Below are 40,940 nucleotides of genomic sequence, written 5' to 3'. Positions count from 1 at the left end.
ATGCCTCAAGACCCGCACCCCCTACGACGAAGCGACCGCCTGGTCACACCACGCACACCCCCATGCCACTTGACGTCAAACGGCATGGGATGTCTAATCCGGCAGGCATGGACGACCCACCGCTAGGACAACCGTCCGAACCGCCGCCCATGAGCGAGTGCCGATCTACGCAGCGTCTACTGATGATCTTTGCGTGATGTCGCGTCGCGGTTGCCCTTCGCTGCAGTTCAGGGCACGCGCTCCAGCGACATCACGTGGCGAAACTCAGTAAGTACAGCAGTTTGGGCATCTTGATGCCGACATGATCGGTACGTATGCCTGCCGACGTATAGGTACGGCCGCCACCGCCCTGGTAGACGTGTGCAGCACGTCGTCACGGCAATAGAGCATATTTCCCCTATATAGGCGACGATCGGTGTATGGGTGACGATCGGTGTGGCTGGTGCGGAGCTCCACTGCCGGAGTCGGCAGGCCCGGGTCGGCGGTATTGCCGTCAGGCGCATCGGCAGGCGGCCTGGCGAGCCAGGCGTCGCTGGCAGGCGGCGGCGGGGGCGCGGCAGATGCTGGTGTTCGCGGAAGCGGATCTCCTGACGCAGGTGCAGGCCGCAACCCAGCAGGTGAGCGACTCGCGCCCGGGGCGAGGAGCGGAGGGCTGCCATGTTGCCGCGGTGGCGGAGGTGCCCGGGTTGGCCGGGCAGCTGGTGCGCTGTGCGGTGTTGGCGGACCGACGAACCGGGGCGAGCTGGGCGCAGATCGGTGCTGGCCTGGGCATCAGCGCGGAGGCGGCCAGATGCCGCTTCAGGCGCCTGGAGGGATCCCTGCCTGGTGCCGCTCGGGAGGGTGAGAGCATGAGGGACCTTGCCGGCTTCGGCACCGGCCGAGGCTCGGACATGCATCTACTCTGCGCCGCTTTGGACCAGTTCATGCGGGAGACAGACGCTTCCGGGGGGCTGGTGTACCTGCTGCCGCCGGGCGAGCGGGTGCTGCGGCTGGCGGTGCTGCGGGGGGTTCCCCGGCAGATCGCCGCGCACTGGACGCAGGTGCCGCTGGCGGCCCGCACCCCGGCGACCGACGCCGTGCGCGAGCGGCGTCTGGTGTGGATAGGCGGCCAGGAAGAGATGGCGCGGTACTACCCGCAGATGGCGCTCGCGCTGCCCTACCCCTTCTCGGCGGCCGCTGCCCCGATCACCACCGGCACCACCGTCTGGGGTGCCCTGGTGGTGCGGTGGCCCAGCTCGCATCCATCGCCGCTGACCCGACACGAACGCAACGCGGTCCGTACCTCCTGCCGCCGCCTGGGCCTTCTCCTGCAGCAGGCCGCCGACAGCGGCCACCCGCTGCTGCCCGGGTCCGAGCCGCAGGTCCTGGCCCCCCTGCGTGCCCGCGCTCGCGGGCCGACCCAGGAGGCGGCAGCGGCGGACTTCGCCGAGCGCCTGCCCGGAGGATGCTGCACCTTGGACCTTGACGGCCGGATCACCTTCATCACAACCACCGCCGCCGACCTCCTCGGTGCCAGCGCCGTCGACCTGCTGGGCGTCCTGCCCCGGCAGGTCCTGCCGTGGCTGGACGACCCAGTCGTCGAAGACCGCTACCGGGCCGCGGTGCTCAGCCAGGAGGCCACCTCCTTCACCGTCCTGCGCCCACCGGACCGGTGGCTGGCCTTCCACCTGTACCCGGACGTCTGCGGCATCAGCGTCCGCATCACCCCGGCCTCCCCGTCCCCTGCCTCGGAGACGTCAGAGGTTCTGCACCCGGCACCGCCGGCCGCACCGGGTCGGTCGACCGCCCACCACCTCCTGATGCACCTTGCCGCCACGCTGACCGAGGCCGTCGGGGTCATGGACGTGATCGCCCGGATCGATGACCTGGTCCCGACCGCCTTCGAGGCCCAAGCCCTCGCCCTGATGATTGCCGAGGAGGGCCGGCTGCGGATCATCGGATACCGCGGCTACACCGCCGAACTCATGGGCCGCTTCGACGGCGCCCCCCTGGCCTCGGACACTCCTGCCGTGCGTGTCCTGACCAGCGGTGTCCCCAGCTTCTACGCCACCTTTGCGGACCTCAAGCGCGCATATCCCCCCGCCGTCCTGCAGGACGGCAAGGCCGCCTGGGCCTTCCTGCCCCTGATCACCTCCGGCCGCCCCGTCGGCTCGCTGGTCCTCGCGTACGACCGGCCGCATCCCTTCACGCCCGAGGAACGAGCTGTCCTCACCTCGACCGCCGGGCTGATCGCCCAGGCCCTGGACCGCGCCCGCCTCTACGACGCCAATCAAGCTCTCGCCCACAGCTTGCAAGCCAGCCTGCTGCCCCAGGCACTGCCCCGCGTCCCCGGCCTGGACGTGGCCACCCGCTACCTCCCCACCGCTCACGGCATCGACGTCGGCGGCGACTTCTACGACCTCATTCATCTCGACACCGGCCTTGCCGCCGCAGCAATCGGCGACGTCCAAGGCCACAACGTGAACGCCGCCGCCCTCATGGGGCAGGTCCGCACCGCAGTCCACGCCACCGCCGGCGCATCGCCCGGCCAAGTCCTCGCCCGCACCAACCGCCTGCTCACCGACCTCGACCCCGGCCTGTTCACCAGCTGCCTCTACGTCCAGCTCGACCTGGCACGCCACCGTGCCTGCCTGGCCACCGCCGGCCACCCGCCCCCACTCCTGCGCCACCCTGACCTACACACTGAGATCCTTCCGCTGACGCCCGGGCTCCTGCTCGGCATTGACCCCGCGGCCGACTACCCGGAGACCGACGTCCCCCTACCGCCCGGGGCCGTGCTTGCCCTGTACACCGATGGACTCGTCGAAACCCCCGGCATCGACATCGAGGACGCCACCGCCGACCTCGCCGCCCAGCTCGCACAGGCCCAGGGCCAGACCCTGGACGCCCTCGCCGACACCCTCATCCACCACGCTCAACGGTCCGCCCCCCGGAACGACGACATCGCCCTGCTCCTCATCCGGCCTCAACAACACGGCCGCTGACACCAGACCCGCCCGGCTCGGCGGGGCTCCAGTCTCCGCCCCGCCGAAGCCGCCGGGCTCGGTGAAGCATGCCTCACCGCCGATCGGAGCCGGTGGAAGGCGATCTGCCAGACGTGCGTGATCTGTTTGAGTCGGGCGAAGATATCGTCGGCACGGTGTTCCGTGTTCCGCCCCGGCCGTAGGCCGGCGCGGTGGGTACTGCGGCCGTGGTAGCCGTAAATCGCTGCGCGGGGACGACGCGCGGGGGGCCGTTCCTGGGAGATGGTGAGACCATGAACGGAGGTTTCGCCATGATCGGAGCCCACTGCCTGACCACGGAGTACGGCGACGAGGCAGCCGTCGAGGAATGCCGCAGGTTCTGTGAACTGCTGGCCGGATACGCGCTCAAGACTCTCGCACCCGATGAGGCGAGCGCGGTGGGGTCTCACCTGGCAACCTGCGACACATGCCGGGACGAGCATGACTGCCTCGCAGCCGTCGCGGCACATCTGTCCCTTCTCCGCGACGCCCTGGCCTGCGGCAGAGGCCAAAATCGGCGGAGGTGCGCGGTCACCCGGGCCGAATGCAGCCACGCCTCGCCCCGTCGCCGCAGCCCGGACCGGGCGGCCCTGCCCATGCAGATCACACTGTCCCAATGGGTCAGCAAGACCACGACGTACTTCGAGTGAGCGGATCTCGTGGAAGCGACGACGTGCCCAGGCCGGATGCAAACCGGCCCTCAGGCCGACGGCAACCCATGAAGATCGCGATGACTCGGTCACCGTCGAAGCTGCGGATCTCGTCGGCCATAATCCCGGATGGGTGCAGATCCAATGAGGGTGCAGTCGATCAGGTGGCACCCGAGAGGCCCCAGCGGGCGCCGGTGATGTCCAGGCGGTCTTTGACCAGGTGCCGGCATGCTCCCTCGATGATCCCGGTGGCGATCGGCCAGCCACGTTCAAGGGCGGTGTCGTAGCGCAGGTGCTCGGCCTTGCCGGACAAGTAGTTCATTCACGGCCTCGTCGATGCCCTTGCGCTGGGCGCCATGCATTCCGGCGGCGAGGGCGGCTTCCTCGAGTGCGGCGGCGGTCTGCTGCACGCCGCCGCCCAGCAGGACGCGGGCGTGACGGGCGACCCAGCTCTCGGCGGAGGCATCGCCGCTGTCGTGCAGGCACCACGTGCTCGCCACAGATATTCGAGCACGTGGATGAGGTCGACGATGATGTGGACGTCCACGCCGCGCTGCCGTGCTTCGGCCTTGATGAGGTCGATTTGATGGCGGGCACCGTCGACCAAGACGACCCAGGGACGGCGGTGTCCGGGGTCGCGGTGCTCTGCCTGGTCGAACACGGCGCACACCACCTGCGCGGCGGTGTCGGTCACCGAGCCGCACAACCACTTCGACCGGGCCTTCGGCCCCTGGCGGCGCTCGGGCACCGCGCCGTGGTCGGCGTCTTGCCGGTCGGGGTCGGCGATGATGTCGTCGACTGTGCGAGGCGCGGGTTCGGCATCGTAGACGGCTCCCAGGGTGGCCATCCGTTTGGGAGGCGTCCTGGACGCCGGGGATGGTTGGATGCCGATGTCCGGTGGGGCTACGGCTCGTTGGACTGTCGACGTCCCGTGTTCGTGTGGTTGTGGCGGGGCTGGGTTGAGGGGACGGAGGGTCCGCCAGTGGGTGAGCGCAGCGCGATCGAGTGGACTGAAGCAACATGGAACCCGACGACAGGATGTGACCGCGTCTCCAGTGGGTGTGACAACTGCTATGCGCTGACTCTGGCGAAGCGTCTGAAGGCGATGGGCTCGCCCAAGTACCAGGCGGACGGCGACCCGCGGACGTCCGGGCCGGGCTTCGGGCTCAGCGTGCATCCCGACGCGCTCGCGGTGCCGTACGCGTGGAAGAGCCCACGCACCGTGTTCGTGAACTCGATGAGCGACCTGTTCCATGCCCGGGTGCCGCTCGACTACGTGCGCCGCGTCTTCGACGTGATCGCCGATACGCCGCAGCACACCTATCAGGTGCTGACCAAGCGGGCCCGGCGGCTGCGGCAGGTCGCCGACCGGCTGGACTGGCCGGCGAACCTGTGGATGGGCGTCTCGGTGGAGAGTGCGAAGGAACTGCCGCGCGTCGACGATCTGCGGCAGGTGCCGGCAGCGGTGAAGTTCTTGTCCTGCGAGCCGCTGCTCGGGCCTCTGACCGGCCTGGACCTCAAGAACATCGACTGGGTGATCGTCGGGGGCGAGTCGGGAGCCGGCGCGCGTCCCATGAACATGGCCTGGGCCGAGGCCATCGTCGAGGAGGCACGGCTCGCAGGCACGGCGGCCTTCGTCAAGCAGCTCGGCTCGCGCTGGAGCAAGTCCCACAAGGACATCGGACAGTTCCCCCTCGAGCTGCAGGTGCGCGACTACCCGGGAGTCGTGAGCGGGGTCTGAGCCCGTCCGGACTTCCTGCGGAAGATCAGGCTGCGGCGGGGCTGACCGTGATCTCGCGTACCCGACGGCTGCCGACGCCATTGGGCCCGGTCTTTCCCCGCTCGTGAAGGAACTGGACCGCGGTGCGAGCCGCTGCTTCAGGGACCTGGCCGTAGTAGTTGCCGAAGACTTCCAGGGTGTGATCGACCAGCCGGACAGGCCGGCGCGTGCGTGCGAGCAGCTTCTCGAGGTTGGCAGCGATCTCAGGTACGGCCCGGGCCGTGACCTCGGCAGGGTCGGGCCGGTGGGGGACGAGGGACATCTGCCCGGTGCTCTCCTCCTCCTGCGCGTCCAGGGTTGTCCACCACGCGTCCCGGGCCCGGGCGACATTGTCGCCGAAGACCCACAGCCCGTACTGGCTGTGCGTTGCGAACACGAGCCGGTAGACCGCGCGTTTGCGCGGCGAGTGAGCGACTGGCACGGACTGCACCAGCATGCCGGTGCGCCCCTCCAGGCGGCGCGCGTACTCGGCAGCCACGGCATCGATGGCGTCCTGCGCGACAGCTTCCTTGTGCGGGGTGGCAGCGGCATCGGCGAAATACGTGCGCCACCAGGAGCCGCCGCACACGTCGTCGAAACGCTGCAGAGACTTCGAGTTGCCCTTCGCGGAGCGGACATGTCCGCCAAGGCGCCAGACCGCCATCATGCTGAAGTTCATCAGGAGCTCGGTCGGCGGCCACTTCTGATGGCGAGGGCGCTGCCGGGCGAGGACGTCGACCAGACGCTCCAGCGGCAGGGTGAGACCGCACGGGTCGAGGAAGAGGAAGAGCGGTGCGCGCTCGGCCCGGCGCACGAGACTGTCGAGGGCATCGTCTATCTCCCCCTGGTAGTGGCGAGCGAGGACCCCACGGGCGCTGTACTGCTGCACGACATCGAGCAGCCGGGCATACGACTTGACGTCCGACTCGGCGAAGAAGCACTCCATCGTCAGCCCGTGGGCGCGATGATGCGCTGCGATCTGCAGAGCTATCTCGGCCGAGGCCGGCTCACCGTTCTCGTAGCGGCCCTCGCCCGCGTAACCGTCGAGATAGACCACCCGCTTGTCGCGTGCGCGCGAGCCGGTCATCCCTCCGAACTGTGCGAGATAGCCCTTGAGGAGCTCGTGCTTGAACACGCTGGGCAACGCTTTGTCGGCCCAGTAACTACCGCTCGTCCCCGAGGACATTGCCCACCCCCGTGTTCAACGTTCCCTTCTGAATACAGATGGCGAAACACTCTGGAGAGATCCGGCAAGACCACCAATTCCGGCCACAGGGTGGTCCCTTGACGGTGGTACGACCGCGGCCACCAGTCTGGACGAGTCATTCCGAATGCTGACGGTGTGTCCGGGAACGCAGGCAGGGCGTCCAAGATCGTTGTGTGACGAACAACCTGGACGCCCTGCTGACCGCACTGTACGTGAAGATCGACGACGAGATCGGAGGTACCCGATGGCTTGGCCGACCGCCGCAGCTGACGGATTCCGAGCTGGTCACCCTTGCCGTGGCTCAGGCTCTGCTGGGCTTCACCAGCAGAAGTATCTGTGGCGGGCTGTTGACCAGGACGGCAATGTCCTGGACATCCTCGTGCAGGACCGGCGGACACGGCTGCGGCCAGGCGCTTCTTCCGCAGGCTGATGACGACGACGGGCGGGGTGCCGCGAGTGGTCGTCACCGACAAGCTGCGTTCCTGCGACGCCGCTCACCGCGAGGTCATGCCCTCGGTGGAGCACCGCTCCCACAAGGGATTGAACAACCGGGTCGAGAACAGCCACCAGCCGACGAGGCAACGCGAACGGGCCATGAAGGGCTTCCGCAGCGTGGGCGGGGCCCAGCGGTTCCTGTCCGCGTTCAGCGGCATCTCACTCCACTTCCGGCCCCCGACGCTACCTGATGACCGCATCCGAACACCGAGCCGAAATGACCATCCGCTTACGTAACCCGGTCGAGGGCCTATGGGGCACATCAAACGGAGCCTGGCCAACCTGGCCGCCCGCACCCTCAGCGAGTTGGAGACTCTGCTTCGCAGGCGGCTCAAGGCGCTGCAGTACCGGCACGGCATCCTCGGCGGATTCCTCGCCGGGACGGGCCTCGCTCTCGACAGACCGGACGGACCCTAATACGCCGAAGTCAGTGACGTTTTCTCAACGGTGGTCATTTCCAAATTCCGTTGAGGACGAGGGCGGCGCGGGCGATGTCGCCGATCCTGCTTGGGCTGATAGTGATGTACTGCAGGGTGCGCCAGCGCTGCTTGAGCTCGGCGGCGGCGCGTTCTCCGAGTGCACGGATGCCTCTGATCAGGCTGTTCGTGGTTTGCGTGTCGGCGTGCAAGGCCCGCTCGGACCGGCCCTTCGGCCGTCGGATGGGGACGAGGACGCCGATTCCGGCGCCGATGTAGCCCTTGTCGGCCTGGGTGGGCAGGCCGTCGGCTGCGGCTTTGTACAGGGCGGGTAGGGCATGGATGCGGGCGGCGGTGATGTCGGGGGTGGAGCCGGGTTCGGCGTCGGAGACCCACAGCGGGGTGCCGTCCGGGGCTGACAGGAACTGGACGTTGCCGCCGAATGTCTTGTGTCTCTGGCTGAACCACAGGTCGTTGCCGTTGTCGCGGACGCCGGCGAGTCGGTCGGATTCGATCAGGGTGCCGTCGAGGATCATGTGGGTCATGCCGTCGCGTCGGCAGCGGTCCAGGACCTCGTGCAGGTCGGGGGCCTGGTCGGCGAGGACGTCGATGCCTTCGTGGCGGCAGCGGTAGCAGGTGGCCTGGGAGACGCCGGCATCGCGGGCCAGGCAGTGCACGCAGCCGCGCTCGCGGAACCAGCGCAGGACCAGCACGGCCTGGCGGAACGGGCCGAGCACCCGGCTGCCGCGCGGAGTGCCGATGCGCCGTCGGTGCGCGGCCAGCAGGTGGGACAGGTGATCCACGACGTGGCGCGGGACGTCGAGCGTGGCAGCATAGGTGACCAACGTGAAGCCTCTGGTGGTTACGGACATGATCTTGTGGTGAGACCTGTCCTACCAGGGGCTTTACGTCTGCCAACCGCCGCGGCCGCGTGGCTCGATCCGCCGGGGCCCTGCCGGTTCGCCCAGCATGGCCATGACGTCAGTTATTCACCAAGTTCTGCGCGATGGCGCTGGAAGAGGGCCAGGGCGGCGATGGAGGACGCGTCCTTGAACCGGCCCTGGGCGATGAGCTGCCATACCTCCGCTTCGGAGAACCAGCGGCTGATCAGGCCCGCCTCTGTCTCGTCGAGGTTGGTTTCGCCGGCGGTGAGGTCCGTTGCGAGAAGAACGTGGAAGCCCTGGTTGCAGTAGCCGTATGCCCCGAACAGGTGGCCCAGTGGCGTCATGGCGCCAGCGGTCATCCCGGTCTCCTCGGCAAGTTCACCGCGTGCGAGGGCGAGTGGGTCTGCGTCCGGCTTGTCCTCCCAGGAGCCTTGCGGGAACTCCCAGTAGCGACCCTTGACCGTATACCGGTACTGCTCGACAAGATGGAAACCGCCGTCGGCGTACGGGATGACAAGAGCGAAGTCGGGCTTCTCCACCAGACCGTAGATGCCCTCGGCACCGTCATGCCGCAGGGTCTTGTCCTCGCGGACGCTCATCCAGCGGTTCGTGTAGACAACGGTGGTGCTGGTAGCAACCAGCTCATGTTCGGGCAGCGACGGTTGAGATGTCTCCGTATGCATGCGCCAACGCTAGCCGATCGCGTCGCGTTGGCCCTGAGCTCCCGTCCTCGCAGGTTGTTCGGTCCCCGCTCCCTGCGGTCACGTGGCTTCACAAAGATCATTTCGTCGAGAAAACCTCAGTAACCACCTGGGAGCAGATCACCGGCGTCACCGGCCGACTTACTGCGGCCTGAGCCCAGGTCGGCACCCGGCCCCACCACACTTCGACGCACAGTCAGACACCCACACACCCAACAACGTGACAACGCCCGGGAGAGAGCATGGACCAGTTCCAGCCGCGCTGCTCACGGGGCTAAACCGTCGCGCCCGCTCCTGGCTCGCCGATCGCCGTGCCTCTCCATCACCCGCCCATGCTCCATGCGGGTGATGTGCGCCTCTGGGGCGCCACCGTCGAAAAGGATGGCACGAGGGCGGACATCACAAGATCGGGCCTGGTCGTCGGCCGCTGATCTGCGGTTTTGCGGGACTCAGTAGATTTCTGTTCAAGATGCTGACGGGGTCATGTGCTACTAGCGTGATGGCTGTGAGAGTCGCAACCGGGCACGCCCCGGGCGGCAAGTCTCCCGAAGGGTGGGAACCGATCTGCCGCGAGACGTGCTCCCGCTTCACGTGGTGACCTCTGCGAACCGCACCGCATGGTTCTCATGCGCTGTGGCCATCCACCTTCGATCTTCGGTGGTGGAAGGAAAGGTAAAGACTCATGCGAGCACCTCAGATCAAGCGATCCCTCGCTGTAGCAGCCGCCGGTGTGATGCTGGCTGGTGGCGCCGCTGTCGGTGCGGCCGGTACGGCCACGGCCGCTCCTGCCCGAGCGACCTCCGTGACCAGCAACTCCTACGACCGCTGCGGCTGGTGGGATGACTGCTGCGGCTGGTGGGATGGCTGCTACGGCTACGGCTACGGCTACTACAACCCCGGCTACGGCTTCTACAACCCCGGGTACGGCTTCGGCCAGTTCCAGCAGCAGCAGCAGTAGAGGCGATGCCCTTGCTCAACCGCCCGGCTCGCCGAGTCGACTGCCTGTGTGAGGAAGCCGGCGAGGCCGTCCGGGTCCGGAGGCGTGGAGAAGACACCCGATGCCGTCCAGTCGCGGGCGATACCGTGCAGCGAAGCCCGATCGGCGTCGGCGAGCGCATCACGCAGGGAATCTGTCAGCGACAGACACAGGGCCTCTCCCTCGTCGATCAGCGCGACCAGAGGTGAAGGGCCCCGCCTCCAACGAGAGGGGCCCACCGGCGAGCAGTGGTCAGCTTTGCTTTTCGCCGAGCGCGATGCGCAGCCAGTCCAACGATTCGGTCTCCAGGACTGCGTCGGCAAGCTCGTTCGCGGTCTTCGTGGTGAGGCGCCCGCGGCTGTTGTCGATCCACCGCTGGGCGTTCTCGTAGCCCTGCGCCTTGTACTCGATCCCTTGGATCATGCATTCCAGTTTGTCGGCGTCTCGGGCGCACACCGCCTCGGGGGATTCCTTCGCCTCGTACTCGGCGACGACATCCCGGACGGCGGACGCCAGTACCTCGGGCATGCCGGCGACCTGGTCGGCCGTGACCGCTTCAGGGTCGGCGGTCGGGGCGTACTTCTTGCCCAGGTAGTTCACGTCACCGGTGCGTGTCTCCTGCGAGTCGTGCCACACCGCGAGAAAAGCAGCCTTTGCCGGGTCGGCCCCTTCAAGCTTCGCGATGACCGACGCGATGAGGGCGGTGCGCCAGGAGTGCTCTGCGACCGACTCGGGATCGCGCACGCCGGCCATCCACCACCCGGTGCGCTTGGTCTGCTTCAGCGTTCCGGCCTCGTACAGGAACCTCGCCACCGCGGATAGGTCGTCTGCCACCTCGGACTCCTCTCACGCCTCGGCGAGGCGGATCGCGTACTGGATGCTCTCAAGCTCCCGGCGAGCACGCGCCGAAAGCTCGTGACTATCCAACATCACGGCGAGGCGGTCGCGTAAGGCGCGGGCTGCCGCACCGGACCGCAGCAGGTTGGGACGGATCTGGAGGAGCGACCACACCGTGTGGATGTTCAAGTCGACGTAGCCGTGATGATGCGCGAGCCCAAGGGACAGATGTGTGAGGAGCTTTTCGCCGGACCATGGTCCGGGCGTGCGGACCGCAATGAAGTCGTCGGACAGCTCAAGGTGCGGTGTCTCACCGAGCCAGTAGGCCCAGTAGTTGAGGTTCGCGGCCTCGCCCGCGTTATCACCTGTGAGGTCCTTGTCGATGAAGTAGCTCATGCGGTCGCGGTCGCCCTGCCGGGCGGCAACGGTCGCTACTGATCGGCCGTTGAGCCAGCGAGTGAGCCAGTCCTGGGGCCTCTCGGTGCGTTGCTGGTAGGCGAGCCACTCCGACGTGTCGGCCTGGTCGTCGTATCCGGAGAGGTAGAGGGCCTGGCGGCGAAGGAGGAACTGCCCGTCGCTACGAGCGTGCTCAGCCGTGCGTCGCATCTGTTGGAAGAACCGTGTCCGGTCGGTTGACGGGAGCTCCGGCCCGGGGGGTGCAGGGCCGCGACGGGGTCGGGGAGGCTGGGGGAGCTCGCGCACGGGCTGGGGCGCTACGCCGTTGAGGGGCCAGGCCAGCACCTCGACCAGGTCGCGTTGCATCACCCAGGCGCCGAGTGGGCTCTCCTGGACGGGGATCTCCTCGTCTAAGGCGCTTGCGAGGAGGACGTCAGCCTCAAGCGCGCGTTCGAGGGCCTGCAGGAGAGTGGGGGCGGTCCCCATCTGCATCAGCCGGTGCCGGTGCATGAGCATCTGCCCGGTCGGCACGGCGGTGAGAGGGCGACGCCCGGTCTCCCATCCGGCGATCGTGTCTGAGGACACCTTGAGGAGCTCGGCCGCTTCCTCCTGGGTGCGCCCCTGCTGCTCTCGTATTACGCGGAAGACGTAACCCGAGATGACCCCCATACGTGGGCGTCCGGATGAACCCTGACCACCGGTCAGGGATTGTGGCGGGCTCGACTGCATGGCTTGCCCCATTCCCCATCGCTGACGGCAACCCACCTGTACTCGCGGTCACTTCATGCGCTGAGCACGGCTTTCTACCGTCGTAGTCATCACCAGACGAGCCTAGAGGGAGGCTCTCATTAATGGGCACCGTTGCAGATTCCGAGGGTGCTGCGCCGGTTGACTCTGCGTCAACCACGTGCGCTGCACCGCTCAGCGCATCAGGGGAGTTGCGGCTCCATCAGGGCCCGGAGGCCCTGGTGCATTCGCGCTGTGAGCGGGAGCTGGCGGTCACTCACTGGCTCCTCGCGGCCGCCGAGGACATGAAGGCGGCCCGCAGGGAGTGGGAGGAGACCGGAATCGCGCTCCTGCGGTGCGGCGGACTGTTCGCCGCGATCCGCATCCCGGCCGGCATCGTGCAGGCTGCCGCTGGCACTGAGGATCCCAAGCGCATCGGTGTCTATCTGGACGAAGTGGTTCATGGCCCCGTTTTCATCGACACGACCTCCCAGCGGTACTACGCGCTCGTACCGGCGAGCACGTCACGGCTACCGCAATGGGCCGACCGTCAGGTGCCGGAAGCCGAGTGTCTCGGGTCCGGTTGCTTCCTCGGTGTCCCGCGCCCGCAGCGGACCGAGCCGGAGCAGTTCCGGTTCTACTGGTGCGTGCCGATGGAAGGCCCCGGCGCCCTGTGCAGCCCGGATGCGGTCTCGCAGCTCGTCGCCTACGGCCGCTATCAGCGAGCCCTCGGGGAGCGCCGGGCGGCGGAGGCGGACGAGGACGGTCATGGATAACACGGCAGCCAGTGCTGAGCAGGCGTACCGCACCCTTGTGGGCCACACCACGGCGTGCGCTGTCTGCCGTGCTGGTGCGCCGTGCAAGACCGCTGTTCGGCTCAACCGCGCCTGGCGGGAAATCCGCCGGTGACCCGGGCCCCCAGTCGCATCACGTGTGGCACCGCGCGGGGGCTTCAGCCTGTCGGTGGGACGTATGCCTGTCCGGCACATATCCGTGGGCTGCAAGGCAGGGGCGATGGCGTCCTCGCCGACCTGCTTTGGCTGCAAGAGACCCGCGCCGAGCGGTTGCGTGCGCGCCGCCTATGAACCCCTGCCCGTGGCTGCGCCGATCGACCACGGGCAGATCTCCGTCATCGCGACGAGAAAGGAACAGACATGCCCCAAGACCCCACCCCCACCGCCGATCCCACCAGCCAAGCCGAGCGGCCTCCTGTGAGCCGAGGCGAGGGCGAGCCCGATCCGGCCCGTACGAGACTGCCCATCACCGCGGCTGTCGTGTTCCCGCTTGTCCACGCGGTGATCATGTTCGCTGCCATGCACCGCCCGATCTGACGGGACAGAGATATGAGACCCCCGACCGCACTGAGGCTGGGAGACACCCGGTGAGTGAGCGCACCCGGCAGGTCCTCTACATGGTGACCCTCGCCGCACTACTCGGCGCCTTGCTCCTCGGCATCAAAGACGGATAGCCGCCCCATGGAAAGGACGTGGATCACCGGCCAGTGCTGGCGCTGCGAGGCGCCCGACGTTCCCGTGCTGTGGCTCGGGCCCGCCCAGAGCCTGGAGTACGGGGAGGCCCCCTTCTACTGCTGTCCGCCGTGCATCCGCCGAATCGAAGCCCTGATCGTTGCCCACAACCGGGCCTGACCGCTCCAGTCGCACGCACCTACCCGTGGAGGTCCCATGACCGCACCGATGAGCACCAGCAGAGACCAGGAAGCGCGGAACGGCACGACACCGCGGCTCGTCGCCAGCCCGTTCCTCGGCCAGTACCTCCTCGTCCAGCCCGGCCAGTCGGCCGGCGTGCGCATCCCGGAAGTCCGCTACGAGGAACTGGCGGCGGCCAGCGCGGAGGGCCGGCCGATTCCGGCCTGGCTGACCGACGCGGCGGCGAAGGCGTGGGGCACAGAGCTGCCCACGTCGCCGGTCGGCGACGTCGTCCTCGTCCGCGAGCGGGCCCGGTACGGATACGGCAAGGCGTCGTGGGAGATCAACCTCGGCTGTGACTACGACTGCGAGTTCTGCTACCTCGGCGAGAAGCGGTTCGAGGGCCTGGACTGGGATGGCAAGCAGCGGCTCCTCCAGACGCTGAGGGACGCGGGGGTCTTCTGGTTGCAGATCACCGGTGGCGAGGCGCTGATCGACCGCGAGTTCGGCGCGGCGTACGAGTACGCCCACCAACTCGGCATGATGGTCCAGGTCTCGTCGAACGGCTCATCGCTGCGGAAGCGGCCGATCCGGGAGCTGTTTTCCCAGCACCGCCCGTACCGGTACGATTCGGTCGCTCGACAGACGGCCGGAGTGCCGTGCGGGCCCGTCGTATCCCTGCTCCAGAAAAGAACACCGCCATGCCCCGCCCACCGGCCCTCGGCACACGATGGTGGCTCACCACCCCGGGCCGCCTCGGCTTCGTGCTCGCCGTGCCCCTGCTCGGCCTGGTCAACCAGTACTTGGGCTTCCTGGTCCTGATCGCCGCGATCGTCCTGATCTGGAAGGGCTGCCCTTGGCAGAAGGGCGTGAAGGTGGCCGCCACCATCGGTGCCATGGCGCTGCTCGGCGCGGTCATCCCGGACCCGCCCGAGGGCGGGGCGTCGAACACCGTGGCGCAGGCGGACGCGAAGGGCGCGGAGAAGGAACGTACGGCCGCCACCTCGCCCTCTCCCTCGGCGGCCGGGGAGCAGGAGCGGCTCTCGGAGCCGCCGCCCCAGGCTCCGGACTACCGAGGATTGCGGCTGGACAAGGCGCGGGACAAGGCCGAGGCCGCCGGGTTCGGTGTCGGTGAGCATGACGCGTCCGACCAGGACAAGAGCATCTTTATTCGACTCAACTGGACCGTCTGCTTCCAGAATACCGGCAGGACGTACGGCGGTACGAAGACGATCGACTTTGGCGCGGTGCAGACGGGTGCACCGTGTCCCGAGGCGGACGGCGGAGCCATCCGATGGCCCAAGATGCCGGACCTGGTCTGGAAGACGTGGAGGACGGCGCAGAAGGAGGTCCTGGACCTCGGTGTCGTCCCAGACCACCATCTGCGAGCGGACACGGCGTACGGCAACGACCTGCTTCCCGACGAGGGCGAGTACGACGACTGGCGCGTGTGCGTGACTGACCCCGCCGAGGGCGCGGACGTAACCCTCGACACGTGGGTGACCCTCGAACTGACCGACCCGGACAACGGCTGCCCCCAGCCGGACCGGGGGCACGACGGCAGGGTGGACCTGCCGGACCGGGACGACGACGGCGACCCCGACTACCGCGACCCGTTCCCCGGCGACCGGAACCGCGATAGCACCTTCCCGAACGGCCTGCCGGACAGCTCGGGCAGTTCTGGGGGCGGCTCGTCCGGCGGGGGCCACTGGAACTGCCCCCGCACCCGTTGGTGCTGACGAAGCGCCCTGGCCGGCGCAGGACACAGGGGCCGGTCTCTTCTACGGGCAGGGCCGCGCGTTGCTGGACCAGCACACCGCTCTGCGCGGACCGGGCACGGGCTGGGACCTGCACTCGCCGCCGACAAGCTCCGTGCGAGACCCCGCAGAACGCTCCGATCCGCCGCAGCCCTACTCGACCCCCTGAATGAGCGGACGTAGTGCCCGATGACGACCGCGGCGCGGCGGATTTCGCACCTCTCGAACATGTGCGAGCCGACCGGAGGGCCCCGAGGCGCGAGCCGTAGGCCAGTTTTGACCGTACGTTACGAGGCGCACAGACCCAATGCCCCCGCCGCCCACGAGTAAAGCGGCGGGGCTTGGAAGACCCGATCACGCCAGCCGGTAAACGGCCTGGTTCGGATCCAGCCTCACGATCACTCCGTCATCGGCGAGGTCGCGCAGGCGGCGGCGGGCCTCCTTGCCCGCAGCCTCATCACTTGTCGGCTCGTACCCGGCGACGCGCAGGGCCAGTACGGCACGCTGCGTGTCCCAGATGCCGCCCAGCGCCTGGATCACTGCGGCGAGCGCCTGCTTGTTCGTCAGCAGCTTCTCAGTCATCTCATCCTCCCCTTTGATAACCGCCACAGCGTGGCACACAACGGGAGCGCCACGAGTCCCGCGAGCTGAAGCGCCGTGCTGGAGGAGGACGCCGGTGTTCCACGTCCGCGCCTTGCTTGACCAGGGAGTATGGCTCGTTGACGGAGCACATGGGGAAGTTGGTCCGGGAATGGCCCGGATCTTGGTAGCCCATGGCGAAAGCCGTCGCCGACTGGGCCCCCAATCTGGTTCGTGGCGAGCACCTTGATGAGCAGCCCGGTCCCGTACGTCTTCCGTGGGTGAGACCGAACTGCGGTGTCAGGACTTGGTGTAGGTAGTCAACGATCCTGAAAATCCTGGACATTGGGGCAGTCAACGGGTTAGAAGGAAGGCTGCCTGCTGGCGTACACGGAGTAGCGTGGCGTAGCGGCGAGAGACCCCGGACAGCCCTGGAGAGGAACGCCTCATGTCCTTCGAGCCCGTGTACATATCCCGGCGCAATGCCCTGCGGGCTGGCGCCGGCGCAGCCGCCGTCGCCGGTCTCGGGGCCGGCCAGTTGGCCGGTGCGAGCGGTGCCTCGGCCGCCGCTCCGGCCGACCTGTCCGACACCGCGTACATCATGAGCTGCGACGAGTGGGGTGCCCGGCCGCCCGCCGGGGAGCTGACGACGCGTACGGGCTCCACCCGGCGGATCGTGGTGCACCACATGGCGTTCCCGAACACCATGGACTTCTCCATGGAGGCGGCCATCGCCTGCGCCGAGCGGGTCCAGTACATCCACATGGACAAGAACGGCTGGTCGGACACCGGAAATCACTTCAGCATCAGCCGCGGCGGCTATGTGCTGGAAGGGCGGCATGGCAGCCTGGACGCGCTCGAGGACGGCGGATACCAGATCGTCAGCGCGCACGCCGTCGGCCAGAACACCCAGTCGATCGGTATCGAGAACGAAGGCACCTACATCGACGAGCTGCCCACCGGCAAGCTGTGGTGGTCGCTGGTTCAGCTCTCCACCACCATCTGCACCCAGTACGGCTTCGGCGCCCAGAACATCACCGGCCACTGGGACTGGAACAACACCCAGTGTCCCGGTGCGAAGTTCTACTCCACCTTCCCGCTGCTGCGCCTGCACGTCGCCAAGCGCCTCGGCCAGGACCCGAGCACCATCCCGGCCCGCACCTGGCCCGACACGTTCACCTCCTGCGCGGGCGCCACGGTCCGTACGCTGCAGCACCTGCTGAACACCCAGGGCTTCAACCTCGTTGCGGACGGGGCCTTCGGCCCGGCCACGCTGGCAGCGGTGCGCGCCTTCCAGACGGCGCACGGCTTCCCCACCGCCTCGGACGGCACGATGACCGGGCCGACCTGGGAGGCGCTGGCCCCGGAGATCGGCATGGGTGCCACCGGGTCTGCGGTACTCGGCGTCCAGTCGATCCTGGCGACCAAGCTGTATGCCGTGAAGGCGACCGGCACCTTTGACCGGGCGACGTGGGTCGCGGTCGCCAAGCTGCAGGCCCTGCACGGGCTCCGGGTCACCGGGCGGGTGGACCTGAGCACCTGGTGTGCCGCGCTCGGCGGTGTGGTGGAGGAGAACTTCCGCGGGCTGAAGGGCCAGGCGGGGCTGGAAAGCGAGCCTGTCGTGCCGGAGGCCGAGACCCTGCCCCCCGTGACCCTCGCGGCGGACGGGGTCGTGGCGAGCGACGCACCCGCCACGCAGTTCGAGGAGTTCCCGGTCGACCAGGACGTCCAGGAAGGGTTGTAGGCCCTGCGCCGGCGGCGCCCGACCTCAGGGCGCCGTCGGGCCAGTACGGTGTCGATGGTCCCGAAGAACGCCGCGATCCCGGGCAGGTTCAGGCCCTTGGCCCGGGACGCGGCGAGGTCCTCGCCGCTCGCCCGCTTCGATGTCCAGCCACTCGCCGTCCGTGAGCCCGTCCAGGCGGCGCCGAGGAAGCCCGCCCGGCACGGAAGGGACGAACGAACAATGAATCTCAGATCAGCGGCGCGAACTCGTCCACCACCCGCCCGCGATACTGTCCATTTGATGTCCGCCGCGGCGGGGCCGCCGGCCCCTCACCGGAGAGGTACTTACGGACCGTTTTCCGGTCCAGTCCCGTCTCCCTGGCAATCTCCGACAGGCTCATCGCCGCGGACTCCAGCAGGCCACGGAAGCGCCGCAGTTCCAACCAGCGATGCGGATCCAAGACCATCTTCAGCCGCCCTCTGCCGCCACATATCGATCAACAGCAGAGTGCCGAGCACCTGCCCTCAGCGTGCCAGGAACTGGCCGCGTTCGCTCGTACGTTGTGGGGACGTTCATGCGTACGCCGACAAGGGGATCCTCGCTGTCGATGCCTTCCAAGTGGACACCGTTTTCGTGCGGCGCTTGTTCGTCCTGTTCTTCATCGAGCACGGCACCCGGCGGGTGCACGTCGCCGGCGTCACCCGCAACGTCACCGTCGAATGGGCCACCCAGTGCGCCCGCAGCCTCCCATGAGCTGGGACGACACACGCACCGCCGGCATCCGGTACCTGATCCGGGAAAACGCCAGGTACTTCGCCGAGGGCTTCGACGCGGTCTTCACCGCCGTCGGTGCACTGGATGGTGCCCATCCTGCCGGGCGTGCCCCGGATGAACGCGATCGCCGAGCGCTGGGTCGGATCATGCCGCTGCGAGGCCACCGACCGGATCTTGATCACCGGAGAGCGGCACTTGCGCCTCGTCGTCGACGAGTACGCCCAGCATGACAACGCCCATCAGAGCGGTGTGATCACGTACTTCCCGCCTGCCTCGGTTTCGAACACGGCGACGGCCTCCTCGGGGCGCGTCACGTCGGGCGGAGCGCTGCTGGTGGAGTGCACGGCGACCGGTGCGGCGGTGCGCAGGTGCACGGTGCCGCCCTGGAGTGCTGCCAGGCGGGCATGGTTCAGTGCGCCGCCGCTCCAGGCGAGGTCGACGGTGAGGCCGCCGCGGGCGAGGAGGCCGGTGACACGGCCGTCGGGGAGCTGCGGGGGAAGCGCGGGCAGCAGGTGGACCTCGCCGGTGTGGGACTGAAGCAGCCATTCGGTCACGCCCGCCGTGGCGCCGAAGTTGCCGTCGATCTGGAAGGGCGGGTGCAGGTCGAAGAGGTTCGGGGCGGTGCGCTCGGGGGTGAGAAGGTCGGTGAGGAGCTTGTAGGAGCGTGCGCCGGCCTCGGCCCGCGCCCAGAAATTGATCTTCCAGGCGAGGGACCAGCCGGTGCCCGCGTCCCCACGCATCTCCAGCGTCTTCAGAGCGGCCTGGAAGAGGTCCGGCGTGCCGCGCTTGGTGATCTGATTGCTGGGGTGCAGCCCGTACAGATGGGAGATGTGGCGGTGGTGCTGCTCGGGCGCGCCCGCGTCCCAGTCGTGCTGCCACTCCTGCAACTGCCCCCGCGCGCCGATCTTCATGGGCGGCAGTCCGGCGCGGACCTTGCGCACCTGGTCGGCATACGGACTGGTGGTGCCGAGCGCGTCGCAGGCGGCGAGGTAGCCGTCGAAGAGGTCGCGCAGGATCTGGTTGTCCATGGTCGGCCCGGCGCACGCCGAGACGCCGGGATGGTGGGCGTTCTCGGGGGAAACGGACGGGCAGGTGACCAGGTGCCCGGTGGCGGGGTCGGGGACGAGAGCGTCGAGGAAGAAGCGAACGGCTCCTTCGACGACGGGCAGGCGGCGGCGCAGGGCGTCACGGTCGCCGGTGAATCGGTAGTGCTCCCATATGGAGGTGGCGAGCCAGGCGCCGCCGGTGGGCCACATGCCCCAGAACGCGCCGTCGACGGGCGCGGTGCCGCGCCAGGCATCCGTGTTGTGGTGGGTCACCCAGCCGTCTGCGCCGTACTGTACTCGCGCGGTCTTCTGTCCGGCCTGCGCGAGGTCGTCGAGGAGGGCGAAGACGGGTTCCCAGCACTCCAGGAGGTTGGTGGTGGGGGCGGGCCAGTAGTTCATCTCCGTGTTGATGTTGATCGTGTACTTGGAGTCCCAGGGCGGGGAGAGTTGCTCGTTCCAGATGCCCTGCAGGGTGGCGGGCTGGGTGCCGGGGCGGGAGGAGGCGATGAGGAGGTAGCGGCCGAACTGGTAGTGCAGCGCCACCAGGTGCGGGTCGTCGCCCCCGGCGAAGGCGGCCACCCGTTGATCGGTCGGGTTGAGGGCCGCATCCGTGGTGCCGAGATCCAGCGAGACCCGGCGGAAGAGCGCACGGTGGTCGCGCACGTGCCCGGAGAGCAACTGCCCGTAGGGAGTGTCGGCGGCGGTGTTCAGTGGGCCCTCGGCGCGGGCGCGGTGGTCGCCCGAGGCGTCCCGGTAGTCGTTGTAGCTGGTGCCGATGGACACCAGCAAGGTCACCGCGTCGGCTCCGTCCACGGCCAGCGTGCCGTTCTCGCTGCGCACGGTGCCGCCTTCGGTGCGGGCGCGGACCAGGGCGCGGAAGCGGACCCGGCCGGTGATCCCCTCACGGGTCTGGCCAGTCCCCTCCAAGGCGGCGGTGATCCTGTCAGGGGAGGACGTCTGGGCCTGCTGCGGGCTGTCGAAGGCGGTGGTGAACGACAGGGTGCCGGGGGTGTCGGAGGTCAGCCTGACCACGATCAGCTGGTCCGGGTGGCTGGCGAACGTCTCACGCCGGTACCCGACCGAGCCGCGGGTGTATGTGGTGGTCGCGACGCCCCTGTCCAGGTCCAACTCGCGCCGGTAGCCCGTGACGTTGCCGGTGTCCGGGAAGGACAGGCGCAGGTTGCCGACCGTCTGGTACATCAGTTCCCCGACCGGGTTGCCGAGGAACGTCGAGTTGATCAGGGACTGAGCGGATGCCCACTCGCCGGCGAAGACCCGCCGGCGGATCTCGGGGAGGTTGGCCAGGCCCTTCGGATTGGCGGGTTCATAAGGACCGCCTGCCCACAGGGTGTCCTCGTTGAGCTGGAGCCGCTCGGTGTCGGCTCCGCCGAACACCATCGCGCCAAGGCGGCCGTTGCCGAGCGGTAACGCCTCCAGCCACGGCCCGGCAGGCTTGTCGTACCACAGTACGAGGCGGGACGCCTCGGGAGCGGCGGCGTCCGTCGCCTCCGGGGCGGTCAGCGGCGCCGCGGCCGCGACAGCAGGGGACAGACCCGTGGTGAGAACGGCGGACGCGGCTGCGGAGGCGAGAAAGTCTCTGCGTTCCATGCGGATGCTCTACCTTTCCGTAAGTAGGTTTGAGCCGGCGATTCGTAAGACCGGTGGAACCGAGGATTCCGGGCATACCTTCATGCGGGTGGCCGCCCTGCCGTACTGGTCGATCCAGCTGGAGTTCACCTCGCCGGTACGGAAGTCGGCGACCTGGGCGTGTTCGTCGACGGTGATCATGCCCGGGGCATCGATGTGCGGTCCGGGCGCGTGGTGTTGGGTCGGGTCCAGCGCTGCGATCACCTGGGACGCACTCCCTGATGGCCTCGCACCCCGCGTGGTTCCATGGCGCAGGAGCGCGAGTTCGCGCGAGGCGGGAACCGCATGTCGGTTGCGCTGATCAGCTTGGTCACCGCCACCTTTCGCCTGCGGCGGGTAACGCCCTGACGCTGTCTCGGGTTCATGGCGACCATCCATCGTCGTGTGTCAACGGCATGTCCCCTGCAACGGCGGGCCGCTATACATCCGATCAATTTACAGGGACGATCTGTGTCAGTGTCCATACCTGGGATGCAATGAATGCAGTCATGACCCCGTGCGCCCTCAGTTACCTGGGCAAACGTGCAGGATCTCGATGGCCACGGAAGGAGTGAAGGTATCCTATGTTTCCGAAGAACTCCTACTTATTCCCAATGCGGTTGTCAAACTTGGCTCGTGACTGAGTGTGGTCACCTCATCCAAGGCAGGCAGCACGGGTGGGTGAACTGCTCTCGAAGGGACGACCGTCGCGGAGGAGTGCCCACAGGGCGTTCAGGCGGCGGTGCGCGAGGGCGATGACAGCTTGCTTGTGGGTCTTTCCCTCGGCCCTCTTGCGTTCGTAGAACGCCTTTGAGACGGGGCAGTGCTGGGCAGCGACCTGGGCGGACATATAGAAGACCCGCATGCGGCCGTGACGGCGGCGCGGACGCTGCTGTCATCGCTGGCGTCGGGGTTTTTGTCTATTGCCAGTCCGAATCCTCTGCTCGCACGAAGGATCTCGACGACCAAGAGATCTGGGTCAAGAGGTCTAGACCGCTGTCGGAAACACGGGTATACCTTGCTCGATTCCGATTGAATGGAGGTTGGAGTGCGCATGAAAAGACATGCTGCTCGGCTGGTCAGAGGGATGACGCTCGCGTTGTTCCTGCCCCTCCTGGCAGTGCCGTCAGCAGCTTCCGAACCAGTCCCCGCGAACACCGACGTCAACCCCCGCCCTACCGTGGTGCCTGCTCTTCAGCAGTGGGAGGGCGGGACGGGTTCGTTCGAGTTACACAAGCACAGCCGGATCGTGCTGGCCAAGGAGCAGGCCGACGAACTCGGCGACCAAGGCGCGCAACTCTCTGCCGAGATCGAAGAAGTGACAGGGCGCAAGCTGGCCGTGTCCCCCCGAATTCCGCAGAACGGTGACATCGTCCTGTCGGTCGATCCCTCCCTCGCCGACGCGAAGGATGGCGCCCGGTTCGCCGAGGAGGGCTACACCTTCACGGCCACCGATCGCAACGTGAAGATCGCTGCGCCGACGGCGAAGGGCGTCTACTACGGCACCCGTTCGCTCCTGCAGATCCTGCTGCTCGACGACGGCCGAGATTCCGTCCCCGTGGGCACCGCCGTGGACTGGCCGAACTACAAGGTGCGGGGCTTCACGCTGGACGTGGGGCGGCGGTTCTTCACCGCGGAGTTCATGCGTGACTACATACGCCTGATGGGCTGGTTCAAGGTCAACGAGTTCCAGATCCACCTCAACGACAACGGGTTCAAGAGGGACCTGCCCTGGAGCGAGGCCCAGGCCGGCTTCCGGCTCAAGACCGACAACCCCGCGCTGTCCGGGCTCGCCTCGAAGGACGGGGCCTACGACCGGCGCGACTGGGACTCCTTCGAGGACACCGCCGCCGCCAACGGCGTCACGCTCGTCCCCGAGATCGACGCCCCCGCCCACTCGCTCGCCTTCATCCGGTTCCGCCCGTCGCTCGGCCTCAACAATGGCGACTCCGACCACCTGGACCTGTCCAAGCCGGAGACCACCGCGTTCATGAAGTCGGTGTTCGACGAGTTCACCCCGTGGTTCCGCGGCCCTGACGTGCACTTCGGCGCCGACGAGTACACCGTCGACAAGCCCCGCTACAAGACGTACTTCAACGACATGGCGGCCCACATCCGCACCCTCGGGAAGCATCCGCGCGCCTGGGGCAGTCTGTCGATCATGGCACCCAACAGGGACGGCTACGACCGCGACGTGACCCTCAACAGCTGGAACAACAGCTGGTACGGGCCGCAGGCCGCCAAGCGCGACGGCTACACCTTCATCAACACCAACGATGCGCTGCTCTACATCGTCCCGTTCGCGAACTACTACCACGGCCGCGGACTGGACGGAAAATACCTCTACGACCAGTGGGAGCCGAATGTCTTCCCCGGCGGCCAGAGCGTCGCACCGGGAGACCCTCAGCTCCTCGGCGCGATGTCCTCGGTGTGGAACGACCGGACCTGGACCGACTACTCCGAACTGGACGTGCACCCGCTGGTCGAGCCCACCTTCGGTGTGCTGGCGCAGAAGATGTGGAGCGGCACCAAGGCGGACGTGCCGTACAGCACCTTCATGTCGACCGTACGCAAGCTCGGCGTGGGCACGGGCATGACGAAGGTCTCCACGACACTCGCCGCGTCGGCGTCGGGAGAGGTGAGCCTGGGGAAGGAGGCGACCGCCTCCGCCGGTGAGGCGGCCGCGGCCTTCGACGGGGTGCGCACCACCAACTGGGCCAGCGGCCCGGGAGATGAGGCATGGCTGCAGGTCAACCTCGGCAAGCCGGTCGTGGTCAGCAAGGTCGAGCTGGACTGGGGACCCGACTACGGGCGGGACTACGAGGTCCAGGTGTCACGTGACGGCGAGAAGTGGACCACCGTCGCGAGCCGTACCGGCCGCGAGGCCGCGGGAGTCGACACTCTGACGTTCGATCCGGTCACGGCACGGCACGTACGGCTCGTCGGCACGCAGGCCGGCAAGAAGCAGAACGGGTACGCCCTGTGGAGCATGCGCGTCTTCGAGGTGCCGGACCTGGCGCTGCACCGGCCGACCACCGCTTCCTCGACCGAAGTGGCGAGCCTGGGACCGGAGAACGCCACCGACGGCGACGGCAAGACCCGATGGGCCAGTGCCTACCGCGACGATGAATGGATCCAGGTCGACCTCGGCTCCCCGCAGGCCGTCCAGCGTGTCCTGCTCGACTGGGAGAACGCCTCAGGTCGTGACTACGACATCCAGGTCTCCGACGACGCCGCCAACTGGAAGACGGTGGCCTCGGTTCGGGGCAAGCCGTCCGGCGCCCGCGTGGACGAGCTCACTGTGGATCCGGTGACCGCCCGGTACGTGCGCATGCAAGGCATCAAGCGGACAACCAACTGGGGCTACTCGCTGTGGCGCCTGGAAGTTCGTTCCATGAGCCCGGAACCCGACCCCGCGTAACCCGCGAGAGGGCACCGAGGCTTTGAGATCATGAGGGATCCGCACCGGTCGTGGCATCGCCCGCGCGACTGGCGCGGACTCCCCCGAGTCCTCCCCTGCTGCCAAGCACACCAGGGCATGACCGGCCGCACATCCGCGCACCCTGCGTCTGCCGTCATCGCCGGGGCATCCAGGACGCGAATGCGGATGCCACCCAGTCAGTAGCCGACCAACTGTGATGGAGTGTGAAATGCCCGCGAAGCCGCACCGCCGTGCCGTTCTGGGAGCCACCGCCGGCGCGGTGCTCACCGGGGCACTCGCCGCCACCGTCAACGCGCATGCCTACGCGTCCGAATCCGCGTCCTCCTCCGACGTGACGCCCGGCCCTGTCGTGGTCGCCTCGCCGGAAGGCCAGCTGAAGGTGACCATCCGAGTCGCCGATGGACGCCTCTGGTACGAAGTCAGCAGCCGCGGGCGGGCCCTGGTGGCCTCGTCCGGGTTGGGGCTCGACCTGGCCGACCGGCCCTCGCTCACCGAGGGGCTGGTGGTGGAATTCGTCGAGCGCAGAACGATCAACGAGTCATGGCGCCCGTCGTGGGGCCCCGACGCGCTCGTCCGCAACCATGCCAAGGAATGCGTGGTTCGGACCAAGCAGCGGACGAGTGGGATACAGCTGGACCTGATCGTCCGGGTCTTCAACGACGGTGTCGGCTTCCGCTACCGCCTGCCCGCGCAGGCGGGGCTCGACGCCTACACCGTCACCGCCGAGCGGACCGAGTTCGTACTGCCGCCTACCGCCACGAGTTGGTCGCTGGCGGCGGGCACCGACTGGAGAGCCGACGAGCGGCACTACCGGCAGGCCCCGTTGTCAGAAGTGAAGACCGCGCAGACCCCGCTGACGTTGGCCACCCCGGACGGTCAGTACATCGTCGTGCACGAGGCGGCGCTGATCGACTATCCGAGCATGACCCTGGCCGCCGAGACCACCCGGCCCGGTACCTTCACCAGCGAGCTGATCAGCCTTCCCGACGGCACGAAGGCCCGGCTGTCGGGCGAGTTCTCCACGCCTTGGCGCACCCTGGTCATCGGTGACCGTCCCGGTGATCTCGCCGAATCGCACCTGATCGAGAACCTGAACGAGCCGTGCGCGCTCGCCGACACGTCGTGGATCTCGCCCGGCACCTACGTCGGTGTCTGGTGGGAACTGCAACGGCGGTACACGACCTGGACCGAAGGACCGCGCCACGGGGCGACAACAGATCGGGTCAAACAGTACATCGATCTCGCCAAGGAGGCGGGCGCCCACAGCGTGCTCGCCGAGGGATGGAACACCCGCGCGGGCGGCAGCTGGACCGGCCAGGACTTTCTCACGCCCCAGCCGGAATTCGACCTGCCCGAGGTGCTGCGCTACGCGCAGGCCAACGGCGTCGGGTTCACCGCGCACAACGAGACCCGCGGCTTCGTCGACTACTACGAGCAGAACCTGGACAAGATCTTCGCGCGGTACGCGGAACTCGGCATCCACTCGATCAAGACCGGCTACGCCACCAAGTTCGAACTGGGCGGGGTGCGGCGCAGCCACTTCGACCAGGAGGCCGTACGCCACTACCAGCGGGTCATCGAGACCGCGGCCCGCCACCAAATCGTGATCATCGCGCATGAGGCCATCAAGCCGACCGGGCTGGCGCGCACCTACCCGAACATGATGACCGGCGAGGGCGTCGCCGGGATGGAGCAGCAGAACTACATGGGCCCGCTCGGCAATCCACCGGAGCAGGCCACCATCCTTCCGTTCACCAGGTTCATGGGGGGACCGGCCGACTACACCCCGGGCGTGCTCAACGTGACCTGGGACCCGGCCAGGCTCGGTACCCGCGTGCAGACGACATCGGCCGCACAACTCGCCCTGTACTCGGTGTTCTTCAGCCCGCTGCAGATGCTGGCCGACACCCCGGAGAACTACCACTCCCACCCGGGATTCGCGTACTTGAAGGACATGCCGGCCAGCTGGGACGAGACTCGCTTCCTGGACTGTGTGATCGGCGACTACACGGTCGCCGCCCGCCGCAAGGGTGACACCTGGTATCTCGGCGCGATCACCGACGAGCAGGACCGAACACTGACGGTGCCCCTGCGGTTCCTCGGACCGGGCCGTCACAGCGCCGAGATCTACAGCGACGCCGACGACACCAGCTGGCACGACAACCCGCTGCCGATCGACATCGAGACCAGGACCGTGCGGGCGTCCACCGTGCTGAAGCTACGACTCGTCGCCGGCGGAGGCACCGCGATCCGCTTCCGCCGCGAGCGTTCCTGACAGCCCGGCCGACGGGAGCCAACAGTCGCGTTCAGCGACAGACTGATCGAAGGCGGGTTGCGACGGCACCCTGGGGCGGACGGTCTGTGTGAGCGGGAGGCCGGTGTCCGCGCTGTGTGTCGTCGCGCGGGCCCGGCCGGTTCCTGGCGTACGGACCGATCTCGCTCACTCGGAAGCCCTCCCACTGTCGGGTGCAGGCGGCCAACCCTGGCTGCCTACACCCGCTGGTCTATGCCCTCATGTCCACCGCATCCCAACCGCGGAGAGTTGCTCGATCCATCACGCGGCGAAACTCAGTAACCCACGAATTGCGCAGCAGAATCTGGAACGTGACGTGGGAACGTCGAACTATTATTCGTTCATGACTTGGTTGATCACGGGCGGGGCGGGCTTCATCGGTGCGCATGTGGTGCGCGCCATGCGGGGGGCCGGTGAGTCGGTCGCGGTGTACGACGACCTCTCGACGGGCGACCGCTCGCGGGTTCCCGCGGACGTCCCGTTTGTGCAGGGATCGACTCTCGACGCAGCTCAGCTGCGGCGTACCCTGACGGACCTGTCGGTGCACGGCGTGGTTCATCTCGCGGCGAAGAAGCAGGTCGCCGAGTCCGTGGAACGCCCCCTGTACTACTACCGGGAGAACGTGCAGGGTCTGCAGACCCTGCTGGAGGCGGTCGCCGACAGCGGCGTGCGCGCCTTCCTGTTCTCGTCCTCGGCGGCCGTCTATGGCATGCCCGATGTGCGGCTTGTGACGGAGGACACTCCGTGCGACCCGATCAACCCCTATGGCGAGACCAAGCTGACCGGTGAGTGGATGGTGCGCGCCGCCGGGAAGGCGCACGGCATCGCCACCGCCTCGATGCGGTACTTCAACGTCGCCGGCACGGCCACACCGCTGCTCGCCGACAGCGGCGTGTTCAACCTGGTGCCCATGGTCTTCGAGAAGCTGACGCAGGGGGCGGCCCCCGTCGTCTTCGGCGACGACTACGACACCGCGGACGGCACCTGCGTACGTGACTTCATCCATGTCGACGACATCGCCTCGGCGCATCTTGCCGCGGCCCGTGCCCTCCTCGACCGGGAGCCGGGCACGGACCTGACGGTCAACATCGGCCGCGGCGAGGGAGTCTCGGTGCGCGAAATGATCGAGCTGATCGGTGAGGTGACGGGATACGGTGCCGCTGCCAAACCCGTGAATGCCCCGCGCCGGGCCGGTGACCCTGCCCGCGTCGTGGCCGCCGCCGATCGCATCCGCGCCGAGCTGGGTTGGCACCCGCAGCACGATGCGCGTGCCATGGTCGCTTCGGCGTGGGCCGGGTGGTGCCTGCGGATGCCGCAGGCGCTGCGCTGAACCGAGCATCGACGACCCGCCGGGCGGGCCGACGCTGAGCATATGATGTGTCGGCCCCGTGAGGACAAGATGAAGAACTAGTGAAGCAGAGAGGGTGTTGCGGGTCATGCGGAGAAGAGGATCGGGCGCCGCGAGCAGTGCCCACCCTCTCGCCCCGTCGTCCGGGTGCCACCAGGTCTCCGGAACGCTGCGCGGCTGCTGGATGCCGCTGGGCAAGGACGGCAGGCTCACGCTCTACGCCCGCACGGACGGCGGTCTGTTGCGCTGGACGCAGCGGAGTCCGGGCGGGGAAGGGTGGGACGGCCCGGAGTTCGTGCCGATCGCGGACCTGACGGACCTGACGGTCATTCAGGGCGCGGATTCGTACGTGCACTTTCTCGGGCGGCGCGAGCGCCGTGGTTCCGACGGGCCGGGCGTGGACATCGTGCACGCCATCCAGTACCAGACCGGTCGTCCCGTCACCGACTGGCGCTCCCTCGGCAATTTCTACCGTGACCGGGAGGCGGGCCGGAAGGTCGGTGCGCCGGCCGGGGTCGTCGACGCGCAGGGCACTGTCTTCGTCTTCGTGCGCAACGCGGGTCGCGGACTGCAGGTGCGCCGCGAGGAGAAGGGCGGTAAATGGGGAGCCTGGCAGGACCTCAAGGGGGTCGGGCTCGCCGCCGAACTCGTGGCGTCGGTGACCTCGAGCGGGCTCGTGGAGGTCTTCGCGCCCAGTGATCGCGGAGTGCAGCAGTGGCGCCAGAATCATCCGGACGGCTCGCTGCAGATCGCCCCACCCTTGCAGCTCTATGCGCTGCCGGGTTCCGTGACGGCGCTGGAGACGGCGCCGGACCGCCTCACCTACTACTGGGTCGATGCGAACACGACAGGGATTGTCGCCTACCGGGCGGGCGCCTGGCCCGTGCCGGTGGGCGGGCACTCGGGGGGCGGTGCTGTAGTGGCGCTGCGCGCCCCGCTCGACGGCTACGACTGCACGGTTCTTGCGCAGCGCGGGGCGGGCGGCACCCTGCTGATCGGGGTCTGCGGTACTGAGGGGGAGCAGCGCGGCGTCTGGTGGTCGGACACCGCCGAGGAGTGCGTCGGTGACCCCGCCCTCGCGCTCGACGGACATGGTCGCGTCGTCGTAGCGGTTCGTGGTCGGGGCGGGGGCGTGTCCGTCGGCCGGCAGGACTTGGGTCCAGGCCTCACGTTCTCGCCGCACTGGCACAGGCTGTGAGCTGCCGGGGAGGCGTCCCGGACCGCCTTTCAGTGACAAGCGGCATCGGCTCGTCACCTCGATGTTATGTGATGTTTTCGTGAAGTTGTAAACGGTTGTACGAGCGGGCGGTGGGATTCCTCACGACCATGTGTCGCATATGCCCACTTTTTCGGCTGGACGTTGATCGGCTTTTTGTGTGAAGGTTCTGTGACTTGCTCGCCGGTGGGCAGGTCTGACCGTCCAGTGGAACGGTTTGCATGGTGGATGACAAGATTGGTCTCATACCGCCCAACGTCTGGGCACGAGGTGGTGTCCTGGCCGCGGTAGGCGCTGGACCGCAGTGGCGTGGGTGGTGGATGCCTCGTGGTCGGTTCCGGTAACCCGGAGGCGGGATCGCTGGTCTCGGCCTATCGGTCCGTGGTGCCGGTGGGCGCACGAAGGGGCATAGTCAGCAAGGTGCCGGCCCCGCTGCGCTCCGCCGTCAAGTCCTCGCTCACCTCCGTCGACGCCATCCGGTCGGCGACGGTCGTCTGGGCAATGGGCGGCCGCCGCAAGGTGCCCCGGCACAGTGCGGCCACCGCGCAGCGGGTGGTGCGCATCGAAGGCCGGCACATGCGTGCCCTGCTCGTGGAGGGCGCCACGGCGTGGGCGGCCCGGGCTCGCAATCTGCATATTCTCGTCTCCGCGCTGGAGGCCGGGGACGTCGAATACTTCTGTGTCCGCGGTACCACGAAGGACGTCCCGACGGTCGCGGTGCCCGTCGCACTGCGTGAGTCGGCGGAGGAGATGCTCCAGATCGCCTTCGAGCAGACCCCGGGCTACGTGGGCGCGGCCACCGCATCGGAGTCGGGCATGCGACCGGGCGACGACGACAAGTCCTGGCGCCAGCTGCGCAAGCACGACGCCCTCCGGCTTGCCTGGTACGTCACCGATCCCACACAGCACCTCGTCTTCGGTGGCGACCAGGGGTGCGACCTCGAGTTCTGGACGGAACGGGACGGCCAGTACGAGGCCCCCCGCCCCAATCGCGTCGTCGATCTGGTCCCCGCGGACACGCCGCGACCGGCCGTTCCGCAGGCCCTGTTCGCCCTCGTACCCGGCGCCTACACCACCGGCGTCACGCGTACCCTGCCGGAGTTCACCCAGCCGCTGCCGGACGACCACCTCTTCCCCATCGACGTCGTCTACACCTGGGTCGACGACTCCGACCCGGTGTGGGCGGCGGAACGGGACGCCGCGCGCTCGGGGCGCCCCGGCGCGCCTGTCTCGAATCTGCACGCGCAGGCCGCCAACGACGCGCGGTTCACCAGCCGCGACGAGCTGCGCTACTCGCTGCGCTCCCTGCACCAGTACGTACCCTGGGTGCGCAACATCTACCTGGTCACCGCCGGGCAGGTGCCCGCGTGGCTCGATACCGACGTGCCGGGCCTGCAGGTCGTCGACCACCGCGAGATCTTCTCCGACCCCACTGCTCTGCCGACCTTCAACTCGCATGCCATCGAGAGTCAGTTGCACCGAATAGACGGGCTGTCCGAGCACTTCCTGTACCTCAACGACGACGTGTTCTTCGGCCGCCCGCTCACCCCCGGACACTTTTTCCACGCCAACGGACTGAGCAAGTTCTTCCAGTCCAAGGCGGTCGTGCCGACGGGCTCCTCGAGCCACGACGACCTGCCGGTGAACGCCGCGGGCAAGAACAGCAGGGCCCTGATCGAGCGGTCCTTCGGCACCCGGATTGCGCAGAAGATGAAGCACACCCCGCACGCACTGCGCCGCAGCGTCCTCGCCGACATCGAGCTGGTGTATGGCGAGGAGCACCGCCGCACCCAGCACTCACGCTTCCGCTCGCCCCAGGATGTACCGATCGCCTCGTCCCTGCACCACTACTACGGCTTCCACACCAGCCGCGCGACCGTCGGCAACCTGCGCTACGTCTATGTGGACCTCGCCGCCGACCAGGCCCAGCGCCGCCTGAACTCGCTGCTCGCCCGCCGCGACTTCGACACGTTCTGCCTCAACGACACGGTCGTGCATCCCGACCCCGAGGCGCAGGACCGCATGGTCCGGTCGTTCCTCGAGAGTTACTTCCCCGTCCCCAGCCGATACGAGCTGCCCGACGGGGCCACCGGTCCCACCCGGCTCATCGACCGCCGCATCCTGCCCCCGAGTCTGGACGCGGTCCCCACCCACCACGGCCTCGCCGACGGAGTCGCCCGATGAAGCGCCGACGAATCCTGCGCGCACTGCGCCGCCGGATGCGCCGCCAGACCACTCGCGTCCGGTCGGTCCTGCTGCGTCGGTTCTTCCTGCCCCGGCGCAAGGGCCGGGCGGCCGTACTCCGCTATGCCGCGGTGCTCGACGGGCAGACCGTCAACCTGCACGCCCGGATGCCGCACTGGGTCCGGCCGGAGGAGGGGGCCCGGATCGAACTGAGACGCCGAGGCCGTCGGCTCGCCACAGCCGCCAAGGTCTACGCCGACCACGACGGAGGCGTCGTGATGGACGCCGCGATCCTGCTCGGGCAGGACGTGAGCGGCTTGCCCCTGACCCCCGGCCGCTGGAAGATCCGGCTGCGCCTGTCACGGGGGCTGCGCCGCCGCACGCTGCCCCTGCTCCTCGTCGACCTTCCCGTGCCGTACGGCGGCCCGACGCGGCCCATGGAGGCATCTGCGGCGACCGGGGCGCGTTACCGGCTGGGCCGTAGTGTCACCGGGAGCGCCCGGGTGACGTTCAGCCCGCCCCAGCCCTCGGCGGAGGTCGTGCGTGTCCACGTGACCCACAGCCAGATCGAGGTCACGTTCCGCGTGGTCGGAGGTGAACCCGAAGCTCCCTGGGCCGAGTTCGTTGCCTCCGGGCGTTGTCTGGAGGTCGACGTTGACCGGTTCGACGGAGGGCTGTGGCAGGTGTCCGTGCCGCTGCACCTCATGGCGCCGCGCCGCGACCACGCCGAGCAGTGGGACCTGGTCCTGTGCTCGGACAACCTGCGCGACATGCGCCTGGGGCGACGCCTGCACGACGTTCGCAACCCCGGGCGGGTCTTCGCCTTCCGGCAGACCGCGGTGACGCCCGTCGGCCGATACCCCATGCTCGTGCTGCCCCGCTACACGCCCGCGGGTAACTTCCGCATCCAGTGCAGCCCGATGACGGAAGCCGCGTAACCGCACACAATGAAGATCACCTTTCTCCTGCTCACTGCGGACGCCGTCGGAGGTACCGAACGAGCAGTGTTCAACCAGGCCGCCGAACTCGTGGGCAACCACGACGTCCGCGTGCTGAGCATTCTCAAGACTCAGCCGCAGTTGTTCTTCCCGATCGACGAGCGCATCCGTGTCGACTATCTGATTGACCGGACCGGGCCCGCTTCCGTCCCGATCCGCCCCACCGGCCTGGCCGCCGAGGCATGGGCGCAGGTGGCCGACCGGCCGAGCACCCTGGTGGACCCCGCCTGGGAAGCGGCGTTCAACAGGCTGACCGACCTGGAACTGGAGTACGCACTCCAGCACACCGACACGGATCTGCTGATCACCACCACACCGGCGCTCATGGCGCTCGCGGTGCAGCTGGCGCCCCCGCACGTGATGACGCTCCACCAGGAGCACCGTGTTTCCGAACTGCGGGGCCCCAGCGCCGAACCGCTGCTGCGCTACGCCTCCCGCCTGGACGCGCTCGCCGTGCTCAGCAACCGCACGCGCGACTGGTTCGCCGAGACCCTCGGTCACAGCGCGCCCCGTATCGACGTCGTCCCCAACGCCCTGCCGCGCGGGTTCCGGCCACGCTCCACCCTGGAGACCCGGACCGTCGTCATCGCGGGCCGTCTGGTCGGCGAGAAGCAGATCGACCACGCCATCACCATCTGGGACACCGTGGCCCGCCGCCACCCCACCTGGACACTGCGCATCTTCGGTGACGGCCCGCTCGCCGGTGCCCTGCGGCGACAGATCGACGTGCTCGGCCTGCAGGACAGTGTCCAGCTCAACGGCAACTCCCCCCACCTGGCCGAGGAGTGGGCCAAGGCCAGCCTCGCTCTCATGACTTCCCGCAACGAGGCCTTCCCGCTGGTGCTGACCGAGGCCCAGGCCGCCGGTGTGCCCGTGGTCTCCTACGACTGCCCCAACGGCCCGCGCGAAGTCGTCCTGGACGGGCAGACCGGCATCCTCGTGCCGGCGGGCGATACCGATGCCGCCGCCGAGGCGCTCATCCGGCTCATCGAGGACGCCCCGCTGCGCCACGGCATGGGGCACGCGGCCGCCGAATCGGTCGCCCGGCTCGCTCCGCCCGTGGTGACCGCGATGTGGGAGAACATCTTCGCTGAGTTGGAAAGCGAGCGGGCGTCCGGGGAGCGTGAGGCCCGCAAGGCGGAGCGGCAGGCCCTGCACTCCTTGATGAGCGGCCAGGAAGGGATCCTCCGTCCCGCCGCCCCGGCCCCCGCCACCTCCATCGACACCAAGGAGCAGCGGGCCCTGGAGGAGCGGCTGCTCCGTTCCGACCGAGGCCTCGTGCGCGACGGCGGACAGCTGTGCCGTCGGATGGGGAGTGAATCGCCCTGGGACGTGGTCCAGCACAATCTGGCGCTGGTCGCCACGGCCCTGGAACACGCGCAGATCCCGTACTTCGTCACCCGGGACACCAACGTCCGGCACGCGGTTGCCGTCCACGCCTCCAACCGGGAGCTCGTGCTCAAGGCGCTCACCGCCGCGCACGGCGGCAGCGCCGTCTACGTGGCGCTGCTCAACGAACGCCAGAGCCCGACCACTACAGTCCTCGCCGCCTTCGCCGAGCGGTACGCCCAGACCCCCTGCTCGGCCGTGCGCGTATACCAGAACGGCGTCACGCCCGCCCGCACCCTCCGCCTCGCCGGGGTCTACGGCTGCACCATCAACTTCTGGGAGGAGGACCCGGAGGACCCGTACATGATGGTCTCCCCGGTCCGCACCGTGGTGGGCGACAAGGTTCCCAAACAGACCATGCACGTGACCGGGACCGTGCTCGGCGGGCGCACCTATCCCACCATCGAGCCGTATGCCCATGCCGTCCACGGAGACGTCAACTTCCCCATCGACGCCGTGTACACATGGGTCAATGGCGGCGACATCGCCTGGCTGGAGCGGAAGAACGCGGTGATGCGCGCCCTCGGCATGCAGACCGAGGACTCCGCGAGCAGTGCCGCCCGCTTCCGCGACCGGGACGAACTGCGCTACTCGCTGCGCTCCATCGACATGTACGCCCCGTGGATCCGCACCATCTACCTGGTCACCGACCAGCAGGTGCCGGAATGGCTCGACCTGAGCCATCCGCGGGTCCGGGTGGTCGACCACAGGGAGATCTTCGCCGACCCGTGGGTGCTGCCGACGTACAACTCGCATGCCATCGAGAGCCAGTTGCACCGAATAGACGGGCTGTCCGAGCATTTCCTGTACTTCAACGACGACGTGTTCATCGGCCGTGTGCTCCAGCCGAGCATGTTCTTCCACAGCAACGGCGTCGCCAAGCACTTCATGTCTCCGACGACTGTGCCCATGGGGCCGACCACGACCGGCGACGAGTTCAACATGAGCGCGGCCAAGAACAACCGCGGCCTGATAGCCGGCACCTTCGGGCAGGTTCTCGCCCACTCGTTCCTGCACGCGCCGCACCCGCTGCGCCGCAGCGTCCTCGCGGACATCGAGCGCTACTACCCGGATGCCGTCGCGGCGACCGCCGCCAGCCGCTTCCGCAGTCACTCCGACCTGGCGATCGCGTCGTCGTTGCACCACTACTTCGGCTTCCACACCCAGCGTTCGGCACCGGGCAGCATCAACTGCGGCTTCGTCAACGTGGGTCTGAGCGAGCACAAGCAGCGGCTCTCCCGCCTCCAGCTCAACCGTCCGCATGACGTCTTCTGCCTGAACGACTACCACGACGGCGATGTCACCGAGGACGAGCAGGATGCCGTCCTGGCGGCGTTCCTGCCGTCGTACTTCCCGGTGGCCTGCCAGTTCGAGGCAGGTTCACCGCGCAATCAGCGCTTCCACGCCGGGCATCTGCCGGGGTGGCCGCTGTGAGCGTGTCCCGCACCACCTGCCGTTCGTCAGCCGCGCCCGATCGGAGCGTCCACCGACCATGACCCAGCCCGCCGAGGCGAACTCCACCTCGTTGTTCCAGGTGTTCGCCCACGCCGACGACGATCTCTACTTCGTCAATCCCGATCTGTACCGGCTGCTGGCCGCAGGCCACCGTGTCACCAGCGTCTACCTCACGGCCGGCGAGGCCGACGGGCGCAACGTGGACACCCGTGACCCGCTGCGGGAGCAGGCCCCGGTCGACTTCGCCGGCTACATGGAGGCACGCCAGAACGGACTGCGCGCCGCCTACGCCACCATGGTCCTCGGCAAGAGGGAAGCCCCCTGGGTCCGGGAGCCGGTCGAACTCGTACCGGGCGTGGCCGCGGAGCGGTGCTATCTGTCGGAGGCGCCGCACGTACAGCTCTTCTTCCTGGGCCTGCGGATGGCGGACGCCGCACACGGCTTCCCCGCAGACCAGCCGTCGGCCCGGCTGACCAGCCTGTGGGACGGACGCGCCGCCCGTCAGCCCACCCTCGTCGCCGCCGAGTCCGAGCTGCACCAGCCGCAGGTCCTCGGCCGCGAGGACGTCGTAGCCGCTCTCGCGCAGCTGCTCTCCTACGCGCAGCCCACGCTGTTGTGGACCATGGACCCGGACCCGCTGCACGAGTCGTACGACGAGGCACGCGGCATCACCTCCAGCGACCACGCCGACCACACCGCCACAGCCCAGTTCGCCCGCGAGGCGCTCCGCCGTCACCTGCGCGCCGGAGGCCGTCCGCCGCTGACCGAGCACTTCACGGGCTACGGCAACAAGAACTGGCCGAGCAACCTGAGCGAGCGCTCCCACGCGCTGAAGAAGTCCCTGGTCGATGTGTACGCGGGGGCCGACGGCCACGCCTGTGCGCACCGCTACTGCGGCGACCTCCAACTCGGCGACGGAGCCGACATCCGCCGTTACGGCTGGAGCACGCGAAGCCGCTACCCGCAGGGCACCCAGTGGCTGCACCGGCAGACCGACGGCCGGCTCGCCGCCTACGCGGTCCTCGGCGACCAGGCCGCGGTGTGGACGGAGACCGAACCCAGTGCCGGACGCTTCGAGGGACCGCTCCTGCTGCCCGGCGGTGACCTCCTGCCGTGCCTCGCTGTCGCCCCCGACCGCACCGGCGGCGTCCACCTGGTCGGACTGCGCCGCGTCCCGGGCGCCGAGGGCCGGGTCGATGTCGAAGTGGTGCGCATGTGGCGCCAGGCGCACACCGGCTCCGTGCTGCCCTGGGAGTCCCTCGGCAACCCCGACGAGACCACCCGCGACTGGCGGCGCTGCCGCGAGGTCGGTGTGCCCGCGGCCCTGGTGGACCCGGCCGGCCACCTCCATGTCTTCGCACGGAACTTCTCGGTGGGCGTCAGCATGCGACGCGAGACGCCGGAGGGGCTCGCCGCCTGGGAGGCGCTCGGCGGGCGCTGGATGCAGGACTCCCTGACCACTGTGCTGCGATCCACGGGCCGTATCGACATGTACGCCACGAACCGCACCGGCGGGGTGCGGTGGCGGCAGGACGCCGTATACGGACCGTTCAAGCTGGAGGACCAGCTGGTCACCGGCGTGCCGGAGAGCTGGCGGCCGGCCTCCGGCCTCACTCCCGTGCAGGTCGGCCGCAACCGCATGGCGTTGCTCTACCGGGAGGAGGACTCCGGAGCGGTGATGCGCCACCAGCAGCGCCCCAACGGAACGTGGGAGCAGCGGGTGCAGCGGCTCAGCGACGACGGTGGCACCGGAGCGGTCGCCGCGGCCCGGCTGCTCGCCCCGAACCATGACCTTCTGGTCGTCGCCCGCAGGGACGAGCAGAGCAGGCCCGCGGTGACCGTGCTGTCCACGGACGACCACATCTCGGTGCGGCCCGACTGGGAACGCCACGAGATCCAGATGGTCGGGGCACCGGCGATCGCCGCCGACGCGCACGGCCGGGCGGTCGTCGCGGTGCTCGGTACGGACGGCCGGCTGCACTGGGCGCGGCAGGAAGAATCTCGGCCGGGCGTCGGCTTCGGCCCCTGGCAGGCGTGCTGACCCCTGACCCGGGGCCACGCGACAACGGAGACGAGAAGAAGACATGCGAAAGATCTGCGTCATCGGCAACTCGGTGGCCGCCTCCCGCGCCGCAGAGGAGGCGCCGCTCGCGGGCTGGGGTCAGTACCTCGAGGAGTTTCTGGGGCCCGACTGCGACGTACGCAACTACGCGCGCGACGCCATGACGCTGCGGGACTACTACACCGAGCGGTTCGCGGCGTTGCTCACGCTCGTCGGTCACGGTGACCTCGTGCTCATCGCCTTCGGCCATGTCGAGCAGCGCGTCAACCAGCTCAACCGGTACCACGGCCCGCGGGAGTACAAGGAGTATCTGCGGCTGTATGTCGAGGCGCTCCGGGCCGAGGGTGCCGTGCCGGTCCTCGTGACCCCGGCGGCCCGCTGCGTCTTCGACATCTCGGGGAGTCCGGTGGACACCCACGACGGCTACCCGCGGCTGACTCTGGAGGCCGCCGCGGAACTCGGCTGCCCGGTCATCGACATGACCGCTTCCACCACCCAGCTCCTCGCCGAGCTGGGCCCCATGCGGGCCCGGGGTCTCTTCCGGTGGCTGGACCCGGGCGAGCACCCGGCACACCCGCACGGCATCGTCGACGCCTCCCATTACAACCATGCCGGGGCCCGAGAAGCGGCGCGGCTGGTGGCGAGCGGTCTGGCCGGCCTGCCGGGACTGCCGCCCGGGATGGTGGACGTCCAACGTCTGGTGCCGGGGCAGATGCCGCCGGTGCAGACCGAGTTCACCGTGCAGCAACCGCAGCTCGCGCTGACCGCGCAGCCCGAGGTGGCCGTCGCCCCGGCCGTCACGTCACCGGCCCCCGCCGAACTGGTCGGCGCCGGACGCAAGCTGACAGGAACGGCGCCGGCAGGCGCCGAGTACGTGTTCTTCTTCGAGGAGGGCGACTACCTCGGGGGGACCCGCACCGCCGATGACGGGACATGGCAGTGGCGGCGCGCCGTGCAATGGCCCGCCGGCCAGCACAAGGTGACCGCGATCGCCCTCGCGGGCAACGCGGTGTCCACGGCGGCGGAGACCGAGTTCGAGGTCCTCGACCGGCTGGAGGCGCCCGAAACGATCGGGCCGCGCAGGGGAGCGTGGAGCGGCCCCCGCCCCCGGTTCTCGGGCAAGGCCGGGCGCGGCGTCCAGAAGGTCATGGTGCTGGAGCAGGGCCGGCTGATAGCCGAGACCCCGGTGCGGGACGACGGAAGCTGGCGGGTCACGCACCCCCACGACTGGCGACCGGGCACCTACACGGTGGAGTTCGTCGCGGTGTTCAGCGCCATCCACTCACCTCCGGCGCGTCTGGAGCTGAAGGTGCACGGCGTTCCCGAGGACAGTTGGCTGCACACGTCGATGTCCGCGCGCCTGCCCTGCGGCCCGGACTGCGAGCACTATCCAGCCCTGCCCGTCTGGTGACGCGGTGCGGGGCCGTCACGAATACACGGTCCTCGGCCCCCCCACACACCTGGCACCCACTTCCTCCACCCTGCGCCGTAGTTCACGTCGGCGGTGACCACGGTGCACGGGCGTCCGAGCCGCCCCACGAGCTCCACGTCGTGGTCGTCCGCGCTGCCCGCCGCCGACTCCACCCGTACCCCGGGCACTCTGCGGGTGCCGATTAGTCATCCGACCTGCTCAGGCGGCATGTTGGTACTCATGCAGGGTTCCGCCAAGTCGGTCTCGTCGGTGGACCTCCAGATGCGCGATCTGTCCTGGTTCGGTGATCGGTTCAGGTAGCGGGCGGAGCGGGGCGGCTTGGCCGGGGGCCCGGTGCGGCCGATGCCCGTTGTAGAACGATTCGAACTCTTGGAGCACGTGCAGGAGGTTGAACATTGCCCGATCTTGGTGGCAAATTACTAACTGTTATGTGGCAAGGGCGAGTTGGAGTCGAGCGAGATGGCTGTGGCTGGCCCGGTCGAGGGGGTGGCCGTTCCACCAGGCGTGCAGGCGACCGTGGTCACCCGCGTCGCTCTCGCTCGGGGGACGGTGGAGGTGGCATGATGATCGGCCGTGCTGTTGAGACTGGCGTACCTGGGGCATGACGAACGCCTTCGCGATGCTGCGGCTGCTGCCGATGAGCGCGTAGTGCTTCGAAATGGCTTCACCGGCTGTGAGCTGGGCCTTCGGTTGATGGTCAGCTGGCTCGGTGGTACTCGTTGATGAGTCCAGCAACGGCTTGTCGGCGTTCGATCCGGGATGCGGGTAGGGGACGACGCTCGGGTCGTCGTAGGGTGCCAGCTGGCAGGGGCTTTACGTCTGCCCGCAGCCGAGGCGACCTGTGCGGCTTAGAGCGACCGGCAGTAGGTCGGGATCGGAGGGGGAGATCAGAACGGGCACAGGCCCTGCGTGATCATTGAGTTCTCTACGCTCTGTGACCGCGAAGGACGGCTGTGCCCGCGCTGCCATCTTCCCTGCTGGAACCCGCCTGGGTCCAGTTCGCCGCTCTGCTGCCCGAGCGCCCGGCATTCGCCCCGGGTCATCCCCTGGGATGTCACCGGCGCCGGATACCGGACCGCGTCGTGTTCGAGCACGTCGTCCAGGCCCTGGTGCACGGCTCCGGATACGAGCGGATCGCCTCACCGCACTGCTCGGACCGCACCATCCGACGCCGCGTCAAACTCTGGGCCGAACTCGGCCTGGCCCGCAAGCTGCACGAGATCGCTCTGGCGGCTTACGACCGGATGATCGGCCTGTGCCTGGACGAGCTGTCGGTGGACGGCTGCATCACCAAGGCGCCCGGCGGTGGGGACAGGGCCGGCCGGTCCCCGGTGGACCGGGGCAAGCAGGGCCTGAAGCGGTCGGTCGCCGTCGAGGGGGCCGGGGTACCGCTCGGGCTGGTCGCCGCGGGTGCCAACCGCCACGACTCCCCGCTATTGAAACCCACTCTGGACGATGCCAAGGCGCAGGTCGGCGTCCTGCCGGACCACGTGAACGTCAACCTCGACCGCGGCTACGACAGCGGTAAGTCCCGTGCTCTGCTTGGTGAATTGGGCTTCACAGGCGAGATCGCCCGCAAAGGCGTGCCCGCCCCGGTCCAGGCCGGCAAGCGTTGGGTGGTGGAGCGGACGCACTCCTGGATGAACGGCTACGGCAAGCTGCGGCGCTGCACCGAGAAGGACAGCGAGGTCGTGGACTTCTACCTCTACCTCGCTGCCGCCATGGTCACGCTCCGTATCCTGATCCAGCGCGCCCGCACCCGCTACCGCTGGGACACCCGCCCCACCACTCGACGGCTGAAGTGACGCCTACTGCCGGTCGCTCTTAGCTTGATCTTTAAGCCTCCTCCTCGGTTCCACCGCGTCGAGGCCTGTCCACTTTGCGTTGTTTCTTGCCGACTGGGTGGCGGGGCGCGGGGGTG

General features: G+C 68.5%; 31 protein-coding genes and 3 pseudogenes. 22 read left to right on the top strand and 12 right to left on the bottom strand.

Features of this window, described 5'->3' with window-relative positions; all coding sequences use genetic code 11:
- The first annotated feature begins 848 nt into the window (after positions 1-848).
- Entirely contained in the window at positions 849-2,984 is a 2,136-nt protein-coding gene (locus ACFU8W_RS45565) for a SpoIIE family protein phosphatase (RefSeq protein WP_384051184.1), read from the top strand.
- Between the two features lie 272 nt (positions 2,985-3,256).
- Positions 3,257-3,652, top strand: coding sequence for a zf-HC2 domain-containing protein (locus ACFU8W_RS45560; protein WP_384051181.1), 396 nt, complete (start codon positions 3,257-3,259; stop codon positions 3,650-3,652).
- A gap of 160 nt (positions 3,653-3,812) precedes the next feature.
- Here the strand turns inward: ACFU8W_RS45560 and ACFU8W_RS45555 are convergent, their stop codons facing one another.
- Complete coding sequence (locus ACFU8W_RS45555) at positions 3,813-3,974, bottom strand: hypothetical protein (protein ID WP_384051178.1); 162 nt, start codon at positions 3,972-3,974, stop codon at positions 3,813-3,815.
- Entirely contained in the window at positions 3,975-4,499 is a 525-nt protein-coding gene (locus ACFU8W_RS45550) for a hypothetical protein (protein WP_384051193.1), read from the bottom strand.
- A gap of 84 nt (positions 4,500-4,583) precedes the next feature.
- Here ACFU8W_RS45550 and ACFU8W_RS45545 point away from each other — a divergent pair, with 84 nt between their 5' ends.
- On the top strand, positions 4,584-5,393 hold the full coding sequence (locus ACFU8W_RS45545; RefSeq protein WP_384051190.1) for a DUF5131 family protein: 810 nt from the start codon (positions 4,584-4,586) through the stop codon (positions 5,391-5,393).
- A gap of 25 nt (positions 5,394-5,418) precedes the next feature.
- Here the strand turns inward: ACFU8W_RS45545 and tcmP are convergent, their stop codons facing one another.
- Positions 5,419-6,546 (bottom strand): three-Cys-motif partner protein TcmP, encoded by a 1,128-nt coding sequence (tcmP, locus tag ACFU8W_RS45540; RefSeq protein WP_384051175.1) that lies wholly within the window; start codon positions 6,544-6,546, stop codon positions 5,419-5,421.
- Between the two features lie 394 nt (positions 6,547-6,940).
- On the opposite strand from tcmP, the pseudogene ACFU8W_RS45535 reads away from it, so the two are divergent.
- Positions 6,941-7,293: pseudogene (locus tag ACFU8W_RS45535) on the top strand (transposase); the annotation flags it as partial.
- Positions 7,294-7,365: 72 nt separating this feature from the next.
- Complete coding sequence (locus tag ACFU8W_RS45530; RefSeq protein WP_384051172.1) at positions 7,366-7,530, top strand: hypothetical protein; 165 nt, start codon at positions 7,366-7,368, stop codon at positions 7,528-7,530.
- A gap of 34 nt (positions 7,531-7,564) precedes the next feature.
- On the opposite strand, the gene ACFU8W_RS45525 is transcribed toward ACFU8W_RS45530, so the two are convergent.
- Together ACFU8W_RS45525 and ACFU8W_RS45520 are read right to left on the bottom strand one after the other, a co-directional pair.
- Entirely contained in the window at positions 7,565-8,374 is an 810-nt protein-coding gene (locus ACFU8W_RS45525) for a transposase family protein (RefSeq protein ID WP_384051187.1), read from the bottom strand.
- A 140-nt stretch (positions 8,375-8,514) separates the two neighbouring features.
- Positions 8,515-9,096 (bottom strand): NUDIX domain-containing protein, encoded by a 582-nt coding sequence (locus ACFU8W_RS45520; RefSeq protein WP_384051169.1) that lies wholly within the window; start codon positions 9,094-9,096, stop codon positions 8,515-8,517.
- A 700-nt stretch (positions 9,097-9,796) separates the two neighbouring features.
- On the opposite strand from ACFU8W_RS45520, the gene ACFU8W_RS45515 reads away from it, so the two are divergent.
- Positions 9,797-10,072: a hypothetical protein gene (locus ACFU8W_RS45515; protein WP_384051166.1), complete on the top strand. Its 276-nt coding sequence runs from the start codon at positions 9,797-9,799 to the stop codon at positions 10,070-10,072.
- Between the two features lie 270 nt (positions 10,073-10,342).
- Here the strand turns inward: ACFU8W_RS45515 and ACFU8W_RS45510 are convergent, their stop codons facing one another.
- Positions 10,343-10,924, bottom strand: coding sequence for an HD family hydrolase (locus ACFU8W_RS45510; protein ID WP_384051163.1), 582 nt, complete (start codon positions 10,922-10,924; stop codon positions 10,343-10,345).
- 12 nt (positions 10,925-10,936) lie between these two features.
- The gene (locus ACFU8W_RS45505; protein ID WP_384051160.1) at positions 10,937-12,064 is read right to left on the bottom strand and encodes a helix-turn-helix domain-containing protein; all 1,128 of its coding nucleotides are present in this window, start codon (positions 12,062-12,064) and stop codon (positions 10,937-10,939) included.
- A 227-nt stretch (positions 12,065-12,291) separates the two neighbouring features.
- Here ACFU8W_RS45505 and ACFU8W_RS45500 point away from each other — a divergent pair, with 227 nt between their 5' ends.
- From ACFU8W_RS45500 to ACFU8W_RS45485, 4 genes are all read left to right on the top strand, one after another.
- The gene (locus ACFU8W_RS45500) at positions 12,292-12,825 is read left to right on the top strand and encodes a hypothetical protein (RefSeq protein ID WP_384051157.1); all 534 of its coding nucleotides are present in this window, start codon (positions 12,292-12,294) and stop codon (positions 12,823-12,825) included.
- Between the two features lie 378 nt (positions 12,826-13,203).
- Positions 13,204-13,380, top strand: coding sequence for a hypothetical protein (locus ACFU8W_RS45495; RefSeq protein ID WP_384051154.1), 177 nt, complete (start codon positions 13,204-13,206; stop codon positions 13,378-13,380).
- Between the two features lie 144 nt (positions 13,381-13,524).
- Complete coding sequence (locus ACFU8W_RS45490; protein WP_384051151.1) at positions 13,525-13,695, top strand: hypothetical protein; 171 nt, start codon at positions 13,525-13,527, stop codon at positions 13,693-13,695.
- Positions 13,696-14,396: 701 nt separating this feature from the next.
- A complete protein-coding gene (locus tag ACFU8W_RS45485) occupies positions 14,397-15,434 on the top strand; it encodes a hypothetical protein (protein WP_384051148.1) in 1,038 nt (345 codons plus the stop codon).
- A 372-nt stretch (positions 15,435-15,806) separates the two neighbouring features.
- On the opposite strand, the gene ACFU8W_RS45480 is transcribed toward ACFU8W_RS45485, so the two are convergent.
- The gene (locus ACFU8W_RS45480) at positions 15,807-16,034 is read right to left on the bottom strand and encodes a hypothetical protein (protein ID WP_384051145.1); all 228 of its coding nucleotides are present in this window, start codon (positions 16,032-16,034) and stop codon (positions 15,807-15,809) included.
- 445 nt (positions 16,035-16,479) lie between these two features.
- Between ACFU8W_RS45480 and ACFU8W_RS45475 the strand changes: the two genes are divergently transcribed.
- On the top strand, positions 16,480-17,775 hold the full coding sequence (locus ACFU8W_RS45475; RefSeq protein ID WP_384051142.1) for an N-acetylmuramoyl-L-alanine amidase: 1,296 nt from the start codon (positions 16,480-16,482) through the stop codon (positions 17,773-17,775).
- A gap of 286 nt (positions 17,776-18,061) precedes the next feature.
- Here the strand turns inward: ACFU8W_RS45475 and ACFU8W_RS45470 are convergent.
- A pseudogene (locus ACFU8W_RS45470) lies at positions 18,062-18,220 on the bottom strand (IS21 family transposase); the annotation flags it as partial.
- 152 nt (positions 18,221-18,372) lie between these two features.
- Here ACFU8W_RS45470 and ACFU8W_RS45465 point away from each other — a divergent pair.
- Positions 18,373-18,507 (top strand): hypothetical protein, encoded by a 135-nt coding sequence (locus ACFU8W_RS45465; RefSeq protein WP_384051140.1) that lies wholly within the window; start codon positions 18,373-18,375, stop codon positions 18,505-18,507.
- A gap of 260 nt (positions 18,508-18,767) precedes the next feature.
- On the opposite strand, the gene ACFU8W_RS45460 is transcribed toward ACFU8W_RS45465, so the two are convergent.
- Entirely contained in the window at positions 18,768-21,182 is a 2,415-nt protein-coding gene (locus tag ACFU8W_RS45460; RefSeq protein ID WP_384051137.1) for a glycoside hydrolase N-terminal domain-containing protein, read from the bottom strand.
- A 9-nt stretch (positions 21,183-21,191) separates the two neighbouring features.
- On the bottom strand, positions 21,192-21,425 hold the full coding sequence (locus tag ACFU8W_RS45455) for a hypothetical protein (protein ID WP_384051134.1): 234 nt from the start codon (positions 21,423-21,425) through the stop codon (positions 21,192-21,194).
- A gap of 958 nt (positions 21,426-22,383) precedes the next feature.
- Here ACFU8W_RS45455 and ACFU8W_RS45450 point away from each other — a divergent pair.
- The 9 genes from ACFU8W_RS45450 to ACFU8W_RS45410 all read left to right on the top strand — a co-directional run bounded on the left by ACFU8W_RS45450 (position 22,384) and on the right by ACFU8W_RS45410 (position 38,998).
- The gene (locus ACFU8W_RS45450; RefSeq protein WP_384051131.1) at positions 22,384-24,621 is read left to right on the top strand and encodes a discoidin domain-containing protein; all 2,238 of its coding nucleotides are present in this window, start codon (positions 22,384-22,386) and stop codon (positions 24,619-24,621) included.
- Between the two features lie 229 nt (positions 24,622-24,850).
- Positions 24,851-26,917 carry a glycoside hydrolase family 97 protein gene (locus tag ACFU8W_RS45445; RefSeq protein ID WP_384051128.1) on the top strand — a complete coding sequence of 689 codons (2,067 nt, stop codon included), beginning with the start codon at positions 24,851-24,853 and terminating at the stop codon, positions 26,915-26,917.
- A gap of 361 nt (positions 26,918-27,278) precedes the next feature.
- On the top strand, positions 27,279-28,265 hold the full coding sequence (gene galE, locus ACFU8W_RS45440; RefSeq protein WP_384051125.1) for a UDP-glucose 4-epimerase GalE: 987 nt from the start codon (positions 27,279-27,281) through the stop codon (positions 28,263-28,265).
- 106 nt (positions 28,266-28,371) lie between these two features.
- Entirely contained in the window at positions 28,372-29,481 is a 1,110-nt protein-coding gene (locus ACFU8W_RS45435; protein WP_384051122.1) for a hypothetical protein, read from the top strand.
- 345 nt (positions 29,482-29,826) lie between these two features.
- Complete coding sequence (locus ACFU8W_RS45430; protein WP_384051119.1) at positions 29,827-31,683, top strand: stealth family protein; 1,857 nt, start codon at positions 29,827-29,829, stop codon at positions 31,681-31,683.
- Positions 31,680-32,621 carry a hypothetical protein gene (locus ACFU8W_RS45425; protein ID WP_384051117.1) on the top strand — a complete coding sequence of 314 codons (942 nt, stop codon included), beginning with the start codon at positions 31,680-31,682 and terminating at the stop codon, positions 32,619-32,621. Before ACFU8W_RS45430 ends, ACFU8W_RS45425 begins: the two co-directional genes overlap by 4 nt.
- A gap of 9 nt (positions 32,622-32,630) precedes the next feature.
- Entirely contained in the window at positions 32,631-35,504 is a 2,874-nt protein-coding gene (locus ACFU8W_RS45420; protein ID WP_384051114.1) for a stealth conserved region 3 domain-containing protein, read from the top strand.
- A gap of 58 nt (positions 35,505-35,562) precedes the next feature.
- Positions 35,563-37,566: a PIG-L family deacetylase gene (locus ACFU8W_RS45415; protein WP_384051111.1), complete on the top strand. Its 2,004-nt coding sequence runs from the start codon at positions 35,563-35,565 to the stop codon at positions 37,564-37,566.
- A 43-nt stretch (positions 37,567-37,609) separates the two neighbouring features.
- Complete coding sequence (locus ACFU8W_RS45410; RefSeq protein ID WP_384051108.1) at positions 37,610-38,998, top strand: GDSL-type esterase/lipase family protein; 1,389 nt, start codon at positions 37,610-37,612, stop codon at positions 38,996-38,998.
- Between the two features lie 219 nt (positions 38,999-39,217).
- Here ACFU8W_RS45410 and ACFU8W_RS45405 read toward each other — a convergent pair.
- Positions 39,218-39,409: pseudogene (locus ACFU8W_RS45405) on the bottom strand (integrase); the annotation flags it as partial.
- A 563-nt stretch (positions 39,410-39,972) separates the two neighbouring features.
- Between ACFU8W_RS45405 and ACFU8W_RS45400 the strand changes: the two are divergent.
- Complete coding sequence (locus tag ACFU8W_RS45400; protein WP_384051105.1) at positions 39,973-40,824, top strand: IS5 family transposase; 852 nt, start codon at positions 39,973-39,975, stop codon at positions 40,822-40,824.
- The last annotated feature ends 116 nt before the right edge of the window (positions 40,825-40,940 follow it).

The organism is Streptomyces sp. NPDC057565, from assembly GCF_042801455.1.
GTDB classification, from domain to species: domain Bacteria; phylum Actinomycetota; class Actinomycetes; order Streptomycetales; family Streptomycetaceae; genus Streptomyces; species Streptomyces yanii.
The sequence above is the reverse complement of the archived record's forward strand: the minus strand, read 5'-3'. Positions and strand labels throughout refer to the sequence as shown.

Excerpts from the sequence above, each read along its gene's own strand:
- ACFU8W_RS45565 (WP_384051184.1), top strand. The coding sequence starts at position 849 with ATGAGGGACCTTGCCGGCTTCGGCACCGGCCGAGGCTCGGACATGCAT.
- ACFU8W_RS45560 (WP_384051181.1), top strand. The coding sequence starts at position 3,257 with ATGAACGGAGGTTTCGCCATGATCGGAGCCCACTGCCTGACCACGGAG.
- ACFU8W_RS45555 (WP_384051178.1), bottom strand. The coding sequence starts at position 3,974 with ATGAACTACTTGTCCGGCAAGGCCGAGCACCTGCGCTACGACACCGCC.
- ACFU8W_RS45550 (WP_384051193.1), bottom strand. The coding sequence starts at position 4,499 with ATGGCCACCCTGGGAGCCGTCTACGATGCCGAACCCGCGCCTCGCACA.
- ACFU8W_RS45530 (WP_384051172.1), top strand. The coding sequence starts at position 7,366 with ATGGGGCACATCAAACGGAGCCTGGCCAACCTGGCCGCCCGCACCCTC.
- ACFU8W_RS45520 (WP_384051169.1), bottom strand. The coding sequence starts at position 9,096 with ATGCATACGGAGACATCTCAACCGTCGCTGCCCGAACATGAGCTGGTT.
- ACFU8W_RS45515 (WP_384051166.1), top strand. The coding sequence starts at position 9,797 with ATGCGAGCACCTCAGATCAAGCGATCCCTCGCTGTAGCAGCCGCCGGT.
- ACFU8W_RS45505 (WP_384051160.1), bottom strand. The coding sequence starts at position 12,064 with ATGGGGCAAGCCATGCAGTCGAGCCCGCCACAATCCCTGACCGGTGGT.
- ACFU8W_RS45495 (WP_384051154.1), top strand. The coding sequence starts at position 13,204 with ATGCCCCAAGACCCCACCCCCACCGCCGATCCCACCAGCCAAGCCGAG.
- ACFU8W_RS45490 (WP_384051151.1), top strand. The coding sequence starts at position 13,525 with ATGGAAAGGACGTGGATCACCGGCCAGTGCTGGCGCTGCGAGGCGCCC.
- ACFU8W_RS45485 (WP_384051148.1), top strand. The coding sequence starts at position 14,397 with ATGCCCCGCCCACCGGCCCTCGGCACACGATGGTGGCTCACCACCCCG.
- ACFU8W_RS45480 (WP_384051145.1), bottom strand. The coding sequence starts at position 16,034 with ATGACTGAGAAGCTGCTGACGAACAAGCAGGCGCTCGCCGCAGTGATC.
- ACFU8W_RS45475 (WP_384051142.1), top strand. The coding sequence starts at position 16,480 with ATGTCCTTCGAGCCCGTGTACATATCCCGGCGCAATGCCCTGCGGGCT.
- ACFU8W_RS45460 (WP_384051137.1), bottom strand. The coding sequence starts at position 21,182 with ATGGAACGCAGAGACTTTCTCGCCTCCGCAGCCGCGTCCGCCGTTCTC.
- ACFU8W_RS45445 (WP_384051128.1), top strand. The coding sequence starts at position 24,851 with ATGCCCGCGAAGCCGCACCGCCGTGCCGTTCTGGGAGCCACCGCCGGC.
- galE (WP_384051125.1), top strand. The coding sequence starts at position 27,279 with ATGACTTGGTTGATCACGGGCGGGGCGGGCTTCATCGGTGCGCATGTG.
- ACFU8W_RS45435 (WP_384051122.1), top strand. The coding sequence starts at position 28,372 with ATGCGGAGAAGAGGATCGGGCGCCGCGAGCAGTGCCCACCCTCTCGCC.
- ACFU8W_RS45425 (WP_384051117.1), top strand. The coding sequence starts at position 31,680 with ATGAAGCGCCGACGAATCCTGCGCGCACTGCGCCGCCGGATGCGCCGC.
- ACFU8W_RS45420 (WP_384051114.1), top strand. The coding sequence starts at position 32,631 with ATGAAGATCACCTTTCTCCTGCTCACTGCGGACGCCGTCGGAGGTACC.
- ACFU8W_RS45415 (WP_384051111.1), top strand. The coding sequence starts at position 35,563 with ATGACCCAGCCCGCCGAGGCGAACTCCACCTCGTTGTTCCAGGTGTTC.
- ACFU8W_RS45410 (WP_384051108.1), top strand. The coding sequence starts at position 37,610 with ATGCGAAAGATCTGCGTCATCGGCAACTCGGTGGCCGCCTCCCGCGCC.